The sequence below is a fragment of the Pseudomonas sp. Larv2_ips genome (genome assembly GCF_963879675.1).
GTDB lineage: Bacteria > Pseudomonadota > Gammaproteobacteria > Pseudomonadales > Pseudomonadaceae > Aquipseudomonas.
On record NZ_CAWOAW010000027.1, the window covers coordinates 1,099,387 to 1,144,970 of the forward strand.

Annotated in this window: 44 protein-coding genes (1 of these 44 running past the window's edge); 35 read left to right on the forward strand and 9 right to left on the reverse strand. The window is 61.1% G+C overall.

Annotation, left to right across the window (positions count from 1 at the left end):
- On the forward strand, positions 1 to 577 hold the final stretch of the coding sequence (gene flgE / locus AACV02_RS21935) for a flagellar hook protein FlgE (protein WP_106576136.1). Its footprint begins 734 nt before the window's first position; only the last 577 of its 1,311 coding nucleotides appear in the window; its start codon lies off the left edge, out of view; it ends in the stop codon at positions 575 to 577.
- Between the two features lie 189 nt (positions 578 to 766).
- A complete protein-coding gene (locus AACV02_RS21940; RefSeq protein ID WP_177413707.1) occupies positions 767 to 1,861 on the forward strand; it encodes a hypothetical protein in 1,095 nt (364 codons plus the stop codon).
- Positions 1,862 to 1,950: 89 nt separating this feature from the next.
- Here the strand turns inward: AACV02_RS21940 and AACV02_RS21945 are convergent, their stop codons facing one another.
- Positions 1,951 to 4,848: a ribonucleoside-diphosphate reductase subunit alpha gene (locus AACV02_RS21945; RefSeq protein ID WP_106576137.1), complete on the reverse strand. Its 2,898-nt coding sequence runs from the start codon at positions 4,846 to 4,848 to the stop codon at positions 1,951 to 1,953.
- Between the two features lie 716 nt (positions 4,849 to 5,564).
- Here AACV02_RS21945 and AACV02_RS21950 point away from each other — a divergent pair.
- Together AACV02_RS21950 and AACV02_RS21955 are read left to right on the forward strand one after the other, a co-directional pair.
- Complete coding sequence (locus AACV02_RS21950) at positions 5,565 to 6,290, forward strand: response regulator (RefSeq protein ID WP_106576138.1); 726 nt, start codon at positions 5,565 to 5,567, stop codon at positions 6,288 to 6,290.
- A complete protein-coding gene (locus AACV02_RS21955; RefSeq protein WP_119741975.1) occupies positions 6,287 to 7,897 on the forward strand; it encodes an ATP-binding protein in 1,611 nt (536 codons plus the stop codon). The genes AACV02_RS21950 and AACV02_RS21955 overlap by 4 nt, the downstream gene beginning before the upstream one ends.
- Before the next feature lie 83 nt (positions 7,898 to 7,980).
- Here the strand turns inward: AACV02_RS21955 and AACV02_RS21960 are convergent, their stop codons facing one another.
- Positions 7,981 to 8,697: a 4'-phosphopantetheinyl transferase family protein gene (locus AACV02_RS21960; RefSeq protein WP_119741977.1), complete on the reverse strand. Its 717-nt coding sequence runs from the start codon at positions 8,695 to 8,697 to the stop codon at positions 7,981 to 7,983.
- A 138-nt stretch (positions 8,698 to 8,835) separates the two neighbouring features.
- Here AACV02_RS21960 and AACV02_RS21965 point away from each other — a divergent pair, with 138 nt between their 5' ends.
- The 3 genes from AACV02_RS21965 to AACV02_RS21975 are packed head-to-tail and all read left to right on the forward strand — an operon-like array spanning position 8,836 to position 11,183.
- Entirely contained in the window at positions 8,836 to 9,144 is a 309-nt protein-coding gene (locus tag AACV02_RS21965) for a hypothetical protein (RefSeq protein WP_119741979.1), read from the forward strand.
- Positions 9,145 to 9,162: 18 nt separating this feature from the next.
- Positions 9,163 to 9,840, forward strand: a complete 678-nt coding sequence (locus tag AACV02_RS21970; RefSeq protein WP_017138377.1) for a response regulator — start codon at positions 9,163 to 9,165, stop codon at positions 9,838 to 9,840.
- Positions 9,837 to 11,183, forward strand: coding sequence for an ATP-binding protein (locus AACV02_RS21975; protein WP_106576142.1), 1,347 nt, complete (start codon positions 9,837 to 9,839; stop codon positions 11,181 to 11,183). The genes AACV02_RS21970 and AACV02_RS21975 overlap by 4 nt, the downstream gene beginning before the upstream one ends.
- Positions 11,184 to 11,312: 129 nt before the next feature.
- On the opposite strand, the gene AACV02_RS21980 is transcribed toward AACV02_RS21975, so the two are convergent.
- On the reverse strand, positions 11,313 to 12,311 hold the full coding sequence (locus AACV02_RS21980; protein WP_119741981.1) for an AraC family transcriptional regulator: 999 nt from the start codon (positions 12,309 to 12,311) through the stop codon (positions 11,313 to 11,315).
- Between the two features lie 339 nt (positions 12,312 to 12,650).
- Here AACV02_RS21980 and AACV02_RS21985 point away from each other — a divergent pair, with 339 nt between their 5' ends.
- The 3 genes from AACV02_RS21985 to AACV02_RS21995 all read left to right on the forward strand — a co-directional run bounded on the left by AACV02_RS21985 (position 12,651) and on the right by AACV02_RS21995 (position 15,814).
- On the forward strand, positions 12,651 to 13,982 hold the full coding sequence (locus tag AACV02_RS21985) for a dicarboxylate/amino acid:cation symporter (protein ID WP_106576144.1): 1,332 nt from the start codon (positions 12,651 to 12,653) through the stop codon (positions 13,980 to 13,982).
- A 258-nt stretch (positions 13,983 to 14,240) separates the two neighbouring features.
- Positions 14,241 to 15,227 carry an XdhC family protein gene (locus tag AACV02_RS21990; protein ID WP_119741983.1) on the forward strand — a complete coding sequence of 329 codons (987 nt, stop codon included), beginning with the start codon at positions 14,241 to 14,243 and terminating at the stop codon, positions 15,225 to 15,227.
- Complete coding sequence (locus tag AACV02_RS21995) at positions 15,224 to 15,814, forward strand: nucleotidyltransferase family protein (RefSeq protein ID WP_106576146.1); 591 nt, start codon at positions 15,224 to 15,226, stop codon at positions 15,812 to 15,814. Before AACV02_RS21990 ends, AACV02_RS21995 begins: the two co-directional genes overlap by 4 nt.
- 122 nt (positions 15,815 to 15,936) lie before the next feature.
- On the opposite strand, the gene rne is transcribed toward AACV02_RS21995, so the two are convergent.
- The gene (gene rne / locus AACV02_RS22000) at positions 15,937 to 19,149 is read right to left on the reverse strand and encodes a ribonuclease E (protein WP_372239733.1); all 3,213 of its coding nucleotides are present in this window, start codon (positions 19,147 to 19,149) and stop codon (positions 15,937 to 15,939) included.
- A gap of 759 nt (positions 19,150 to 19,908) precedes the next feature.
- Here rne and rluC point away from each other — a divergent pair.
- Genes rluC through AACV02_RS22015 form a run of 3 tightly spaced genes read left to right on the forward strand, consistent with a single transcriptional unit; the run spans position 19,909 to position 22,522 of the window.
- Positions 19,909 to 20,868, forward strand: a complete 960-nt coding sequence (gene rluC, locus AACV02_RS22005) for a 23S rRNA pseudouridine(955/2504/2580) synthase RluC (protein WP_058427510.1) — start codon at positions 19,909 to 19,911, stop codon at positions 20,866 to 20,868.
- Complete coding sequence (locus AACV02_RS22010) at positions 20,855 to 21,517, forward strand: HAD-IA family hydrolase (protein WP_119741987.1); 663 nt, start codon at positions 20,855 to 20,857, stop codon at positions 21,515 to 21,517. The genes rluC and AACV02_RS22010 overlap by 14 nt, the downstream gene beginning before the upstream one ends.
- Before the next feature lie 21 nt (positions 21,518 to 21,538).
- A complete protein-coding gene (locus tag AACV02_RS22015; RefSeq protein WP_106576151.1) occupies positions 21,539 to 22,522 on the forward strand; it encodes a S49 family peptidase in 984 nt (327 codons plus the stop codon).
- Between the two features lie 130 nt (positions 22,523 to 22,652).
- Here the strand turns inward: AACV02_RS22015 and AACV02_RS22020 are convergent, their stop codons facing one another.
- On the reverse strand, positions 22,653 to 23,231 hold the full coding sequence (locus AACV02_RS22020) for a Maf family protein (RefSeq protein WP_119741989.1): 579 nt from the start codon (positions 23,229 to 23,231) through the stop codon (positions 22,653 to 22,655).
- Positions 23,232 to 23,336: 105 nt separating this feature from the next.
- Here AACV02_RS22020 and AACV02_RS22025 point away from each other — a divergent pair, with 105 nt between their 5' ends.
- From AACV02_RS22025 to AACV02_RS22125, 21 genes are all read left to right on the forward strand, one after another.
- Positions 23,337 to 23,867: a YceD family protein gene (locus AACV02_RS22025; protein ID WP_032886799.1), complete on the forward strand. Its 531-nt coding sequence runs from the start codon at positions 23,337 to 23,339 to the stop codon at positions 23,865 to 23,867.
- Between the two features lie 13 nt (positions 23,868 to 23,880).
- Positions 23,881 to 24,063 carry a 50S ribosomal protein L32 gene (gene rpmF, locus AACV02_RS22030; protein ID WP_008152339.1) on the forward strand — a complete coding sequence of 61 codons (183 nt, stop codon included), beginning with the start codon at positions 23,881 to 23,883 and terminating at the stop codon, positions 24,061 to 24,063.
- A 4-nt stretch (positions 24,064 to 24,067) separates the two neighbouring features.
- The gene (gene plsX, locus AACV02_RS22035; RefSeq protein WP_119741991.1) at positions 24,068 to 25,078 is read left to right on the forward strand and encodes a phosphate acyltransferase PlsX; all 1,011 of its coding nucleotides are present in this window, start codon (positions 24,068 to 24,070) and stop codon (positions 25,076 to 25,078) included.
- Between the two features lie 144 nt (positions 25,079 to 25,222).
- Entirely contained in the window at positions 25,223 to 26,161 is a 939-nt protein-coding gene (gene fabD, locus AACV02_RS22040; RefSeq protein ID WP_106576154.1) for an ACP S-malonyltransferase, read from the forward strand.
- 32 nt (positions 26,162 to 26,193) lie between these two features.
- Positions 26,194 to 26,937 (forward strand): 3-oxoacyl-ACP reductase FabG, encoded by a 744-nt coding sequence (gene fabG, locus AACV02_RS22045; protein ID WP_106576155.1) that lies wholly within the window; start codon positions 26,194 to 26,196, stop codon positions 26,935 to 26,937.
- A gap of 191 nt (positions 26,938 to 27,128) precedes the next feature.
- Positions 27,129 to 27,365: an acyl carrier protein gene (gene acpP / locus AACV02_RS22050; RefSeq protein ID WP_016973676.1), complete on the forward strand. Its 237-nt coding sequence runs from the start codon at positions 27,129 to 27,131 to the stop codon at positions 27,363 to 27,365.
- A gap of 144 nt (positions 27,366 to 27,509) precedes the next feature.
- Positions 27,510 to 28,754: a beta-ketoacyl-ACP synthase II gene (fabF, locus tag AACV02_RS22055; RefSeq protein ID WP_106576156.1), complete on the forward strand. Its 1,245-nt coding sequence runs from the start codon at positions 27,510 to 27,512 to the stop codon at positions 28,752 to 28,754.
- Positions 28,754 to 29,569, forward strand: a complete 816-nt coding sequence (gene pabC, locus AACV02_RS22060; RefSeq protein WP_119741993.1) for an aminodeoxychorismate lyase — start codon at positions 28,754 to 28,756, stop codon at positions 29,567 to 29,569. Before fabF ends, pabC begins: the two co-directional genes overlap by 1 nt.
- Position 29,570: 1 nt before the next feature.
- A complete protein-coding gene (gene mltG, locus AACV02_RS22065; protein ID WP_119741995.1) occupies positions 29,571 to 30,716 on the forward strand; it encodes an endolytic transglycosylase MltG in 1,146 nt (381 codons plus the stop codon).
- Between the two features lie 19 nt (positions 30,717 to 30,735).
- Positions 30,736 to 31,368, forward strand: a complete 633-nt coding sequence (gene tmk, locus AACV02_RS22070) for a dTMP kinase (RefSeq protein WP_119741997.1) — start codon at positions 30,736 to 30,738, stop codon at positions 31,366 to 31,368.
- The gene (locus AACV02_RS22075; RefSeq protein WP_106576160.1) at positions 31,361 to 32,350 is read left to right on the forward strand and encodes a DNA polymerase III subunit delta'; all 990 of its coding nucleotides are present in this window, start codon (positions 31,361 to 31,363) and stop codon (positions 32,348 to 32,350) included. The genes tmk and AACV02_RS22075 overlap by 8 nt, the downstream gene beginning before the upstream one ends.
- 63 nt (positions 32,351 to 32,413) lie before the next feature.
- Positions 32,414 to 33,199: a TatD family hydrolase gene (locus tag AACV02_RS22080; RefSeq protein ID WP_119741999.1), complete on the forward strand. Its 786-nt coding sequence runs from the start codon at positions 32,414 to 32,416 to the stop codon at positions 33,197 to 33,199.
- A gap of 443 nt (positions 33,200 to 33,642) precedes the next feature.
- Complete coding sequence (locus AACV02_RS22085) at positions 33,643 to 34,311, forward strand: TetR/AcrR family transcriptional regulator (protein WP_119742001.1); 669 nt, start codon at positions 33,643 to 33,645, stop codon at positions 34,309 to 34,311.
- 139 nt (positions 34,312 to 34,450) lie between these two features.
- Positions 34,451 to 35,419 carry a GTP 3',8-cyclase MoaA gene (locus tag AACV02_RS22090; protein ID WP_119742003.1) on the forward strand — a complete coding sequence of 323 codons (969 nt, stop codon included), beginning with the start codon at positions 34,451 to 34,453 and terminating at the stop codon, positions 35,417 to 35,419.
- A gap of 107 nt (positions 35,420 to 35,526) precedes the next feature.
- The gene (locus AACV02_RS22095; protein ID WP_106576165.1) at positions 35,527 to 36,132 is read left to right on the forward strand and encodes a DUF4823 domain-containing protein; all 606 of its coding nucleotides are present in this window, start codon (positions 35,527 to 35,529) and stop codon (positions 36,130 to 36,132) included.
- A gap of 18 nt (positions 36,133 to 36,150) precedes the next feature.
- Positions 36,151 to 36,711 carry a DUF1285 domain-containing protein gene (locus AACV02_RS22100; RefSeq protein ID WP_119742005.1) on the forward strand — a complete coding sequence of 187 codons (561 nt, stop codon included), beginning with the start codon at positions 36,151 to 36,153 and terminating at the stop codon, positions 36,709 to 36,711.
- A 70-nt stretch (positions 36,712 to 36,781) separates the two neighbouring features.
- Entirely contained in the window at positions 36,782 to 37,495 is a 714-nt protein-coding gene (locus tag AACV02_RS22105) for a GntR family transcriptional regulator (protein WP_106576167.1), read from the forward strand.
- On the forward strand, positions 37,492 to 38,493 hold the full coding sequence (locus tag AACV02_RS22110; protein WP_119742008.1) for an ADP-ribosylglycohydrolase family protein: 1,002 nt from the start codon (positions 37,492 to 37,494) through the stop codon (positions 38,491 to 38,493). Before AACV02_RS22105 ends, AACV02_RS22110 begins: the two co-directional genes overlap by 4 nt.
- A gap of 195 nt (positions 38,494 to 38,688) precedes the next feature.
- Positions 38,689 to 40,155 (forward strand): purine-cytosine permease family protein, encoded by a 1,467-nt coding sequence (locus AACV02_RS22115; RefSeq protein ID WP_119742010.1) that lies wholly within the window; start codon positions 38,689 to 38,691, stop codon positions 40,153 to 40,155.
- Positions 40,148 to 41,065, forward strand: coding sequence for a PfkB family carbohydrate kinase (locus AACV02_RS22120; RefSeq protein WP_119742012.1), 918 nt, complete (start codon positions 40,148 to 40,150; stop codon positions 41,063 to 41,065). The genes AACV02_RS22115 and AACV02_RS22120 overlap by 8 nt, the downstream gene beginning before the upstream one ends.
- A gap of 25 nt (positions 41,066 to 41,090) precedes the next feature.
- On the forward strand, positions 41,091 to 41,819 hold the full coding sequence (locus AACV02_RS22125; protein WP_119742014.1) for a class I SAM-dependent methyltransferase: 729 nt from the start codon (positions 41,091 to 41,093) through the stop codon (positions 41,817 to 41,819).
- Between the two features lie 145 nt (positions 41,820 to 41,964).
- Here AACV02_RS22125 and AACV02_RS22130 read toward each other — a convergent pair whose 3' ends face one another.
- The 4 genes from AACV02_RS22130 to AACV02_RS22145 all read right to left on the reverse strand — a co-directional run bounded on the left by AACV02_RS22130 (position 41,965) and on the right by AACV02_RS22145 (position 44,356).
- The gene (locus tag AACV02_RS22130; RefSeq protein WP_119742016.1) at positions 41,965 to 42,345 is read right to left on the reverse strand and encodes a Rho termination factor N-terminal domain-containing protein; all 381 of its coding nucleotides are present in this window, start codon (positions 42,343 to 42,345) and stop codon (positions 41,965 to 41,967) included.
- Positions 42,346 to 42,395: 50 nt separating this feature from the next.
- Complete coding sequence (locus AACV02_RS22135; protein WP_119742018.1) at positions 42,396 to 42,662, reverse strand: hypothetical protein; 267 nt, start codon at positions 42,660 to 42,662, stop codon at positions 42,396 to 42,398.
- A gap of 50 nt (positions 42,663 to 42,712) precedes the next feature.
- A complete protein-coding gene (locus AACV02_RS22140) occupies positions 42,713 to 43,066 on the reverse strand; it encodes a hypothetical protein (protein WP_119742020.1) in 354 nt (117 codons plus the stop codon).
- Between the two features lie 84 nt (positions 43,067 to 43,150).
- A complete protein-coding gene (locus AACV02_RS22145) occupies positions 43,151 to 44,356 on the reverse strand; it encodes an MFS transporter (RefSeq protein ID WP_119742022.1) in 1,206 nt (401 codons plus the stop codon).
- Between the two features lie 191 nt (positions 44,357 to 44,547).
- On the opposite strand from AACV02_RS22145, the gene AACV02_RS22150 reads away from it, so the two are divergent.
- The gene (locus tag AACV02_RS22150; protein WP_119742815.1) at positions 44,548 to 45,027 is read left to right on the forward strand and encodes a GNAT family N-acetyltransferase; all 480 of its coding nucleotides are present in this window, start codon (positions 44,548 to 44,550) and stop codon (positions 45,025 to 45,027) included.
- Positions 45,028 to 45,584: the final 557 nt, after the last annotated feature.

Below are 45,584 nucleotides of genomic sequence, written 5' to 3' on the forward strand. Positions count from 1 at the left end.
GAGCTTCGACGGTTCCGGCAAGCTCACCGGGATTGTTACGGGCACCACTTCCAGCACCACCTTGCAGCTGACCGGCTGGGTGCCGGGCACAGTGACCAACGGCGTGTGGACCAAAAACGGTGCGAACGCCAACCCTGGTGGGATTGCCATCAACATGAGCAACATCACCCAGTACAACTCGGCCACCTACCGTAACCCACCGGTCACCGATGGCTACGCTACCGGCCAGATCACCGGTCTGAACATTGACGGTAACGGCGTGTTGTTCGCGACCTTCAGCAACCAGCAGAGCAAGGCCATCGGCCAGCTTTCCCTGGCCAGCTTCAACAACGAACAAGGCCTGCAGCCGGCGGGCGGCACCACTTGGAAAGAAACCTATGCGTCGGGTCAGCCGGGTTACGACACCCCGCAAGCCGGCACCCTGGGTTCGATCGTGTCCAAATCCCTGGAGAACTCCAACGTCAACCTGACCAACGAGCTGGTGGACCTGATCAAGGCCCAGAGCAACTATCAGGCGAACGCCAAGACCATCTCCACTCAGAGCACCATCATGCAGACCATCATTCAGATGACCTGATGCTGTTGGCCTGACGCGCACGCGCAACGAAAGCCCCTTGATCGAGGGGCTTTTTTTTGCCTGCCATTTGGCATCGGGGAATATTCCCACCTCTGGCCTGATCACAGCCGACAGGCCCATGTTGGAACCGGCCACACGGTTCTTCCCACTCATCAAGCCTCAACGTGTTCGATCACAAGGTGGCTCGGTATGGGAAGTTCGTCGATGTCCGGCCAGGGGGCTGGAGTTGTGCGTTATGGCGTGGGGTGGGCGGGGCAGTACCTGAGTGGAGTCAGCCGGTCAGAGGGCAGCCGGGATGCGGTCGATGCCGATAAAGACGCGGTCACGCAGCTTCTCAGGCAGTTGGATGACGCCGAAAAAACCGCCAAAAACCAGACTGTCCAGGACCTGCGCGACAAGCTCAATGAAAAGCGAAACGCGCTGGGAGAGGAAAAATTCAAAGCGATCCTTGAGCAGTTGAAGCGGGAGGCGGTTACAGATTTTCTTGCGCTGTTGAAGAGGCTGTTTCCAGAGCTGTTTGCAGATGAGCCAACTCCGTCTCCAGCACCTTCACCAACACCCTCGCCAGACCGCGGTGGTGGCGGCGGCGGTGGCGGTGATGGCGGTCGGGTTAGTCCAAGCGATTTTGGCGGCAGTGAGCCCATGAGTAATCTGCCGATTACCGAAGGCTCCAAGCATTTCAACTACAAGCCGGACGCAAGTAACCCGGGCAAGAAACCGGACAATATCTGGAGTGGATTCAGCCAGGGGCCCGATGGTAATTGCGTCACGGTTGCCGCGATAAAGGGGGCGATGATGAAGTTTGGGCAGAAGCCCACTGATGTTTTCGCTGAGGTGCATGAGACCGCTGGTGGCTATCACGTCAAGATGCGCGATGGCTTCGAACTGGATTTATCCAAAGCTGAACTGAGGCACGCCGCCAGCTACGCACAGTTCAAGGGGGATAATCCCTCGATGATGACCGACGCCAACTTTATGTACGCCGTAAGTGCCAAGCGTGCACAGATGGAAGGGAATGGTTTTGATGACGACCCCGAGGTCGCCAGGCAGAGTTTCGCGCATGCGATGCAAAGCTTGAACAATGGCGAGATGGGGCGAGAGGCGCTGGACCGGCTTGGATTGAATGGTCTCTATAAAGACTCTTCGAGTTCAGCGCTGGCAAGCGGCGCACTGGGCGTGGTGGATTATGGCGGCCATTCAATGGCGGTGATTGGCGGTCGCGTAGAGTTGTGGGGAGGGCGAGGCGGCGCTCCCCAGGAAGGCAACGCCTACGAATTCGTTTAGCGTAAAAACAAAAAAACCGATAAACCCATTGCAGCAGGGTCTATCGGTTTTTTTCAATCCCGGGCAATCAAGCCCGGGATCAGCTCAGCTTATTGGCAAGCTTCGCAATCCGGCTCATCAATCGCGCAGGCCTTAGGCACTGGCGCTGGACCGGCTGGTGCTGCGAGAACCGAATCATCACCGTGGTTGCCGCCGCTGGAAACAGCGTTCAGCTTACCGGTGTTGATGGTCGACTTCTCGGTGCTGGTCGCGGCCAGGGCACGGAGGTAGTAAGTGGTTTTCAGACCACGGTACCAGGCCATGCGGTAGGTCACGTCCAGCTTCTTGCCCGAAGCGCCGGCGATGTACAGGTTCAGCGACTGCGCCTGGTCGATCCACTTCTGACGACGGCTGGCCGCGTCAACGATCCACTTGGTGTCCACTTCGAACGCAGTTGCGTAGAGCTCTTTGAGTTCTTGCGGGATGCGCTCGATCTGCTGCACGGAACCGTCGTAGTACTTCAGGTCGTTGATCATGACCGAGTCCCACAGGCCGCGAGCTTTCAGGTCGCGAACCAGGTACGGGTTGATCACGGTGAATTCGCCCGACAGGTTCGATTTCACATAGAGGTTCTGGTAGGTCGGTTCGATCGACTGCGACACGCCAGTGATGTTGGCGATGGTGGCGGTCGGTGCGATGGCCATGATGTTGGAGTTACGAATGCCTTTCTGTACACGGGCACGTACCGGCGCCCAGTCCAGGGATTCGTTCAGGTCAACGTCGATGTACTTCTGGCCACGCTGCTCGATCAGGATCTGTTGCGAATCCAGCGGCAGGATGCCTTTGGACCACAGCGAACCCTGGAACGTCTCGTAGGCACCGCGCTCGTCGGCCAGGTCGCAGGAAGCCTGGATCGCGTAGTAGCTGACCGCTTCCATCGACTTGTCGGCGAACTCGACCGCAGCGTCCGAACCGTAAGGAATGTGCTGCAGGTACAGCGCGTCCTGGAAGCCCATGATGCCCAGGCCGACCGGGCGGTGCTTGAAGTTGGAGTTCTGAGCCTGTGGTACCGAGTAGTAGTTGATGTCGATAACGTTATCGAGCATGCGAACGGCGGTGTTCACGGTGCGTTCCAGCTTGGCGGTGTCCAGCTTGCCGTTGACGATGTGGTTCGGCAGGTTGATCGAGCCCAGGTTGCAAACGGCGATCTCGTCCTTGTTGGTGTTCAAGGTGATCTCGGTGCACAGGTTCGAGCTGTGGACCACGCCCACGTGCTGCTGCGGGCTGCGCAGGTTGCACGGGTCTTTGAAGGTCAGCCATGGGTGGCCGGTTTCAAACAGCATGGACAGCATTTTGCGCCACAGGTCTTTGGCCTGGATGGTCTTGAACAGCTTGATCTTGCCTGGGTACTGGGACAGGGCTTCGTAGTACTCGTAACGCTCTTCGAAGGCCTTGCCGGTCAGGTCGTGCAGGTCTGGCACTTCGGATGGCGAGAACAGGGTCCATGGGCCGTCATCGAAGACACGCTTCATGAACAGGTCAGGGATCCAGTTGGCGGTGTTCATGTCGTGGGTACGACGACGGTCATCACCGGTGTTCTTGCGCAGCTCGATGAACTCTTCAATGTCCATGTGCCAGGTTTCCAGGTAGGCACACACAGCGCCTTTGCGCTTGCCACCCTGGTTCACGGCTACAGCGGTGTCGTTCACCACTTTCAGGAACGGTACAACGCCCTGGGACTTGCCGTTGGTGCCCTTGATGTACGAACCCAGTGCACGCACAGGGGTCCAGTCGTTGCCCAGGCCGCCGGCGAATTTGGACAACATGGCGTTGTCGTGGATCGCGTGGTAGATGCCCGACAGGTCATCCGGCACGGTGGTCAGGTAGCAGCTCGACAGCTGTGGACGCAGGGTGCCGGCGTTGAACAGGGTTGGGGTCGACGACATGTAGTCGAAGGACGACAACAGGTTGTAGAACTCGATGGCGCGGTCTTCTTTGTGCTTCTCTTCGATCGCCAGGCCCATGGCCACGCGCATGAAGAACACTTGCGGCAGTTCGAAACGGATACCGTCCTTGTGGATGAAGTAACGGTCGTACAGGGTCTGCAGGCCCAGGTAGGTGAACTGCTGATCGCGCTCGTGGTTAATCGCCTTGCCGAGTTTTTCCAGGTCGAAGGTGGCCAGGATCGGGTTCAGCAATTCGAATTCGATACCCTTGGCGATGTAGGCAGGCAGGGCCTTGGCGTACAGGTCAGCCATCTCGTGGTGGGTGGCGCTGTCGGCGACTTTCAGGAAGCCCAGGCCTTCGGCACGCAGGGTGTCCATCAGCAGGCGCGCGGTCACGAACGAGTAGTTCGGCTCACGTTCAACCAGGGTACGGGCGGTCATCACCAGGGCGGTGTTGACGTCGGTCAGGGCCACGCCGTCGTACAGGTTCTTCAGGGTTTCGCGCTGGATCAGGTCACCGTCGACTTCTTCCAGGCCTTCGCAGGCCTCGGTGATGATGGTGTTCAGGCGGCCCAGGTCCAGCGGTGCAAATGTGCCGTCAGCCAGGGTGATGCGGATCGACGGGTGAGCTTGCACGGCAGCTTCTTCAGCCGGGGTGCGTACCGCGCGTTCCTTGGCGCGCGAGTCACGGTAGATCACGTAGTCGCGGGCAACTTTCTGCTCGCCGGCACGCATCAGGGCCAGTTCGACCTGGTCCTGGATTTCTTCGATGTGGATGGTGCCGCCCGAGGGCATGCGACGCTTGAAGGTTGCGGTGACTTGTTCGGTCAGGCGGGCAACGGTGTCATGGATGCGCGACGAGGCAGCAGCGGTGCCGCCTTCAACTGCAAGAAACGCTTTGGTGATGGCGACGGTGATTTTGTCATCGGTGTAAGGAACGACAGTGCCGTTACGCTTGATCACTCGCAGTTGGCCAGGTGCAGTGGCGGACAGATCCATATTCGAATCAGCGGCCTGCGGCACGGAGCCCTGCGGGTTCTCGCGAGTTGTGTCGGTTTGCATGGGGGGTTGTCTCCACATTCTATATTTATTTGGGCACCATCACGGTGCCCACCGTTCCGTCCTGAAGCACTTACAGCAGGCCTGGGCCTGGCATAACAACTTCGGGACAGGAGGAAGGGAGCTCATCGCGCCGCTTCCATGCCGAAGTCTTCGGTTCGGGCCTTGAGGCGCCCTTCGCCGTATTCCTGGTGGGTGACAGTTGCTCGCTTCAAGCACTGCAACACCCGTACCGCTTTCTGCCCTGGAGGCTGGAAAACGGCTGCCATCCGCGTGCGCGGTTTGGGCTTTTAGAAAATGCGTTGGTTCCAACCAAACGGGAGCAAGAAAGCGCTTGAGTTTCTTGTCTGATCTGTGTTTGGTTTTTTCGCTTAAAACCCTACATGTAGGGTTTTTTTAGCGCCGAGGTACAAGATAATGCGTTTTGGGGGGCTTAGCAACGCACTACCTGTGGATAACGCTGTGGGTAAAATGTGTATGAAACGTAGAACGCCCGTGTAGGCCGCAGTACTACTGGATCGCGCCGTTTGTCACCGAATATTCCAAGGTAAAAACAGCTGATTGGAATTTTGAGGGCGCGAACCCTACCACAAAAAAACGTGATCACCGAATGGATTTCCCGGCTTGTGCCAGAGGGCTGGCGCATGGCTACAATCGGCCTTCAATAGAGGCAGTAGTGTGTGCCCCGTAGATGACAATAATTAGAACCGAGGTAGCGCATGGAGCAAGAAGCCTGGCAGATATTGATCGTCGAGGACGACGAGCGATTGGCCGAGTTGACCCGTGATTATTTGGAGAGCAACGGCCTGCGGGTGGCGGTGGAAAGCGACGGCGCCCTGGCGGCGGCACGCATCATTGCCGAACAGCCCGACCTGGTCATCCTCGACCTGATGCTGCCCGGCGAAGATGGCCTGAGCATCTGCCGCAGCGTGCGCGAGCGCTATGACGGTGTGATCCTGATGCTCACTGCACGCACCGATGACATGGACCAGGTGCAGGGCCTGGACATGGGCGCCGATGATTACGTGTGCAAACCCGTGCGCCCGCGACTGTTGCTGGCGCGTATCCAGGCCCTGCTGCGGCGCAGTGAGCCGGCCTTGCCGATTGCCGTGGAAAACCAGCGTCGCCTGCAATTTGGCCCTTTGGTGGTGGACAACGCCCTGCGCGAAGCCTGGCTGCACGAAGGCGGTATCGAGTTGACCAGTGCCGAATTCGACCTGTTATGGCTACTGGTGGCGAATGCCGGGCGCATCCTGTCGCGCGAGGAAATCTTCATCGCCTTGCGCGGCATCGGCTATGACGGCCAGGACCGCTCCATCGATGTGCGCATCTCACGCATTCGCCCCAAAATCGGCGACGACCCGATCCATCCGCGCCTGATCAAGACCATCCGCAGCAAAGGCTACCTGTTCGTCCCCGAAGCCGCTGCCGATATGCCGCTGTGAACTCGATCTTCCTGCGCATCTATGGCGGCATGTGCGCGGCGCTGATCCTGGTCGCGCTGCTGGGCGTACTGGCTCTGCACCTGCTCAATGAAGTGCGCAGCGGTCAATACCGTGAACGCCTGGCCCACGGCACCTTCGCGTTGATGGGCGACAACCTGCAGCCCATGAGCGCCATCGAACGCCAGCGCGCCCTTGCGGTGTGGGAGCGTTTGCTGGGCATTCCCCTGGAGTTGCGCACACTCACCGACGCGCAACTGGACCTGAGCCAACGCAACCGCCTGCAACGCGGCCAGGTGCTGGTCGAGCAGACCGGGCCGCATGCCGCGCGGGTGCTGCGCCTGGTCAGCGAGCAGGAACAGCTGGTACTCACCGGCGAAGTGCAACAGATCAGCGAGCAATTGGCCCGCGCGACGATTTACCTGTTGGCGGACGAACTGGTGCGCTTCCCGGTCGCCGAGCAACCGCAAAAGCTGGCCGACATCAAGCAAGCCAAAGGTTTTGGTTTTGACATGCACCTGATGACCCTGGATCAAGCGGACATGGACGACGATCAGCGTCGCCGGGTGTCGGAAGGCGATACGGTGATGGCCTTGGGCAAGGGCGGCGATTCGATCCGCGTGTTTGCCGGCATGGTCGGGACGCCATGGGTACTGGAAATCGGCCCGCTGTACCAAATGAACCCTTACCCGCCGCAGTGGCTGATCCTGATCGCCTTGATCAGCCTGACCCTGATCGGCTTGATCGTGTATTTATTGGTGCGCCAGCTCGAGCGGCGGCTCAAGGGGCTGGAAGCGGCGGCCACACGTATTGCTAAAGGCAATCTGGAGGTCCGCGTGCCGGCACGCGGCGCCGACTCGGTGGGGCGGCTGGCGGCGGCCTTTAATGGCATGGCCGAGCACTTGCAGCAGTTACTGGCGATTCAGCGTGAGCTGGTGCGGGCGGTGTCCCACGAATTGCGCACTCCGGTGGCACGCCTGCGCTTTGGCCTGGAGATGATCGGCGGCGCCGCCGGCCCCGAGGCGCGGCGCAAATACATGGATGGCATGGACAGCGACATTCAAGACCTGGATGGCCTGGTTGACGAAATGCTCACCTACGCGCGCCTGGAGCAGGGCGCGCCGGAGCTGAATTTCCAGCGGGTCGACCTCAGCGCGTTGCTCGATCAGGTGATCGGCGAATTGTCGCCACTGCGCCCTCAGGTCAACGTGGCCCGCGGTATTTGCTTGTCGTCGGCGCATTGGGACGATGCCTGGGTCGATGCCGAACCGCGCTACCTGCACCGCGCCGTGCAAAACCTGGTGAGCAATGCGATGCGCCACGCCCAGGGCGAGGTGTTGATCAGCTACCAGGTCGGCCAGGTGCGGTGCCGCATCGATGTGGAAGACGACGGCCCCGGTGTGCCGGAAAGCGCCTGGGAGCGCATTTTCACGCCGTTTCTGCGCCTGGACGACAGCCGCACCCGCGCCTCGGGCGGGCACGGCCTGGGGTTGTCGATTGTGCGGCGGATCATCTATTGGCACGGCGGGCGGGCGTTGATCAGCAAGAGCAACAACCTGGGCGGGGCGTGTTTCAGTTTGAGCTGGCCACGGGATCAGGAGAAGGCTTGAGATCGCTATCGCAGGCAAGCCAGCTCTCACAGGGGGAATGCATGCAAAAAAGTGGGAGCTGGTTTGCCTGCGATGGCGGTAGATCAGGCCCGGATGGCCACCAGGCTCAACAACTGCTCCCCGTCCACCCCAAACTGCCCCTCCAGCTCTGTGCCGTGGCACCACTCAGCCGACAGGTCGGTTAGCAACCGCAACCGCACATGCCCGGCTGCTGACCACTCCACCACCTCGGCATGTTCGAAGTAAAAGCGCTTCTGCACGATCGGGTAGAGCGCCTTGAACAGACTTTCCTTGGCCGAAAACGTCAGCGTCACCAACAAGGCAACCTGCTCGCGCGGCACGCTTGCCATGCGCTGCATTTCTTCAGCCGTCAGAATCTCCCCGGCCAGGCGTTCGGCCCGGTCCAGGGCCAGCACATTCTCCAGATCCATCCCCAGCCCACGCCATTGCGCTTTGTGCCCGACAATCGCCGCAGCGTGCCCGGTGCTGTGGGTGATTGAGCCGCTGATGTGTTCAGGCCACACCGGCGCACGGTCTTCGCCGATGGGCGGCACGCAATCGAGGTGATCGAGTTGTTGCAGTGCCGCGCGGGCGCACAGGCGGCCGGCGAGAAACTCCGCCTGGCGCTTGGCCACCGAGCGCTGGATGCTGGCCGGAGGCGGCACCGCGCAACGCTGGAAATCACCGGCAGCTAATAAGGCCGGATCGAAACGGGTGCTCAGAAACACCGTGCCCGGCAACGGAGCGGGCAGCGGCCAATGGGCATCAAGTGGGGTGCAGCAAGCGGGTAGAGGCGTCATGCGCGGTATTTTGCGTCAGTTGGCGCGCCAGTGGATAGCCCGTCACGGTTCAGGCCCGGTTCAGAGCCCGTTCAGGGGGAGTTCAGGGGCGCCTGCGTAGTCTGGGCTCAACAGCCAAAACGCGTAGAGGTAAGCACCATGACTGCGATCAAAAAGCTGATGTTGGCGTTAACCATGCTCAGTGCCACTGCCGGCGTCCAGGCGTCGGACGGTGCATTTGCGGCATTTGGTGGCGAGAAAACCAAAAAGTCCAGCAACCTGATCCATCGTGTCAGCTTCGAAGACGCGGGCACCCAGGCCGCGCCGTGGGGCCAGTCCCTGGGCCTGAGCGCCGCGCAACCTGCCTACCGCACCGGTTACGAACACCTGACGGGCCAATACAATGGCATTAAACTGCGCCCGCAAGACTTGCAGGGCCGCTATGATATCCCCCTGTCGGACAGTTGAATTGCCTTGGAGAGCCTTATGAAATTGCTGGTCGTGGAAGATGAGGCGCTGTTGCGTCATCACCTGTTCACCCGCCTGACCGACAGCGGGCACGTGGTCGAGGCCGTGGCCAATGCCGAGGAAGCCCTGTACCAGACCGGGCAATTCAACCATGACCTGGCCATCATCGACCTGGGCCTGCCCGGCATGGGCGGCCTGGACCTGATCCGCCAACTGCGCAGCCAGGCCAAGACCTTCCCGATCCTGATCCTCACCGCCCGCGGCAACTGGCAGGACAAGGTCGAAGGCTTGGCGGCCGGCGCTGACGACTATGTGGTCAAGCCGTTCCAGTTCGAAGAGCTGGAGGCGCGGATGAACGCCTTGCTGCGCCGCTCCAGCGGGTTCACCCAGTCGACCATTGTTGCCGGGCCCTTGCTGCTGGACCTCAATCGCAAGCAAGCATCCCTGGATGAGCAGCCGCTGGCGCTGACCGCCTATGAGTATCGGATTCTCGAATACTTGATGCGCCACCATCAGCAAGTCGTCGCCAAGGACCGCTTGATGGAGCAGCTTTATCCCGATGACGACGAGCGTGATCCAAACGTGATCGAAGTGCTGGTCGGCCGCCTGCGCCGCAAGCTGGAAGGGCCGGCGGGGTTCAAGCCGATCGACACCGTGCGGGGTCTGGGTTACCTGTTTAATGAGCGCTGCCGTTGATACGCTCGTTACGTGTGCGCTTGATGCTGGCGGCCACCACCCTAGCCGTGTTGTTTATGCTGGGCTTATTGCCCGCCATGCAAGGGGCGTTCAGCCTGGCGCTGCAGGATTCCATCGAGCAGCGCCTGGCGTCGGACGTCACCACTCTGATTTCCGCTGCGCGCGTCGAAAACAACCGCCTGCTGATGCCGGCGCAGTTGCCGGACGAACGTTTCAACCTCACCGATAGCCGTCTGCTTGGCTATATCTACGACCGTGAAGGCCATCTGGTATGGCGCTCACGCGCTACTCAGGAAGAAAATATCAACTACAAGCCGCGCTACGACGGGCGCGGTAACGAGTTCGCGCGCATTCGCGAAGCCAATGGTCAGGAATTTTTCGTGTATGACGTCGAGGTCAAGCTGCTGGGCGGCAAGAGCGCGGCGTTCAGTATCGTGGCCCTGCAGCCGGTGCGCGAATACCAGCTGACCCTTGAAGGCCTGCGGGAAAACCTTTATTTGGGGTTCGGCGCGGCCTTGCTGGTGTTGCTGACGTTGCTGTGGCTGGGCCTGACGTGGGGCCTGCAGGCGCTGCGGCGCCTGAGCCAGGAACTTGACCAGATCGAAGGCGGCACCCGCGAAAGCCTTTCCGAGGAGCATCCCCGTGAATTGCTGCGTCTGACGGGCTCTCTCAACCGGTTGCTGCACAGCGAGCGTGAACAACGGGCGCGCTACCGCGATTCCCTCGACGACTTGGCCCATAGCCTGAAAACGCCGCTGGCCGTGTTGCAGGGTGTGAGTGAGGACATGGCGCAGCGCCCGGAAGATCGCGGCCAGGCCTGGGTATTGCAATCGCAGATCGAACGGATGAGCCAGCAGATCGGCTACCAGCTGCAGCGTGCCAGCCTGCGTAAAAGCGGCCTGGTGCGCCACCAGGTGCGCCTTGAGCCGGTATTGCAAAGCTTGTGCGACACGCTGGACAAGGTCTATCGCGATAAACGCGTGACGGTGACCTTTGAGTTGCCGGCCGAATGCGATGTGCCGATCGAGAAGGGCGCGTTGCTCGAAATGCTCGGCAACTTGCTGGAAAACGCCTATCGCCTGTGCCTGAGCGAAGTGCGCATCAGCCTGACAGAAAGCCTCGAAGGCACCGAGTTGTGCATTGAAGATGACGGGCCGGGCGTGCCACCTGATCAGCGTGCGCGGATCCTGCAAAGGGGCGAGCGGCTGGACCGCCAGCATCCGGGGCAGGGCATCGGTCTGGCGGTGGTCAAGGACATTATCGAAAGCTACAGCGCGCGGCTGACCTTGGGCGACTCACCATTGGGCGGCGCGGCGTTCAAGATTCACTTTCCGGCCTTGTGATCTCTGTTGACTCCACTGGCCCCTTCGCGAGCAAGCCCGCTCCCACATTTAACCGCGTTTATCCTGTAGGAATGCGGTCGAATGTGGGAGCGGGCTTGCTCGCGAAGGGGCCGGCAATGGCACACACCGCTAACTCTCCTGCGCCCGATACGCCCCAGGCGTCAAGCCCGTCCACTTCTTGAACGCCCGATGAAACGCCGACGGCTCAGAAAACCCCAGCTGCTCGGCAATCTCCTGCAAAGACAAATCGGCCCGTCCCAAGTGATAGATGGCAATGTCCCGTCGCAATTCATCCTTGAGCGCCTGAAAGCTGGTGCCTTCCTCACGTAAATGCCTGCGCAGGGTTTGAGGGCTGATGTGTAGGTGCTGCGCGACCGCTTCGAGGTCCGGCCAGGGCGTGCGGTCACGGCTCAACAAGCGGCGCAGCTGGCTGCTCAGGCTGTCGCCTTCATCCGGCCGCGACAGCAGGTCGGCGGGGGAGCGCTCAAGAAAATGCTTGAGGGTGCGTTCGTCCTGCAGCAGCGGCAAGCTCAAGTAGCGGCTGGGAAACACCAGGCTGCTGTGTGGCGCGCCGAATACCTGAGGGCAGGGAAAGAGCAGGTCATATTCGCCGGCATGGGCCGGCATCGGGTAGCTGAACGTTGCCTGTTGCAGGCGGATACGCTGGCCGATCAACCAACTGCCCAGGCGATGCCAGATCACCAGCAGGCATTCACTGAGGAAGTGATCCGGGTCCCACAACTGCGAATCGTCCAGGCTCAGCCGGGCCATGTCGCCTTCTCTCGTCAGCTGCCAGCGCGGACCCTGTGGGAATAGGCTATAAAATAATAAGCCGCGTTCCAGAGCCTTCTCCAGGGTGCGGCAGTGAATCAGCGCGTGGCACATCATGGCGAAAGTGCCGCGCTTGCTCGGACCTTCGGCGAACCCCAGGTATTCGTCGTCCAGCGCCAGCCACAACATCTGCAACAGCCGGGTAAATTGCTCGGGGGCGATGCGGGCGCGGGGTTCGGTCAACAGCTCTGGGGTGATGCCCACCTGCAGCAGCAGGCCCGAGCAGTCGTAGCCCGCCCGGCGCGCACCACCGAGGGCGGCTCGGGCGTAGTGGCTGGCGATGGTACGTTCACGCATGTGAGGGCCTCGTCCATGGAGTGGCGGATGTTAGCCATCACCGGGAGGGGCGACAAGGCGGATATCCGCCAAATTGTAGGACGAGACCGGGTGGCCTGGCGGAATTCCGCCACATCTCCCAAGGTGTGCAGGGCCGTCGCCGTGCCCCCAGCCCTGATGTCTAAAGGCCTTCAGCGTTTTTAAGCGATGTGGCACGGCGTTTGCGATACAGAGAACAGCGCAGGCCGGTTTCAACGGACCTCGCAAACAACAAATCCCTCCAGTGCAGGAGGGTTCGCAATTCAAGTGTCGTGGGCAATGGCGGATATTTGCCACACGGTGCGATTGAGGAACTTTGCAATGACGACTCGTCAGCCACTGTACAAATCCCTGTATTTCCAGGTGATCGTTGCAATCGTTATCGGTATTTTGCTCGGTCACTTCTACCCGCAGACCGGCGTGGCGCTCAAGCCACTGGGTGACGGCTTCATCAAGCTGATCAAAATGGTCATCGCCCCGATCATCTTCTGCACCGTTGTCAGCGGCATCGCTGGCATGCAAAGCATGAAATCGGTTGGCAAAACCGGTGGCTACGCGCTGCTGTACTTCGAAGTTGTTTCCACCATCGCCCTGTTGATCGGTCTGGTCGTGGTTAACGTCGTGCAACCGGGCGCCGGCATGCACATCGACGTGGCTACCCTGGACGCCTCCAAAGTCGCGGCCTACGTGACTGCCGGTGCAGACCAGAGCGTGGTTGGCTTCATCCTTAACGTGATCCCGAACACCATCGTCGGCGCTTTCGCCAACGGCGATATCCTGCAAGTGCTGATGTTCTCGGTGATCTTCGGTTTCGCCCTGCACCGCCTGGGTGCCTACGGCAAGCCGGTGCTGGACTTCATCGATCGCTTCGCGCACGTGATGTTCAACATCATCAACATGATCATGAAGCTCGCGCCACTGGGTGCCCTGGGCGCCATGGCGTTCACCATCGGTGCCTACGGTGTAGGCTCGCTGGTTCAGCTGGGTCAGCTGATGATCTGCTTCTACATCACCTGCGTCCTGTTTGTGGTCGTGGTGCTGGGCGCCATCTGCCGCGCACACGGTTTCAGCGTGTTGAAGCTGGTTCGCTACATCCGTGAAGAGCTGTTGATCGTACTGGGGACTTCCTCCTCGGAATCGGCACTGCCACGCATGCTGATCAAGATGGAGCGTCTGGGCGCGAAGAAATCCGTAGTAGGCCTGGTGATTCCGACCGGCTACTCCTTCAACCTCGACGGCACCTCGATCTACCTGACCATGGCGGCCGTGTTCATCGCTCAGGCGACCGACACCCACATGGACATCACCCACCAGATCACCTTGCTGCTGGTGCTGCTGCTGTCCTCCAAAGGCGCTGCAGGCGTGACCGGTTCGGGCTTCATTGTGCTGGCGGCCACCCTGTCGGCTGTTGGCCACCTGCCGGTTGCCGGCCTGGCGCTGATCCTGGGTATCGACCGCTTCATGTCCGAAGCCCGCGCACTGACCAACCTGGTCGGTAACGCCGTTGCCACCATCGTTGTGGCCAAGTGGGTCAAGGAACTGGACACCGACAAGCTGCACAGCGAGCTGGCGTCCGGCGGCACTGGCATCTCCGACACCCGTCCGGAAGATGACCTGGGCGTGGCTGAAGGCCCTGCTCCTGCGGTCAAGTAACATGCCGAAGGCGTGAATCGCGTCAGACGCTCTGCAAACGCCCCGACTTGATCGGGGCGTTTGCGTTTCTGCGGGGTCACTTTTCGGTTCTTTTGATTTACAGTCAGCAATCACTTCATCAAACCGCGATGAGGCGGGTATCTACCGGCGTTTGTTGGCCCTGGCCGGACTATGCTGATGAAACTCGCGCCGGGGTGTCCGCTCTAAAACCCATTAGCCAGCCGCATGTTTGCGCTGCAATCGCTTGCAGGAGTTTCGATGGACAGTGTGGATCTGAATGTCTTGCGCAGCGTGCTCGATTGGCGCCGCGCTGGGCACCGAGTGGTGCTTTACAGCGTGGTCCAGACCTGGGGCAGTGCGCCGCGCCCGCCTGGGGCGATGTTGGCCTTGCGGGGCGACGGTGTCGTGATTGGGTCGGTGTCCGGTGGCTGCATCGAGGATGACTTGATCGCGCGCTTGCAGGACGGTCGCTTGCCGGACGATGCGCCGCCGGTGCAACTGGTGACCTACGGCGTCACCCGGGATGAGGCTGCGCGTTTTGGCTTGCCTTGCGGCGGGACATTACGCCTGACAGAAGAGCGCGTGGACAGCTGGGCTTGGGTCGCCGAATTGCTGGCGCGGTGTGAGGCGCATGAAATCGTTGCGCGCGAGTTGGACCTGGCCACTGGCGCGGTGAACTTGAGCGGTGCGAGCAAGACCGATGCCGTGACCTTCGATGGCGAACGCCTGCGTGCAATCTATGGCCCCCGTTGGCGTTTGTTGCTGATCGGTGCGGGCCAGTTGTCACGCTACGTGGCTGAGATGGCACGGTTGCTGGATTTCGAAGTGCTGATCTGCGACCCGCGTGAAGAATTCGTCTATGGCTGGGAAGAGCAGCACGGCCGCTTTGTGCCGGGCATGCCGGATGAAGCGGTGCTCAATATCCAGACCGATGAACGCACTGCCATCGTCTGTCTGACCCACGATCCACGCCTGGATGACATGGCGCTGCTGACGGCGCTCAATTCCACAGCGTTCTACATTGGCGCCCTTGGTTCGCGGGTCAACAGCCAGAAGCGCCGAGAGAACCTGGCGGCGCTGGGCCTCTCGACGCAAGCCATTGCCCGCTTGCATGGGCCGATCGGTTTGCATATCGGCAGTCATACACCGTCGGAAATTGCGTTGTCGTTGATGGCCGAAATCGTTGCGATCAAGAACGGCGTGGCAACACTGCAGAAAAAGCCGTTGCCGGTAGCGGCCCCATGACGGTTGTCGCGATTGTGCTGGCGGCAGGGCAGGGCAGTCGTTTCCGCGCTGAGGCGGGGCCAGATAAAGACAAGTTGCTGGCCGATTGCGTGGGCCGCGATGGTGTGACACGGCCGGTGATCGAGCAGGTGCTTGTGAATTTGCCTGCGCGTGTTGTAAAGCGCTGGGTGGTGACTTCGCCGGACCGGTTGGAGGTGATTCGCCTGGCACAGGCTTACGGCTGTGAAGTCCTGTTGCTGCATTCCGCCGGCATGGGCGACAGCCTTGCTGCGGTGGTTGCGGCCAGTGGCGCGGCAGACGGCTGGTTGGTGGTATTGGGCGACATGCCGTTTATTCAAGCATCGAGCATCGAGCAGGTGCTGGACGCGCTGCAGGAGGAGGGTATCAGCGTGCCGGTGCATGCGGGAACGTGCGGCCATCCTGTGGCGTTTGGTCGTGCGTTCGGGCCAGGCCTGATGGCGTTGACTGGGGATCGTGGCGCCAAGCCTCTGTTCGCTCAGGCGAAGGTGGCGCAGGTTCACGTCAATGATCCGGGTGTGCTTTGGGATGTGGACCTGCCACAGAGGCTGAATTTTAACGCCGACTGAATGTGGCGGCGGGCTTGCTCGCGAATGCTGGATGTCAGTCAATCTGCGCAGGTCTCAAATCAATCGCCCATAAAAAAGCCCCGCCTGATCACTCAGGCGGGGCTTTTTAGTGGCTGATGGAATCAGACGAGAGGTTTAGGCTCGTGTTCTGCTTCCAAAGCCTTTGGGGCGTGCTCCGCGGCAGCCGGGGCTGGCGCCTCGACTACTTCGGCAGCAGCCGGTGCGGCAGCGGCTGCAGCGGCGGCGGCCTCAGCTTCCTTGCGGCGGCGACGCACTTCACGTGGGTCGTTCGGCGCGCGGCCATTTTCGGTCAGTGCGCTGGCAGGGGCTGCTTCAACCACCGGGGCGGCAACTTCGGCAACCACTGGCGCTTCAACCACTGGCGCAGGCTCGGCAACCACAACCGGAGCGGCTTCAACCACTTCGGCAACCGGTGCTGGCGCTTCTTCTGCCACAGGGGCAGGGGTTGGCGCTTCAACCGGAGCGGCTGGCTCGGCAGTCCACTGGAAGGCGGTCTGTTCTTCGCGAACTTCACGCACTGCCGGGGCGGCCTCTTCGACAGCCGGCGCTTCAACCACGGCTTCAACCGCTGGCTGAGGCTCAACTACCGGTGCAGGCTCGACCGCGGTGACATCCACTGCTGGTTGAGCTTCGCGTACCGGTGCAACTTCCACTTCCGGCACCACTGGGGCTTCGATCGGGGTCGTTGCTTCGACGACTGGAGCTTCAACTACCGGCGTTTGAACTGCCGGGGCCTCAACCACTGGCGCTTCAACCGCTGGCGTTTCAGCGACTGGCGCTTCTACAACAGAGGTGTCTTCGACGGCGGCAGTAGCGCGTTCAGCTTGCTCGTGAGCCTGGGCCTCAGCAGGTGCGCTGATGACCGAGGTGGCCACGGCGGCTGTCACAGCCAGGCCGGCAGCCAGTTCGGCGCCAGTCGGTTCGGCGGTGGCGGCTTCTGCGTTTTCGCCAGACTCTTCCGAGCCTTCGATGACATTGCCGTTGGCGTCACGTTGACGCTCGCGACGGTTGCTGCGACGACGCTGGCCACGGGAGCGGCGACGTGGACGATCGCCTTCGGCGTTGTCCTGGCCGTCTTCCTGCAGTTGCTCTTCGCTCGTCAGCACTTCTTCTTCGCTGGCGGCAGCGGCTTGCTCGGCGCGTGGTTGACGCTCTTCACGCGGTGGGCGCGGCTGGCGCTCTTCACGTGGGGCGCTCTCTTCACGCGGCTGGCGAGCCGGGCGTTCTTCGCTGGCCGCTTCGGCAGCCACGGCTGGAGCTGCGTCCAGTGGCTCGCGCAGTTCACGCACACGTTCTTCACGCTCGCCACGCGGCTTGCGGTCTTCACGAGGGGCGCGTGGGGTACGTGGTGCGCGCTCTTCACGCGGTGCACGTTCTTCACGGGCTACGGCTGGGGTTTCTTCGCGGGCTTCGCGAGGTGCACGCTCTTCACGTGGCGCGCGTTCTTCACGCGGAGCACGTTCCTCGCGAGGCTTGCGCTCTTCATCACGGCGACCGTTGCGGTTACGGCTTTGCTGACGACCGTTGCGACGTTCTTCGTTACGGGCCGGGCGCTCGGTGGCAGGTTTTTCAACCACTACCGGAGCAACTGGCTCTTCCTTGGTGGCGAACAGGCTGACCAGCGACTTCACCAGGCCTTTGAACAGGCTTGGCTCAGGCAGGGCGGCCGGCGCGGCAACCGGGGCGGCTACTTCGGCAGGTACCGGTGCGTTGGCACGAGCCGGTGCGGTCTTCACGGCAGCTTCCTGGCGAACCAGGGTGCGGGTTGCGGCAGCTGGCTGGACTTCTTCCACTTCAGCCGCGGCAGCAGCGATTTCGTAGCTGGACTGGCCGCTGTGTGCTTCCGGGCTGTCATCACGCAGGCGCTGCACTTCGAAGTGCGGCGTTTCGAGGTGATCGTTCGGCAGGATGACGATACGGGCACGGGTACGCAGTTCGATCTTGGTGATCGAGTTGCGTTTTTCGTTGAGCAGGAACGCTGCAACCGGGATCGGCACTTGCGCGCGGACTTCGGCGGTGCGGTCTTTCAGGGCTTCTTCTTCGATCAGGCGCAAGATCGCCAGGGACAGCGATTCAACGTCACGGATGATGCCGGTGCCGTTGCAACGCGGGCAGACGATGCCGCTGCTTTCGCCCAGGGATGGGCGCAGGCGCTGACGGGACATTTCCAGCAGGCCGAAGCGCGAGATGCGGCCGACCTGTACGCGGGCACGGTCAGCTTCCAGGCATTCGCGGACTTTTTCTTCCACGGCGCGCTGGTTCTTGGCCGGGGTCATGTCGATGAAGTCGATCACGATCAGGCCGCCGATGTCACGCAGTCGCAGTTGGCGGGCGATTTCTTCAGCCGCTTCCAGGTTGGTCTGCAGGGCGGTTTCTTCGATGTCGCTGCCTTTGGTCGCACGCGCCGAGTTGATGTCGATGGACACCAGGGCTTCGGTCGGGTCGATCACAATGGAGCCACCGGAAGGCAGTTCGACTACGCGCTGGAAGGCGGTCTCGATCTGGCTTTCGATCTGGAAGCGGTTGAACAGCGGAACGCTGTCTTCGTACAGCTTGATCTTGCTGGCGTACTGCGGCATTACCTGGCGGATGAAGGTCAGGGCTTCGTCCTGGGCTTCAACGCTGTCGATCAGCACTTCGCCGATGTCCTGGCGCAGGTAATCGCGGATGGCGCGGATGATCACGTTGCTTTCCTGGTAGATCAGGAACGGCGCGGAACGATCCAGGGACGCTTCTTTAATAGCGGTCCACAGTTGCAGCAGGTAGTCGAGGTCCCACTGCATTTCTTCGCTGCTGCGGCCAAGGCCGGCAGTGCGCACGATCAGGCCCATGTCGGCTGGTGCAATCAAGCCGTTCAGCGCTTCACGCAGTTCGTTGCGCTCTTCGCCTTCGATGCGACGGGAAATACCGCCGGCACGTGGGTTGTTCGGCATCAGCACCAGGTAACGGCCGGCCAGGCTGATGAAAGTGGTCAGGGCGGCGCCCTTGTTGCCACGTTCTTCTTTTTCGACCTGAACGATGACTTCCTGGCCTTCGCTCAGGACGTCCTTGATGTTCACGCGGCCTTCTGGGGCTTTCTTGAAGTATTCGCGGGAGATTTCTTTGAGGGGCAGGAAGCCGTGGCGCTCGGAGCCGAAATCGACAAAGGCAGCCTCAAGGCTTGGTTCGATGCGAGTAATACGGCCTTTATAGATGTTGGCCTTCTTTTGCTCGCGTGCACCGGATTCGATGTCCAGGTCGTAGAGGCGTTGGCCATCTACCAGTGCAACACGCAACTCTTCGGGTTGAGTTGCGTTAATCAGCATTCTTTTCATGTTGTACCGTCGGTTTCCGGGCTGCCGGAAACGGCGTTCGGCACACACGACTTCTCACGGTCGGTGTCAGGTGCGTCAAGAGTGGTTGGCCACTCCAGTGTCCAGCAATAACGAGCCAATTGGGCCGGTATCGCGACGGACGCGTCCTGCTTGTTAGCGGCGGTGACAAAGGCACCACTTCAACAAAAGCTAAGGTCAGGAGGAGGAATCAACCGGCGACTGTGGACGAGATGAAGCGTCTAAATATAAGCCTAGTGCTACACGGTCCGACGGTTGTGCATCTCCACCCTACACGTATCCCTGATAATTCGGGTGCTGCCGCGCGCAGAATCCGCAGCGGGTTGGCATTTACCGTGTTCTCCAATGGGGAGTCCACGCTCATGGCTAAACAAGACTAGGTGTGGGCGACTGCGCTCTCACTCAGCTCTTAACAGGCGTTGTTTCCGAAGCTTTCGCCATGGTCTGGCTCAAGACTGACTGCACTTTGTGAACTGGCCGTAAATATCGGCGCAGAACGCGAGTATTCACTCTGCTTTCTGCACTCGCTTCAGGCCTCATGTCACCTGCGCCTGTTACAATCTCGAGCCTTCCAAGGTGGCAAAAGCCCCGTAGGACGGCCTCGCGTCCTGATGAATTGCGATGGTCAGGGCCGGCAGTTTGCCGCAAGTCCTCTGTCCAGGCCGCTTTTGGCGGCGTTCGCGACTATAGCAGCAATGATTAAGTGCTTCAATTCCATAAAAAATTGTTATCATCGCCGCCATGACGACTACCGCCCCCCAGACCCCCAGCGTCCAGCTGCTCGAGGTCTCGCCGGAATATGCCGGCCAACGCATCGACAATTTTCTCCTGGCCAGGCTCAAAGGCGTGCCCAAGACCTTGATTTACCGCATCTTGCGTAAAGGCGAAGTGCGCGTGAACAAAGGCCGCATCAAGCCCGAGTACAAGCTGCAGGCGGGCGACATCGTCCGTGTGCCGCCGGTTCGCGTGCCTGAGCGTGACGAGCCCGTGCCGCTGGCCCAGGGCCTGCTGCAGCGCCTTGAGGCTTCAATTGTCTTCGAAGACAGCAAGCTGATCGTGATCAACAAACCGTGCGGCATTGCAGTGCACGGCGGCAGCGGCCTGAATTTCGGCGTGATCGAAGCGTTCCGTCAGTTGCGCCCGGATGCCAAGGAATTGGAGTTGGTCCACCGCCTGGACCGCGACACTTCTGGTCTGCTGATGATCGCCAAAAAACGCAGCATGTTGCGCCACCTGCACACCGCCCTGCGTGGCGATGGTGTCGACAAGCGCTATATGGCGCTGGTGCGTGGCAACTGGGCGAGCTCGATCAAAAGCGTTCGTGCGCCGCTGCAGAAGAGCAACCTGCGCTCCGGCGAGCGTATGGTCGAAGTGGACGAGGAGGGCAAAGAAGCCCTGACCCTGTTCAAAGTGCTGCGCCGTTTCGGTGACTTCGCCACCATGGTCGAGGCCAAGCCGGTGACCGGGCGTACTCACCAGATTCGTGTGCATACCCTGCACGCAGGCCACTGCATCGCCGGCGACACCAAGTACGGCGACGAGGATTTCTCCAAGGAAATTCGCGACCTGGGCGGCAAGCGCCTGTTCCTTCACGCCTACATGCTGACCGTTCCGCTGCCTGACGGCGGTGAGCTGAAGCTGCAGGCGCCGGTCGACGAAATGTGGGCCAAGACCGTGGAGCGTTTGAGTGTCGCACCTTGATTACAAGCTGCTGATCTTTGACTGGGACGGCACCCTGTGCGATTCCATTGGGCGGATCGTGGAATCAATGCACGCAGCTTCAACCCGCTCGGGCTTTGCGTTGTGCACCGATCTCGCGGTCAAAGGCATCATCGGCCTGGGCTTGCCTGAAGCCATCCGTACCTTGTACCCGCAGATCAGTGACGCTGAGCTGGTGACGTTTCGCGACCACTACGCCGACCACTACATCGCGCTGGAGGCCACGCCTTCGCCGCTGTTCGACGGTGTGGTGCAATCGCTTGAGGCCTTTCGTGCCCAGGGTTATCACTTGGCAGTCGCCACCGGCAAAGCCCGTCGCGGGTTGGATCGGGTCCTTAAGGCGCACAACTTCGAAAATTATTTCGACATCACCCGGGCGGCGGATGAAACCGCCAGCAAGCCTCATCCTCTGATGCTTGAGCAGATCCTTGCCCGTTGCGGTGTGTCGCCGCGCCAGGCGTTGATGGTGGGTGACGCCTCCTTCGACCTGATGATGGCGCGCAATGCGGGCATGGACAGTGTGGCGGTCAGCTACGGCGCTCAGGCTGCCGAGACCTTGCAGCAGTACGAGCCGAGGCTGACGATTGATCATTTTTCCGAACTGCAGGCCTGGCTCAGCCGGGCCCAATAAGTCTTTGCTGGGGTTAATGGCATGAGTGACGAGTGGAAGGCGCCGGAAAAGGCGGATAGCAGTGATGATAAAAGCTGGAAGCTGCTGGAGAAGACTCTCCTGGCCAGCGTTCAGGAGCAGCGCCGTGCGCGGCGTTGGGGGATTTTCTTCAAGCTGCTGACCTTTATCTGGCTGCTCGCGATGCTGGTGCTGTTCAGTCCACTGATGGACATGGAAAAAAGCGCCACCCGCGGCAGCAATTACACCGCCTTGATCGAAGTGCGTGGCGTGATCGCCGACAAAGAGTCCGCCAGCGCCGACAACATTGTCAGCAGCCTGCGCGCGGCGTTTGAAGACCCGAAGGTCAAGGGCGTGATCCTGCGCATCAACAGCCCAGGTGGCAGCCCGGTGCAGTCGGGTTATGTGTATGACGAAATTCGCCGTCTGCGCGGCCTGCACCCGGATATCAAGTTGTATGCGGTGATTTCCGACCTGGGCGCCTCGGGCGCCTATTACATCGCCAGCGCCGCTGACCAGATCTACGCCGACAAGGCCAGCCTGGTCGGCTCCATTGGCGTGACGGCGGCCGGTTACGGCTTCGTCGGCACCATGGAGAAGCTGGGGGTTGAGCGTCGCACTTACACCTCGGGTGAGCACAAAGCGTTCCTCGACCCGTTCCAGCCGCAAAAAGCCGATGAGACTCAGTTCTGGCAGGGCGTGCTCGATACCACTCACCGTCAGTTCATTGCCAGCGTGAAGCAGGGGCGTGGCGATCGTCTGAAGGACAAAGACCATCCGGAGCTGTTCTCCGGGCTGGTGTGGTCGGGTGAGCAGGCGTTGCCGCTGGGCTTGATCGATGGGCTGGGCAGTGCCAGTTCGGTGGCGCGGGATGTGATTGGCGAGAAGGAATTGGTGGATTTCACCGTTGAGGAATCGCCGTTTGATCGCTTCTCCAAGAAACTGGGCGCCAGCGTGGCCGAGAAGCTGGCGATGTACATGGGCTTCCAGGGCCCGACGCTGCGCTGATACCTCGAAAGCGACAGGGTTCAACATGTGGGAGCTGGCTGGCCCGCGATAGCGTCATCTCGGTGCGACTGATGTTCCGAGGTGTCTGCATCGCAGGCAAGCCCGCTCCCACATTGGTTTTGTGCTGGGCTTAAGGGATGTGCACGCCTTCAGCCAGCAGCATATCCACCAGGCGAATCAGTGGCAGGCCGATCAGGCTGGTCGCATCCGGCCCTTCGGTGCTTTGGAACAAGCTCACGCCCAGCCCTTCGGCCTTGAAGCTGCCGGCGCAGTCATAAGGTTGCTCGATCCGAAGGTAGCGCTCGATGCGTTCAGCGCTCAGTTCGCGCATGTGCACCGTAAACGGTACGCAGTCGACCTGGCAGTGCCCGGTCTGGCTGTTCAGCAGCGCCAGCCCGGTAAGGAAGCTGACTCGCTTGCCGCTCGCTGCCAGCAGTTGTGCGCGCGCGTTCTCGAAGGTATGGGGCTTGCCGATGATGCGGCCTTCCAGAGCGGCGACCTGATCGGAACCAATGATCAAATGCCCTGGATGGCTGCTGGCGAGGGCGCGAGCTTTCTGTTCGGCCAGGCGCTTGACCAGCTCGATGGCGGATTCATTTTCACGGTGGCTTTCGTCGATATCCGGCGAGCTGCAGATGAACGGCAGGTGCAGGCGGCTCAGCAATTCCCGGCGATAAACCGAGCTGGATGCAAGTAATAAAGGCAGCATAGGCGTCTCCTAAGAGCAGCCGGGGATTCTAGCGGGGTGACCGGCTGACGCACAGGGCTGAATTTCCTTTGACATGGCTGGGTGCATCCCTATAATGCTGCGCCTATGTTGAATGACCCGATTCCACCTCACGTTGACCCGCGCAAATTGGCAGATCGTGGCACTTCCCTTCAAGGTGAATTGCTGCTGGCCGATTTGGAGAGACTCTGCGACCCGCTTTCCGACACTGTCGGTACGGTGCAGGCCAAATTTGTTTTTGAACGAGATGAACGTAAGTCTGTGGTAATCCACAGTTTTATCGACACCGAAGTCAAAATGGTTTGCCAGCGTTGTCTTGAGCTGGTCACCCTGCCGATTCACAGCGAATGCAGTTACGCTGTGGTGAAGGAGGGTGCGAATACCCAGTCGTTGCCGAAAGGTTATGACGTGCTGGAACTGGGCGAAGATCCTTTGGATCTGCATGCACTGATCGAGGAGGAGCTTTTGCTCGCCTTGCCCATTGTGCCTGCTCATCATCCGGAAGAATGCCAGCAGCCGGAGGGTCTCGATGACGAGGCCGAGCCGAGCGAGGACGAGGTAACGCGGTCCAACCCGTTCAGTGTATTGGCGCAGTTAAAGCGTGACCCAAACGTTTAGGAGTTAATCAATTATGGCTGTTCAGCAGAACAAAAAATCCCGCTCTGCCCGTGACATGCGTCGTTCGCACGATGCCCTGACGGCAAGCACTCTGTCTGTAGAAAAAACCACCGGTGAAATTCACCTGCGTCACCACGTATCGCCAGAAGGCGTATACCGTGGTCGTAAAGTGATCGACAAGGGCGCTGACGAGTAATCACTTGTCTGCTCAAGTCATCGCGATTGACGCAATGGGCGGGGACTTCGGTCCCCGCAGCATTGTTCAGGCTTGCATTGCCAGCCTGTCTGCTACGCCCTCGCTGCACCTGACCCTCGTCGGTCAACCCTCCCTTCTTGAAGAATTGATTGCCAGCCATCCGGCAGTGGATCGCGCGCGCCTGACGATTACGCCAGCCAGCGAAACCATCAGCATGGATGACAAGCCGGCGGCAGCCCTGCGTGGCAAGCCCGACTCTTCGATGCGGGTGGCCCTTGAGCTGTTGCGTGATACCAAGGTGCAAGCCTGTGTCAGTGCCGGCAATACCGGAGCCTTGATGGCGTTGTCGCGGCATGTGCTCAAGACACTGCCCGGAATCGATCGCCCGGCGATGGTCGCGGCCATCCCTACGCAAGAAGGCTACTGCCAGTTGCTGGACCTGGGCGCGAACGTCGATTGCAGTGCCGAGCACCTGTTCCAGTTCGCGGTGATGGGCTCGGTGGCCGCTGAGGCGTTGGGCGTGACTCGGCCGCGGGTGGCGTTGCTGAATATCGGCACTGAAGACATCAAAGGCAATCAGCAGGTCAAGCTCGCCGCCACCTTGCTGCAAAATGCGCGAGGGGTGAACTACATCGGCTTCGTCGAAGGTGACGGTGTGTACCGTGGCGAAGCCGACGTGGTGGTATGCGACGGGTTTGTCGGCAATATCCTGCTCAAGTCCAGCGAAGGCCTGGCAACCATGATCGCTACGCGTATCGAGGCCTTGTTCAAGCAGAACCTGGCCTCGCGCATGGTCGGCGCCCTGGCGTTGCCGTTGATGCGCCGCTTGCAGGCCGATCTGGCACCGGCGCGGCACAACGGTGCGAGCTTTCTGGGGTTGCAGGGCATTGTGGTGAAAAGCCATGGCTCGGCGGGGGTGCAAGGTTTTCAAAGTGCGATTGCGCGGGCGCTGATCGAGATCCAGGAAAACCTGCCGCAACGTTTGCACGGCCGTCTTGAGGACTTGTTGCCTTAGGCGAATCGGCCCGGGAATGCTTAAATGTGACCGGCCAGTTCAATTGACCATCCAATCTGTCAGTTTCGTGCGCTCCCACCCGGGGATTCATCTCAAAATCGGGAGCGTTCATTTTTGACGACCAGATCATTAGGGGCTTGTTACATGTCTACATCCCTCGCATTCGTCTTTCCAGGGCAGGGTTCGCAGTCCCTCGGCATGTTGGCCGAGCTGGGCGCGCAACATCCGTTGATCCTGGACACCTTCAAGGAAGCTTCCGACGCCCTGGGTTACGACCTGTGGGCGCTGACCCAGCAAGGGCCGGAAGAGCAACTCAATCAAACCGATAAAACCCAGCCGGCGATCCTCACCGCGTCGATCGCGCTGTGGCGCCTCTGGCTGGCTGAAGGCGGCGCGCGCCCGGCTTACGTGGCCGGTCACAGCCTGGGCGAATACAGCGCCCTGGTGGCGGCGGGCAGCCTGACCCTGGGCGAAGCGGTCAAGTTGGTCGAGCGTCGTGGTCAACTGATGCAAGAAGCCGTTCCGGCCGGACAGGGCGGCATGGCCGCTATCCTGGGTCTGGACGACGCCGTGGTGATCCAAGCCTGTGCCGAAGCGGCCGAGGGCGAGGTCGTCAGCGCAGTGAACTTCAATTCCCCTGGCCAGGTGGTGATCGCCGGTGCCAAGGCTGCCGTTGAACGTGCCATCGAGGGTTGCAAGGCCCGAGGCGCCAAGCGCGCCTTGCCATTGCCGGTCAGCGTGCCGTCCCACTGTGAGCTGATGCGCCCGGCTGCCGAGCGGTTTGCCGAGTCCATCGCCGCCATCAACTGGCAGGCGCCGCAGATTCCGCTGGTGCAGAACGTCAGTGCGGCCGTTGCCGCCGACCTCGAGACCCTCAAGCGCGACCTGCTGGAGCAACTCTACAAGCCTGTGCGCTGGGTTGAGTCGGTTCAGACCCTGGCGGCCAAAGGTGCCACCGAGCTTGTCGAGTGCGGCCCGGGCAAAGTCCTGGCTGGCCTGAACAAGCGCTGCGCCGAGGGCGTCTCGACTGCCAACCTCAATACCCCGGATGCCTTCGCTGCCGCCCGCGCGGCACTGGCCTGAATCCCTGATCCCCGAACTTAGGAGAAGCTTGCATGAGTCTGCAAGGTAAAGTTGCACTGGTTACCGGCGCGAGCCGTGGCATTGGCCAGGCGATCGCCCTGGAACTGGGCCGTCAGGGCGCCGTAGTCATCGGCACCGCGACATCCGCCTCGGGTGCCGAGCGTATCGCCGCCACCTTGAAGGAAAACGGCGTTCAGGGCACTGGCCTTGAGCTGAACGTGACCAACGATGAGTCGGTTGCCGCTGTGCTGGCTCAAATCACTGCACAATTTGGCGCACCGGCTATTCTGGTGAACAACGCCGGTATCACCCGCGACAACCTGATGATGCGCATGAAAGACGACGAGTGGTACGACGTGGTCGATACCAACTTGAACAGTCTGTTTCGCCTGTCCAAGGGTGTTTTGCGTGGCATGACCAAGGCGCGTTGGGGCCGAATTATCAATATTGGCTCCGTAGTGGGTGCCATGGGCAACGCAGGCCAAGTAAACTACGCGGCGGCCAAAGCCGGTCTGGAAGGTTTCAGCCGTGCATTGGCGCGTGAAGTCGGTTCGCGGTCGATTACGGTCAACTCGGTGGCCCCTGGGTTCATCGACACCGATATGACCCGCGAACTGCCGGAAGCACAGCGTGAAGCGTTGCTGACGCAGATTCCGCTGGGCCGTCTGGGCCAGGCTCAAGAGATCGCAAATGTGGTCACTTTCCTGGCATCCGACGGTGCGGCATACGTGACTGGGGCTACAATCCCGGTGAACGGCGGGATGTACATGAGTTAAATTGTGACGGATCGCTTCAAAAAATGTCATACGAGCTGTCTAAAATCCGTTATAAAGCTGCAACTTAATTTATAGGCTGGTGGCCGACCGGGTACAGGGTGAAGCTTTCAGTTGAAAAGCTGAAATGGCTTTCTATACACTTACCCACTGGCCAGCTGCCTGAATTTGTCCATTAGGAGTGAAAACAAGGTATGAGCACCATCGAAGAGCGCGTCAAGAAAATCGTTGCCGAGCAACTGGGCGTTAAAGAAGAAGAAGTGACCAATTCCGCTTCCTTCGTTGAAGACCTGGGTGCCGACTCCCTTGACACCGTTGAGCTGGTGATGGCTCTGGAAGAGGAATTCGAGACCGAAATCCCGGACGAAGAAGCTGAAAAAATCACTACTGTTCAAGCTGCTATCGACTACGTTACTGCCCACCAGGCGTAATAGTTTGTAGTCGTCGCTTGCTGTTAGGGAAAAACCGCACTGCTGTAACGGCGTGCGGTTTTTTCTTTAGCTCTGATGAAACTTCAGCGCTGATAAAATGCGTGCTGAAGCGAAGTGTCGCCATCAAGAAAAAAGGAGAGTGCTGTGTCGCGTAGACGCGTCGTAGTCACCGGTATGGGTATGTTGTCGCCACTGGGTACGGATGTGCCAAGCAGTTGGCAGGGCATTCTGGCTGGCCACAGTGGTATCGGTCTGATAGAGCACACGGACCTTTCTGCCTATTCCACCCGTTTTGGCGGCTCGGTAAAGGGCTTCAATGTCGAGGAATATCTCTCGATCAAAGAGTCCCGCAAACTCGACCTGTTCATTCAGTACGGCCTGGCAGCCGGTTTTCAGGCGGTGCGTAACGCCGGCCTGGAAGTCACCGACGCCAACCGTGACCGCATCGGCGTGGCCATGGGTTCGGGTATTGGCGGTTTGACCAATATCGAAGAAACCAGCCGCACGCTGCACGATTCCGGCCCCCGTCGAATTTCACCATTCTTCGTACCGGGCTCGATCATCAATATGATTTCCGGTTTCCTGTCCATCCACTTGGGTGCGCAGGGGCCTAACTACGCCATTGCTACGGCGTGCACCACGGGCACTCACTGCATCGGCATGGCGGCGCGCAACATCGCCTATGACGAGGCGGACGTGATGATCGCCGGTGGCGCCGAGATGGCCGCCTGCGGACTGGGCATGGGCGGCTTCGGCGCGTCCCGTGCGCTTTCCACGCGCAATGACGAACCGACCCGTGCCAGCCGTCCGTGGGACAAGGGCCGTGACGGTTTTGTACTGTCTGACGGCGCCGGTGCCCTGGTACTGGAAGAGTTGGAGCACGCTAAAGCGCGTGGCGCCACCATCTACGCCGAGCTGATCGGCTTTGGCATGAGCGGCGATGCGTATCACATGACGTCGCCACCGTCTGACGGTGCCGGCGCTGCGCGTTGCATCACCAACGCGTTGCGCGACGCGAAGGTGAATCCCGACCAGGTGCAGTACATCAATGCCCACGGCACCTCGACCCCGGCCGGCGACCTGGCGGAAGCCGAAGCCATCAAGTCGGTGTTTGGCGAGCACGCCTACAAGCTGGCGGTCAGCTCCACCAAGTCCATGACCGGCCACCTGTTGGGTGCGGCGGGCGCGGTCGAGGCGATTTTCAGCGTGATGGCCATCAAGGATCAGGTCGCTCCGCCGACCATCAACCTTGATGAGCCGGACGAAGGCTGCGACCTGAACTTCGTGCCTCACGAAGCCCAGCCGATGCCAATTGACGTGGTGATCTCCAACTCCTTCGGGTTTGGTGGCACCAACGGCTCCCTGGTGTTCCGCCGGTTCGCCGAGTGATGCACAGCTGGGTCGACGGTCAGCCAGCGGACAGCGTGCCCCTGAAAGATCGCGGCCTGGCGTACGGTGATGGGCTGTTTGAAACCATCGCCGTCAAGGCCGGGCAGCCCGTGCTGCTCGACCGCCACCTGCAACGCCTTGAGGACGGTTGCCGGCGCCTTGCGTTGATCACGGATCACGCACTGATCCGCAATGAAGTCTTGGCTTACGCCGCCGCTCTTGGCGACGCAGTGCTCAAGTTGATCCTCACCCGCGGCGACAGCCAGCGCGGTTATGGCATCAACCCAGGCGCCCCGGTGCGCCGTATCTTGCAGGGCAATCCGCCCGCTACCTATCCCCACGCTCACGCAACCGACGGCATCCGCCTGTTTGCGTGCGCTACCCGTTTGGCGGAGCAGCCGTTGCTTGCCGGGCTCAAGCACCTTAATCGTCTGGAACAAGTGATCGCCCGCGCCGAGTGGCAGGATGCCGAGCATGCCGAAGGCTTAATGCTGGATATGTCTGGTCGCGTTATCGAGGGCGTGTTCAGCAACCTGTTCGTGGTGCGCAATGGCGTGTTACTGACCGCTGATCTGAATCGTTGTGGCGTTGCCGGGGTCATGCGCGCCGAGATTCTGGCCCAGGCGCACGCACTGGGTATCCCGCTGGCCGTGGCCGACATCAGCCTTGAGCAGTTACAGCAGGCCGATGAAGTCTTCGTGTGCAACAGCGTTTATGGCATTTGGCCGGTGCGCAGTTGCGCTGCGATGAGCTGGTCGGTTGGGCCGCTCACCCGTAAACTGCAGGGCATTGTTCGCGCGCTATTGGATATTTGAGTTGATACGAAAACTGGTTTTACTGCTGCAGATCGGCCTGGTCTCGGCAGGCTTGCTGCTGGGCTTCTCGGCCTGGAAGCTCGATTCTGCCCTGAAGCAGCCCCTGAATCTGACCCAGGAACAATTGCTCGATGTGCCTGCCGGGTCGACCCCGACGGGCACCTTCAATCGCCTCGAAGCCGAGGGCGTGCTGGATGATGCTTTCTGGTTGCGCCTGTACTGGCGCTTCAACCTCGACGGCCAGCCATTGCACAGCGGCGAATACCGCATGACTCCAGGCCTCACCGCCGAAGGCTTGATCGGCCTGTGGCAGCGCGGCGAAGTGGTGCAATACAGCCTGACACTGGTCGAAGGCTGGAACTTCCGTCAGGTGCGTTCGGCCCTGGCCAAGCATGAAAAGATCGTGCAGACCCTGTCGGGCCTGAGTGACAGTGAAGTGATGGACAAGCTGGGTCACCCCGGCGTATTCCCCGAAGGGCGGTTCTTTCCTGACACTTACCGCTTCGTGCGCGGCATGACCGACGTCGAGTTCCTCAAAAAAGCCTATAACCGTCTGGATGATGTACTGGCCCAGGAGTGGAGCAAACGCGCTGCCGATGCGCCCTACACCGACCCTTACCAAGCGCTGATCATGGCTTCGCTGGTCGAGAAGGAGACCGGCGTGCCGGAAGAGCGCGGGCAAATCGCCGGTGTGTTCGTGCGGCGCATGAAGATCGGCATGCTGCTGCAAACCGACCCGACAGTGATTTACGGCCTGGGCGAGCGCTACAACGGCAAGTTGACCCGTGCGCATCTCAAGGAAGCCAACCCTTACAACACCTACCTGATTGCCGGCCTGCCGCCGACACCGATCGCGATGGTCGGCCGCGAGGCGATTCATGCTGCGTTGAACCCGGTGCCGGGCAGCAGCCTGTATTTCGTCGCCCGTGGCGATGGCAGCCATATTTTCTCCGATGACCTGGATGCGCATAATGCCGCCGTGCGCGAGTTTCAGCTCAAGCGCCGTGCCGATTACCGTTCCAGCCCCGCGCCGGCGGTGAAACCGCTGGAAGACGCGGCGCCACCTGCCGATACGCCGATTGAAGCGCCGGTTGAAAAGCCTGTCGAGGCTGCGCCGGATACCGCCACGCCGCAAAGCCCGCAATGACTCTGACTAAGGACTGCCTGTGACTGGCTTGTTTATTACCCTGGAAGGCCCGGAAGGCGCCGGCAAAAGCACCAACCGCGATTACCTGGCCGAACGCCTGCGCTCGGAGGGCATCGAGGTGGTATTGACCCGCGAGCCCGGCGGCACGCCACTCGCCGAGCGCATCCGTGAAGTATTGCTGGCCCCGGGTGAAGAACCGATGAACGCGGACACCGAGCTGCTGCTGGTGTTTGCTGCACGCGCTCAGCATCTGGCCGAGGTGATTCGCCCAGCCCTCGCGCGTGGCGCAGTGGTGATTTGCGACCGTTTTACCGATTCGACCTACGCCTACCAGGGCGGCGGGCGCGGCTTGTGCCTGGCGCGTATCGCTACGTTGGAAACTTTCGTTCAGGGCGATTTGCGTCCGGACCTGACCCTGCTGTTCGATCTGCCGGTGGAGGTGGGAATGGCCCGCGCCAGTGCCCGGGGTCGTCTGGACCGTTTCGAGCTCGAAGGCCACGTGTTTTTCGATGCGGTGCGCAGTGCATTCCTGCTACGCGCCAAGGCGGAGCCCGCGCGCTACCACCTGCTGGACGCGGCTCAGCCGCTGACGCAGGTACAGCAAGCCATCGACGCCTTGGTGCCGACGCTGCTGGAGCGCGCCCGTGGCTGAGGCCTATCCGTGGCAGGACAGCCTCTGGCAGCAACTGGCCGGGCGTGCCCAGCATGCGCACGCCTATTTGCTGCATGGGCCAGCGGGCATCGGCAAGCGTGCGTTGGCCGAGCGCTTGATGGCCAGCCTGTTATGCCAGCGCCCGGTCAATCTGGAGGCTTGCGGTGAGTGCAAATCCTGCCTGCTGCTCAAAGCCGGCAGCCACCCCGACAATTACCTGCTGGAGCCTGAGGAAGCCGACAAGGCGATCAAGGTCGACCAGGTGCGTGACCTCGTCAGCTTCGTGGTGCAGACCGCGCAGATGGGCGGGCGCAAAGTGGTGCTGATCGAGCCGGTGGAGGCGATGAACATCAACGCCGCCAACGCCTTGCTCAAGAGCCTGGAAGAGCCGTCGGGCGATACGGTGCTGTTGCTGGTGAGTCACCAGTCCAGCCGCCTGTTGCCGACCATTCGCAGTCGTTGTGTGCAGCAGGCCTGTCCACTGCCGAGTGAAGCGATGAGCCTGCAGTGGCTGGCGCAGGCGCTGCCCGAGTGCGGCGAAGACGAACGCGTCGAGTTGCTGACCCTGGCCGCGGGTTCTCCCTTGGCGGCCGTCAAGCTGCACGCCCAGGGCGTGCGTGAGCAACGTGCACTGGTGGTCGATGGCGTGAAGAAGCTGCTCAAGCAGGAGCTGTCCGCGACGCAACTGGCCGAAAGCGCCTGGAAGGATATTCCGTTATTGCTGCTGTTCGACTGGTTCTGTGACTGGTCGAGCCTCATCCTGCGCTACCAGTTGACCCAGGATGAAACCGGCCTGGGCCTGCCGGACATGCGCAAAGTGGTGCAGTACCTGGCGCAGAAAAGCGCGCAGGACAAGGTGCTGAATATCCAGGACTGGATTCTGGCCCAGCGCCAGAAGGTGCTCGGCAAAGCCAACCTCAACCGCGTGCTGTTACTCGAAGCACTGCTGGTGCAGTGGGTCGGCTTGCTCGGCCGGCGTTAATTTCCGCGGCCGACGGGTGTATCGTCGGCCAGACACTTTCCGTGACTCAAGTTGTAAATTCCTATGCTCGTAGATTCCCATTGCCACCTTGATCGCCTCGACCTTGCCCAACATGGTGGCTCCCTCGACGCTGCCCTTGAAGCTGCGCGCCAGCGTGGAGTAGGGCACTTCCTGTGCATTGGTGTCAGCGCTGAAAATGCCGCCGACGTCAAAGCGCTGGCTGATCGTTACGCCGATGTCGATTGTTCGGTGGGCATCCACCCGCTGGACCTCAAGCCCGGCGAAGCCCCCGCCCTCGATTGGCTGCTGGGCGAACTCAATCACCCACGCGTGGTGGCGATTGGCGAAACCGGCCTGGATTACCACTACGAACCCGAGGCCGCTGAGTTGCAGCAGGCGTCGTTCCGCCTGCACCTGCAGGCCGCCCGGCAAACCGGCAAGCCGGTGATCGTTCACACCCGTGGCGCCCGCGCAGACACCCTGACGCTGCTGCGCGAGGCTGCGTTGCCCCAGGCCGGCGTGCTGCATTGCTTCACCGAAGACTGGGACATGGCCAAGGCCGCACTGGACCTGGGCTTTTATATTTCCCTGTCGGGCATCGTCACCTTCCGCAATGCCGACGCCCTGCGCGATGTGGCGCGCCAAGTGCCGGCCGATCGCCTGCTGGTGGAAACCGATTCGCCGTATCTGGCGCCCATCCCCCATCGTGGCAAGCCGAACCTGCCGGAATACGTGCGCGATGTGGCGGATTACCTGGCAATGCTGCGGGGTGAGTCGTACGAACGCTTCGCCGAGCAGACCACCGAAAACTTCAAGCGCCTGTTCCCGCTGGCCCACGTCGCCGGCTGATGGGGCCAAATTGCAGGCAAAAAAAACCCGGGTTCTGGGGGGTGAATCCGGGCTAAGACCATTAGGAGTAAACAAGGGTACACAGTCCGTCGGTACCCAGGTCGACGCGTCACTTGGGGGAGATGCCACGCCGACAGTTCAAGTATTGATCAGGATCCCATTCAGTCCAGTCGCATCTGATCGTTTTTTAAACAGATTTGGAATACGCGCGCTTCGCTTGAGTTCTCATTGCGCAGGTGCACGGGTGTCAATATTGCGTATTGTTTCTGACTGATAACGGCGAAAACGTTGGCGCGCTGAAAGTTAAGTGCATAACGGGTTCACATAGGCGTTGCCCAACGACTGTTCAGTCGGGATAATCCCTCGCACTGGGTAAATCGTATCGCCACGTATCACTGGCCCTGCGCAACCCTCCCACTTTGACCTCTGCAGACTTCTCCCTCATGCAAAAAGAACCCCGTAAGGTCCGTGAGTTTCGCCGCCGTGAGCAGGAAATTCTCGACACTGCACTCAAGCTGTTCCTCGAACAAGGTGAAGACAGCGTCACCGTCGAGATGATTGCGGATGCCGTGGGTATCGGCAAAGGCACGATCTACAAGCACTTCAAGTCAAAGGCCGAGATCTACCTGCGCCTGATGCTCGACTACGAGCGCGACTTGAACGAGCTGCTGCACTCGGCCGATGTTGACAAAGACAAGGAAGCCTTGTCCCGCGCCTATTTCGAGTTCCGCATGCGTGATCCGCAGCGCTACCGTCTGTTCGATCGGCTCGAAGAGAAAGTGGTCAAGGGCAATCAGGTCCCGGAAATGGTCGAGGAGCTGCACAAGATTCGCGCCTCGAACTTTGAGCGCCTGACCCTGCTGATCAAAGGTCGTATCAGCGAAGGCAAGCTTGAAGATGTGCCGCCTTATTTCCACTACTGCGCCGCCTGGGCGTTGGTGCACGGCGCCGTGGCGCTGTACCACTCGCCGTTCTGGAGCAACGTGCTGGAAGATCAGGAAGGTTTCTTCCAGTTCCTGATGGACATCGGCGTGCGCATGGGCAACAAACGCAAGCACAGCTCTGAACTGCCGGGCGCTGAGCCTAAGAGCGGTGAAACCCCCGCTGCTTGAGCTATTCCCGACAGTGATGGCGCAATGATTTACTGCCAGTTGCAGTACCCCAGGAATATACTCAGGCAAGGACCTTGCTAAAAGTTGATTTATAAGTCAGCTTTTAGCGCGCCCGAATCATCCTCTGCCGGAGTGATCCATGATCGTTGATCGTCAAGGCAGGCGATTTCGCAACTTGCGAATCAGCCTGACCTCAGCCTGCAACTACGCGTGTACCTACTGCGTGCCTAATGGCAAGCGGCTAGTGGCTGCCCAGGACGAACTCTCGGCCGAGGCGATGGCCCGTGGGGTGGCGTACCTGATTGAAGCGGCGGGTATCGACCGCCTGCGCATCACGGGCGGCGAACCGCTGGTGAGCCCCAAGCTGGAAGCCTTCATGAGCGCGGTCGGCGGAATGGGCCTCAGTGATATCAGCCTGACCACCAACGGCCAATTGCTGGCGCGCAAACTGCCATTGCTGGTGGAGGCCGGCATTCGCCGCATCAACGTTTCCCTCGACACCCTGGACGCCGACGCCTTCCGCAGCATCGCCCGTGGCGGCGACTTGGCCACCGTGCTTGATGGCATGGACCAGGCCCGCGCCGCGGGGATCAAGATCAAAGTGAACATGGTGCCGTTGCGCGGGCAGAACCTGGACCAGGTGATGCCGCTGCTCGACTATTGCCTTGAGCGTGGCTACGAGCTGCGCTTTATCGAACTGATGCGCATGGGCCATCTGGCCAAGGATTCCAACGCGTTTCTGCAGCAATTCGTCAGCCTGCAGCAACTGCTCAGCCTGATCGGTGAACATCACGAATACCTGCAAGCCAACGCGCCAGTAGACGCTACCGCGGTGCGCTACGAGGTGCCGGGCCAGGGCTTTTTTGGTGTTATCGCCAATGAAAGCGTGCCGTTTTGCCGTACGTGTTCGCGTCTGCGTTTGTCGTCTACCGGGTGGCTGCATGGCTGCCTGTCGTCGAGCAACCGTCATTACGTCGGCGACCTGCTCGACCTGCCGCGCCATCAGGCGCTGCCAGCCTTGCAAGGCCTGCTGATGAAAGCCCTGGGCGACAAACAGGAAGTGGCCTTCTCCGGCGGTGCCACCATCATGAAGATCATCGGCGGCTAGCGACACACGCTCTTCCCACATTTCATTTTCCCCGCTGCTGAATGGCGCGGATTCTGCATCTCACGCCCATTCGCCGGTTTTCCGTCACCGGCTTTTGGAGGATTAGGATGCGTAGTCTGGTTTTGTTGCTGGCGTCGTTGACGCTGAGTGGTTGCATGACCGTCAGCGATATGGCCGAAGGCACCCGCTATCAGATGAGCGACGCCGGCTTGCTGGACCACAGTGATACCCGCCGCACTGCGTCGATTCGCATACAGCCGGACTCTTTTGTCTTTATCGCCCAAGGTGCGTTTGTGCCGCCGGGCAGCGCTTATCCGCGACCTAACGTGGTGGCCGAAGAAGCCTTCAACGGTTTTGTCGAATACTTCCCGATGGTGCGCCGCGCGCGCAAGCCAGAAGGCCTGGAACAGGCGATGGCCGAAGCCCGTGGGGCGGGTGCGCATTACCTGTTGTATTGCCGCTTCGCTGCAGCCGATGACCGCATCGGCAATGCCGATGAATGGACGGATCAACAGGCGCTGGACCGCGTCGGGCTGGACAGCGGCGTCATCCAGATCATGTTGATCGAGACCAGCACCCAGTATTTGATTGATACTGCACGTATTCGCAGTCGTGGCGGTTTACTGACGTTTCACGACAACAAGCCAGAAGATCTGATTGCCCGCCCCCTGGCGCAGTACGCCCGCGGCCTGCTGGGCATGGGGGATCAGTAAAAACTCAAGGAGAACTGCATGTCCGATTCCGCCAAGGCCAATGACCTGTTGGCTCAACTGCCCAAAGGCAAGGGGCCGGCACCGGTGCACCTGTGGAATCCGGATTTCTGCGGCAACATCGACATGCGCATCGCCCGCGATGGCACCTGGTTCTACCAGGGCACGCCGATCGGGCGCAAGCCGATGGTCAAGTTGTTCTCCAACATCATTCGCCGCGACGGTGATGATTATTTTCTGGTGACGCCGGTGGAGAAGGTCGGCATCACCGTCGATGACGCACCGTTTGTGGCGGTAACCCTTGAGGTGCAAGGGCAGGGCGAAAGCCAGGTGCTGCACTTCACCACCAACGTCGACGAGCAAATCGAGGCCAGCCTCGAACACCCGCTGCGCGTCGAAATCGACCCCGTCACCCAGGAGCCCACGCCCTATTTGCGTGTGCGCACCAACCTCGAAGCCCTCGTGCATCGCAATGTTTTTTACCAACTGGTCGAGTTGGCGGTGAGCCGTCCGATCAACGGTCAGAACTGGCTTGGCGTGTGGAGCGCCGGGGAGTTTTTCCGCATTGGCCTGGAGCCCTGAGGCCAGCTTTTTCATCTGCCTGAAATAATTCGCTTGCTGTAATCGGGCGCTATCGGTTATCAATTTGTACATGATTAGACATGTCCGATTTGATAAGAAAAAACGCGTCGTCGACGAGCTTATCCGCCGTATCGAGGCGGGCGTCATGGCCGACGGTTTCCTGCTGCCAGGCGAGCACCAGTTGGCCGAAGAGTTCGCGGTCAGCCGTGGCACGTTGCGCGAAGCCCTGGCTGAGCTCAAACGCCGCAACTACATCGCCACCCAGAGCGGCGTCGGCTCCATCGTCACCTTTGACGGCATGGTGCTCGACCAACGCAGCGGCTGGGCCCAGGCCCTGGCGGACACGGGGGCGCTGGTCACCACCGACATCCTGCGCCTGGAAGCCGTGACCCGCCCCGACCTGCTCAGCCGTTTCGGCAGCGACCAATTCATCGCCCTCGACCGTCGCCGGCGTACCACCGATGGCACGGCGGTGTCGCTGGAGCGCTCGCTGATGCCCGCCTCTGGTGGCCTGGAAGGCCTGCCCCGCGTCGGCCTGATCGACAATTCCCTGACCATCACCCTGGCCGCCTACGGCTACGTTGGCGCCGAAGGTGACCAATGGATCGGCGCCGAGCCCCTCAGCGACGAAGACGCCGAGTTGCTTGGCCGCCCCGCCGGCACGGTGTTTCTCAAGGCCTCGCGCACCACCTACGACCGCCGCGAGCGCTTCATGGAGTACGTCGAAAGTTTGCTCGACCCTCTGCACTTTCGCCTGCACCTGCAGTTTGGAGCGTCAAAATGACCCCGCAAAACCGCGCCCTCGGCGCCTTCTACGGCCTGGCATTGGGGGACGCATTGGGCATGCCCACCCAGTCCTTGAGCCGCGAACAGGTGCAACAGCGCTTCGGTGCCATCACGGGTTTGGAAGACGCCGATGCCGACCAACCGATTGCGCCAAACATGCCGGCCGGTTCGATTACCGATGACACTGAACAGGCGATCCTGGTCGGCGAGTTGCTGGTTGAAGGAAACGGCAAGATCGAACCGACCGTGCTCGCCCAGCGCTTGATCGACTGGGAGGCGGCGATGCGTGCCAAGGGCTCCCAGGATTTGCTCGGGCCATCGACCAAGCGCGCCATCGACATGATCCTCGCCGGCCACACCCCGGAAGAATCCGGGCGCTTTGGCACCACCAACGGCGCCGCCATGCGGATCACGCCCGTGGGGATCGCCGCCGATGTCAGCGACCCGGCGCCGTTCATCCAGGCGGTGATCCAGGCCTGCCAGGTCACCCACAACACCACGTTGGGCATCTCCAGCGCGGCTGCTGTTGCAGCGGTGGTCTCGGCCGGCATCAACGGCGTGGACCTGGGCGAAGCGCTCAACATCGGCACGCAGATCGCCCAGCAGGCGGAAAACCATGGTCACTGGATTGCCGGTGGGCGTATTTCCACGCGCATCAGCTGGGCGCGCACCTTGAGCGTCGGCAGCGGCGACAACGCCCTGTTTGCCGACCTGCTTTACGAACTGATTGGTACCTCCGTGGCCTCCCAGGAGTCGGTGGTGGTGTCGTTTGCCCTCGCGCAGCAAGTGGCGGTGGGCGCGATGAGTGCTTTGGAAGCCGTGTGCCTGGCCGCCAGCCTTGGCGGCGACACCGACACCATCGCCGCGATGCTCGGCGCGATGTTGGGCGCGTGTCTGGGCATGCAGTGCTGGCCGCCGGTGATGATTGAACAGGTCAAGCAGGTCAATGGCCTGGACTTGCAGCCGCTGGTGCAGGGGCTGCTGCAAATTCGATAAGCGCAGCAGGCAAACAGGTGGGAGCGGGCTTGCTCGCGAAAGCGGTGTATCAGGTGGCACATCAGTTGACTGTCCCACCGCTTTCGCGAGCAAGCCCGCTCCCCCATTGAACTCGCAGAGTCAGGAAGACCGAGAGTCGATTCACCTTGAGTATCTGCCACAACCACAACAATACAGGCACCAGGAGCACCCCTCATGAGCACCCCTTCTACCGGCCAAAGTGCCGGGCAATTGGAAACACGCGGTATCGAACCGGTCCCTGAAGGCGAGTGCAACGGTCATCCGCTGCAACTGTTCTGGGTGTGGTTCGCGGCCAACATCAGCATTCTCGGTTTGCCGCTGGGCGCGACCCTCGTGGCGTTCCGTGGCCTGGCGATCTGGCAGGCGATCATCGTTGCAATCCTCGGCGCCGCCGGCTCTTTCGCCGTGGTGGGCATCATCTCGATTGCCGGCCGCCGCGGGCGTGCGCCGAGCCTGACGCTGTCCCGGGCGATCTTTGGCGTGCGCGGCAATATCGGCCCGACCCTTGTGTCGCTGATGTCGCGACTGGGCTGGGAAACCGTCAACACCACCACCGCGGCATTCGTGTTGCTGTCGTTGTGTTCGATCCTGTTTCACTCGCCGGTCGAAGCGAAAAGCGCGCCCGTGCTGACACTGATCTTCATTGCCATTTTCGTGCTGCTGACCCTGTCCGTCTCCGGCCTCGGCCACGCGACCTTGCTGGTGATCCAGAAGTGGGCCACCTATGTATTTGGCGCCTTGAATATCCTGGTGGGCGGCTTCCTCTGCGCCACCATCGACTGGAGTGCGGTGTTCAACGCCACGCCGGCGCCGCTGAGCGCGATGATCATCGGCGTCGGCACCATGGCCGCCGGTACCGGTATCGGCTGGGCCAACGCCGGCGCCGACATGTCGCGCTACCAGCACCGCAGCGTCAAGGCCGTGCGCCTGGTGGCCTCCGCCGCGTTTGGTGCGGGGATTCCGCTGGTGTTGCTGATTACCCTCGGTGGCTTGCTGTCGGTGGGCAACAATGATCTGGCCTCGGCCACTGACCCGATCATCGCGATCCGCGACATGCTGCCCACCTGGATGGCCGTGCCGTACCTGATCACCGCGTTTGGCGGGCTGCTGCTGTCCAACAACCTGTCGGTGTACTCGGCGGGCCTGACCACCTTGACCCTGGGCTTGAAGGTCAAGCGCGTGCACGCGGTGATCGTCGACATCGTCGCGATCTTCGCCGGTTCGATCTACTTCATGCTGATTGCCGACAGTTTCTACGGCCCGTTCATCACGTTCATCTCGCTGCTGGCGGTGCCGATTACGGCGTGGGTCGGGATCTTCGTGGTCGACTTGCTTCATCGCCACTACTACAGCCCCAAAGACTTGCTGGACGTAAGCCCAAGCAGTGCCTACTGGTATCGCGGCGGCGTGGAATGGCGTGCATTCGGCGCCTGGGCCGTGGCCATCGTGCTGGGCTTCAGCTTCACCACCATCGGCACCACAGCCGAAAACATCTGGTTCGCCGGGCCGCTGTCCGACTCGTGGCTGGGTCACAACGGGCTGGGCTGGATCGTCACCTTCCTGGTGGCCGGCGGAATTTACGCAGTACTGGGCGGCGCAGCTGACCGTCGTCCGGCTTTAGTAGAGAGCCCCAATGTCTAGATTGCTGCACACCGGCCAGGTCATCGTCGACCTGGTCATGGCCCTCGACACCTTGCCTGCAACCGGCGGCGACGTGCTGGCGCGGTCTGCCAGCTTCGAAGCCGGCGGCGGTTTCAACGTGATGGCCGCCGCCCGGCGCAATGGTCTGCCGGTGGTTTACCTCGGTCGCCATGGCAAGGGCCGCTTCGGCGACCTGGCGCGCGCGGCCATGCAAGCCGAGGGCGTAGAGATGGCTCAGTCGACCAGCGACGGCAAGGACACCGGTTTATGCGTGTCGCTGACCGAAGCCACCACCGAACGCACCTTCATTTCGCATATCGGCGCAGAAGGGGATTTGAGCGCCGAGGACTTGGCGAACGTCGTGCCGCGCGCGGACGATTACGTATACGTCAGCGGCTACAGCCTGTTGCTCGAAGGCAAGGCCCAGGCATTGCTCGAATGGCTGCTGGCGCTGCCGCGTGACATCACCGTGGTGTTCGACCCGGGGCCGCTGGTCAAGGCCCCGGACTCGGCGCTGATGGTCGCCTTGTTGCCGCGCATCGACATCTGGACCAGCAACGGCCCTGAAGCCCTGGCGTTTACCGGCGCCGACACCCTGGCCAAGGCATTGCTCGAACTCGAACGGCACTTGCCTGCCGACGCGTTGCTGGTGGTGCGCGATGGGCCGAACGGGTGCTGGGTCAGTCTTCAAGGCGAGGCCAGGCATGTGCCCGGCTTCAAGGTGACCGCCGTGGACAGTAACGGCGCGGGCGATGCACATGCCGGGGTGTTTCTTGCGGGGTTGGCCCAGGGTTTGGAGCCGGCTGACGCGGCACGCCGCGCCAATGCGGCCGCCGCGTTGGCGGTCACGCGCTGGGGGCCGGCAACCTCACCCGGGGCTGCCGAAGTGGATGCCTTGTTGGCACAATAGGCGCCACTCAGCACGGAGCGACGCCATGACCCAGAATATCTACGACACGCCAGCCTTCTTCGAGGGCTACAGCAAAATGGGCCGCTCGGTCGAAGGCCTGGCTGGCGCGCCGGAGTGGCCTGCCTTACAGGCAATGTTGCCGCCGATGGCTGGTTTGAATGCAGTTGACCTGGGCTGTGGCTATGGCTGGTTCAGCCGCTGGGCGCAGGAGCAGGGCGCGGCTCATGTGCTGGGGTTGGACGTGTCGCAAAAGATGCTGGCGCGGGCCAAACAGATGACCTCTGCGACGACCATTACCTATGCCATCGCCGACCTGGAACAACTCGACCTGCCTGCTGCCTCGTTCGATCTGGCCTACAGCTCGCTGGCTTTTCATTACATCGTCGATCTGAAGGGGCTGTTCGAGCGTATTCACCACGCCCTGGTGCCCGGTGGCCGACTGGTGTTTTCCATCGAGCACCCGATCTTCATGGCACCCCGCAACCCGGGGTGGCTGGTCGATGATCAAGGCCGCAAAAGCTGGCCGGTGGATGGCTATCAGTTGGAAGGGCCGCGGGTGACCCACTGGTTGGCCGAAGGCGTAATCAAGCAGCACCGTACGCTGGGCACGTTGCTTACTCTTATGATTCAGGCGGGGTTCACCCTCAGTCACGTGGAGGAGTGGGGGCCAAGCGAAGCGGACCTCATTGCTCGGCCAGCATTGGCCGAAGAACAAGAGCGCCCCATGATGCTGCTGGTATCGGCTCACCGCTGATTTTGGGTGTGCGACGCAAAACAAAATGTGGGAACGGGCTTGCTCGCGAATGTTGTGGAACAGTCGATAGGTTGAGTGACTGTTCTACCGTATTCGCGAGCAAGCCCGCTCCCACATTGGGTTTGGTGTGTCGGCAAGGCCGGCGTCAGCCAGCCTTGCGCAGCGCTTCGATCAGCTCATCCTTGCGCATGCTCGACCTGCCCGGAATATCCTTCGCCCGCGCTTCCTTCAGCAGGCTTTCCTTGGTCTGCGTCGCCAGCGAAGTGCGACCGGTGCGAGGGTGACCCTCGCGGCTGGCGGCAGCTCGCTTGGCCGAATCACTGCGTGCCTCGGCTTTTTTCTGCGGCGCTTTGCGTTGGCCCGAACCGCCGGCTTTGTCACCGCCGCCGGACTGCTTGTTGACGGTGGCCCAGGCGCGGGCTTCGGCTTCTTCCTTGGACACGCCTTTGTGCTCGTAACTGTGTTCGATACGGGCGGCTTTGCGCTTCTGTGCGGCGGTGTATTTAGCTTTGCTTCCAAGAGGCATTGCGATACTCCAACTGGCCCTGTTGCCAGGGCCAGACCAGACAAAATGGATTACTGGGTGCTTTCGCCTTCCAGCTTGCGCGCCTCGTCAACGCCTGACGCGGTCAACTTGATCGGCAGGTTCAACGAGTATTCACCGGCGTCGTTGGTGGTCACATGCCCATCCTTGATAAATCCACGGTCCTGCAGGAACGCCAAGACACTGGCAACCTCCTTCCCGCCGCGGTAGTTATCCAGCACCTCCTTGCCCAGACCGTTCGGGTGGGCGTGCAGCAGGCGGGTGAGGACTTCTTTTTCAAGGTTTCTATCGACGTTCATGCGTACCTCTTCACTGGGAATGATCGGGTGTCGGTGTCGTTATGGATGCTTCAAGGCGCAGGTTGTTTTGGGGCGCCAGGGATGTTCGAGTCGTCGCCTTTATTGACCTTTGGCTCATTGCTGATGCCAGGGCCCATTTTGCCGTTGCCGACCGCAGCCGGTGCCTGGCGTTGAGTGTCGTTGCCCTTGGTGCGAGGGTCAGCGCCAGCGCCGTTGTCGATGATCGCGCCGCCATTGGTGTCCAGGCCGGTGCCCATCGAATCCTGGGATTCCTGGGTAGCAGGGCTTGGCGGGTTGCCGACCGGGTCGGTCTTGCCGGTCGAGGAAGTGGCGGCAAAGGCGTTAAGCGATGCGGCAGACAGCAGGCCGGTGAGGGCGAGGGCGGCAAACTTGGAATTCTTCATGGGGTGTCTCCATATGATTAATGTCCTTACCCTTTATTGGTCCGCCCCCGCTGGCGGTTCGTGCCTTGATGGCGACGAACGGTCTTAGCTCACCTGTAAGATTTTGTGTGCAGAGGCTTTGCGCCACACCAGCCGCGCCACTGTGATCAGCCAATTCAACGACGCCACACCCACGACAATTGCCAGCAATGTCGGCAGGCCGTAATCGACGATGATCCTGCCGGCCAGCCAGGGAAACCCGAACACACCGACAAAGTACGCCAGGCTGAACAGCAGCAATGCCTGGGACGTGGTGCCGGGCGGTGCTTCGTTGGCCACCAGCCCGTTGATCACCGAATACGTCAGGCCGTAACCCACGCCCAGCGTGGCAGCGGCCAGCAAGTAACTGAGGTTTGCGCTCACGCCCACTGCAAACAGCACGACCGACCCGAGCATGATCCCGGACAACACACACGCCGCCCGGTAGGCATCGCGTTTGACCACGTGGCCTGCGATCAACAGACGGCTGGTGATCGCAGCACTCAGAAACCCGGCGAAGAACAGCGAGTAGTCCAAGCCATGCGCGGCCGCGTAGCTGGTTTGAAACGACGAAAGCCCGCCAAACACACACCCTCCCAGGCCGACCATGAGGATTGCGAACCCGGCCTGGGATGACAGCACGCGACGGCTGGCGGCCCAGGAAATCCTTGCGGCCGGCACATTCGCGTGCTGTTTGAGGCGGGCGCCCATGCGCCAGAACATCAGCACCCCGGCAACGCTGGCCAACCCGGCAATATAGAAGGCCGTCGTCAGGGGCAGGTCCAGCGCACTGGCGGCTCGACCGAGCAACGGGCCGGCGCCGATCCCGCTCAACATGCTGCCCGACAGCAGGGCAAAGTATTTGGCTCGCTGCTGGGGCTCCACCAGCAGGCTCACGATGATCGGGCCCAAGGTGTAGAACACGCCCCAACCCAAGCCAAGGGCCAGCCCGAACACCATCAAGCCTTGGCCGAACCCCGGCGTCAGGGCAAAGCCCAGGCAGGCCACCACCAGCAACACGCCCATCGCCGCAATAGCCCGCGCGGCCCCGACCGCGTCGGCCAGGTGCCCGGAAAACACCACGGCCACAAAGGTACTGAGCATCGCCGCGGAGATCACACTGCCCGCATCATGCTCGTTGCCACCGCGAGAGTGGATCAGCAGTGACAGCAGAAACGTCGAGCCGTAGGACAGCGACAACAGGAAGCTGGCCAGGCAGAACAGGGCGAAGAGCGTCGCGCCTTGCTTTGTCGCAGGTGCAGTGGCGTGCATGGGGTAAGCCTTGGAATAGTTGGAGTTGTGGCCAACTTTTACCACGCACGCTGCGACCGATTGTTCTGTGCTTGGTGGTGCTTGCTTTAGCATCCGATGAAGTAACGCGCCCCGGCCTTCACGAAAATGCGCTGCAATCAGTCATGAAAGCGCCTTAGTATGTGGCCTTTAACATTGCCCAAGGCCCGCCCATGACCATCGAGATTCGCCCTGCCGTGCCCAGCGATGCTGCGCAGATCCTGACCTTCATCACCGAGCTTGCCGAATACGAAAAGGCCCGGCATGAAGTGATCGCCAGTGTGGCGGATATCGAGCGCAGCCTGTTCAGCGAGGGCGCCACCGCCCATGGCCTGATCTGCTCGCGGGACGGCCTGCCGATTGGCTTTGCGGTGTTCTTTTTCAGCTATTCCACATGGTTGGGCAGCAATTGCCTGTACCTCGAAGACCTCTACATCAACCCCGAACAGCGCGGCGGCGGGGCGGGCAAGAAATTGCTGCGCCACCTGGCAAAAATTGCCTGCGACAACGGCTGCGGACGTTTCGAATGGAGCGTGCTGGACTGGAACGAGCCGGCGATCGCCTTCTACAAGTCCATCGGCGCGCAACCGCAGGAAGAATGGGTGCGTTACCGCATGGAAGGCGACGCACTGCGCGATTTCGCCCAAGGCTGAAGCCTGCTCCCACACTTACTGTACGACTGCGCAAAATTCCGCACCCACCCCAATCCAAATGTGGGAGCGGGCTTGCTCGCGAGGGCGGTGTATCAGTAACAACCAAGCCGCCCGACCCACCGCCATCGCAGGCAAGCCAACTCCCACCTTTATGGGTGACAGACCAAAATCTCCGCACCCACCTCAATCCAAATGTGAGAGCGGGCTTGCTCGCGAAGGCGGTGTATCAGTAACAACCAAGCCGCCTCACCCACCGCCATCGCAGGCAAGCCAGCTCCCACATTAATGAGCGGCAGACCAAAATCTCCGCACCCACCTCAATCCAAATGTGGGAGCGGGCTTGCCCGCGAAGGCGGTGTATCTGCCCCAACCAAGCCGCCTGACCCACCGCCATCGCAGGCAAGCCAGCTCCCACCTTTATGGGTGACAGACCAAAATCTACACACCCAGCGCAATCCAAATGTGGGAGCGGGCTTGCTCGCGAAGGCGGTGTATCTGCACCAACCAGGCCGCCTGACCCACCGCCATCGCAGGCAAGCCAGCTCCCACCTTTATGG

Coding starts and splice junctions, on each gene's coding strand:
- fabD (WP_106576154.1), top strand. CDS start 25,223: ATGTCTACATCCCTCGCATTCGTCTTTCCAGGGCAGGGTTCGCAGTCC.
- AACV02_RS22015 (WP_106576151.1), top strand. CDS start 21,539: ATGAGTGACGAGTGGAAGGCGCCGGAAAAGGCGGATAGCAGTGATGAT.
- AACV02_RS21950 (WP_106576138.1), top strand. CDS start 5,565: ATGGAGCAAGAAGCCTGGCAGATATTGATCGTCGAGGACGACGAGCGA.
- AACV02_RS21980 (WP_119741981.1), bottom strand. CDS start 12,311: ATGCGTGAACGTACCATCGCCAGCCACTACGCCCGAGCCGCCCTCGGT.
- AACV02_RS22130 (WP_119742016.1), bottom strand. CDS start 42,345: ATGCCTCTTGGAAGCAAAGCTAAATACACCGCCGCACAGAAGCGCAAA.
- AACV02_RS22085 (WP_119742001.1), top strand. CDS start 33,643: ATGCAAAAAGAACCCCGTAAGGTCCGTGAGTTTCGCCGCCGTGAGCAG.
- AACV02_RS22100 (WP_119742005.1), top strand. CDS start 36,151: ATGTCCGATTCCGCCAAGGCCAATGACCTGTTGGCTCAACTGCCCAAA.
- AACV02_RS22120 (WP_119742012.1), top strand. CDS start 40,148: ATGTCTAGATTGCTGCACACCGGCCAGGTCATCGTCGACCTGGTCATG.
- AACV02_RS22020 (WP_119741989.1), bottom strand. CDS start 23,231: ATGCTGCCTTTATTACTTGCATCCAGCTCGGTTTATCGCCGGGAATTG.
- fabG (WP_106576155.1), top strand. CDS start 26,194: ATGAGTCTGCAAGGTAAAGTTGCACTGGTTACCGGCGCGAGCCGTGGC.
- AACV02_RS21940 (WP_177413707.1), top strand. CDS start 767: ATGGGAAGTTCGTCGATGTCCGGCCAGGGGGCTGGAGTTGTGCGTTAT.
- AACV02_RS21995 (WP_106576146.1), top strand. CDS start 15,224: ATGACGGTTGTCGCGATTGTGCTGGCGGCAGGGCAGGGCAGTCGTTTC.
- acpP (WP_016973676.1), top strand. CDS start 27,129: ATGAGCACCATCGAAGAGCGCGTCAAGAAAATCGTTGCCGAGCAACTG.
- AACV02_RS22080 (WP_119741999.1), top strand. CDS start 32,414: ATGCTCGTAGATTCCCATTGCCACCTTGATCGCCTCGACCTTGCCCAA.
- AACV02_RS22025 (WP_032886799.1), top strand. CDS start 23,337: ATGTTGAATGACCCGATTCCACCTCACGTTGACCCGCGCAAATTGGCA.
- AACV02_RS21970 (WP_017138377.1), top strand. CDS start 9,163: ATGAAATTGCTGGTCGTGGAAGATGAGGCGCTGTTGCGTCATCACCTG.
- AACV02_RS22150 (WP_119742815.1), top strand. CDS start 44,548: ATGACCATCGAGATTCGCCCTGCCGTGCCCAGCGATGCTGCGCAGATC.
- rne (WP_372239733.1), bottom strand. CDS start 19,149: ATGAAAAGAATGCTGATTAACGCAACTCAACCCGAAGAGTTGCGTGTT.
- pabC (WP_119741993.1), top strand. CDS start 28,754: ATGCACAGCTGGGTCGACGGTCAGCCAGCGGACAGCGTGCCCCTGAAA.
- AACV02_RS22105 (WP_106576167.1), top strand. CDS start 36,782: ATGATTAGACATGTCCGATTTGATAAGAAAAAACGCGTCGTCGACGAG.
- AACV02_RS22125 (WP_119742014.1), top strand. CDS start 41,091: ATGACCCAGAATATCTACGACACGCCAGCCTTCTTCGAGGGCTACAGC.
- AACV02_RS21985 (WP_106576144.1), top strand. CDS start 12,651: ATGACGACTCGTCAGCCACTGTACAAATCCCTGTATTTCCAGGTGATC.
- AACV02_RS21960 (WP_119741977.1), bottom strand. CDS start 8,697: ATGACGCCTCTACCCGCTTGCTGCACCCCACTTGATGCCCATTGGCCG.
- AACV02_RS21945 (WP_106576137.1), bottom strand. CDS start 4,848: ATGCAAACCGACACAACTCGCGAGAACCCGCAGGGCTCCGTGCCGCAG.
- AACV02_RS21965 (WP_119741979.1), top strand. CDS start 8,836: ATGACTGCGATCAAAAAGCTGATGTTGGCGTTAACCATGCTCAGTGCC.
- AACV02_RS21990 (WP_119741983.1), top strand. CDS start 14,241: ATGGACAGTGTGGATCTGAATGTCTTGCGCAGCGTGCTCGATTGGCGC.
- AACV02_RS22135 (WP_119742018.1), bottom strand. CDS start 42,662: ATGAACGTCGATAGAAACCTTGAAAAAGAAGTCCTCACCCGCCTGCTG.
- AACV02_RS22095 (WP_106576165.1), top strand. CDS start 35,527: ATGCGTAGTCTGGTTTTGTTGCTGGCGTCGTTGACGCTGAGTGGTTGC.
- rpmF (WP_008152339.1), top strand. CDS start 23,881: ATGGCTGTTCAGCAGAACAAAAAATCCCGCTCTGCCCGTGACATGCGT.
- AACV02_RS22145 (WP_119742022.1), bottom strand. CDS start 44,356: ATGCACGCCACTGCACCTGCGACAAAGCAAGGCGCGACGCTCTTCGCC.
- AACV02_RS22090 (WP_119742003.1), top strand. CDS start 34,451: ATGATCGTTGATCGTCAAGGCAGGCGATTTCGCAACTTGCGAATCAGC.
- AACV02_RS22110 (WP_119742008.1), top strand. CDS start 37,492: ATGACCCCGCAAAACCGCGCCCTCGGCGCCTTCTACGGCCTGGCATTG.
- AACV02_RS22140 (WP_119742020.1), bottom strand. CDS start 43,066: ATGAAGAATTCCAAGTTTGCCGCCCTCGCCCTCACCGGCCTGCTGTCT.
- AACV02_RS22115 (WP_119742010.1), top strand. CDS start 38,689: ATGAGCACCCCTTCTACCGGCCAAAGTGCCGGGCAATTGGAAACACGC.
- rluC (WP_058427510.1), top strand. CDS start 19,909: ATGACGACTACCGCCCCCCAGACCCCCAGCGTCCAGCTGCTCGAGGTC.